The sequence below is a fragment of the Hymenobacter arcticus genome (assembly GCF_054779975.1).
Genome location: NZ_BAAGXF010000001.1, coordinates 623,671 through 681,341 on the forward strand (window position 1 = coordinate 623,671; position 57,671 = coordinate 681,341).

The 57,671-nt window shown below is 62.4% G+C and carries 44 protein-coding genes (2 of these 44 only partly in view); 33 read left to right on the forward strand and 11 right to left on the reverse strand.

What is annotated here, in order from left to right; translation table 11 throughout:
- From kduI to ACYVGC_RS02845, 14 genes are all read left to right on the forward strand, one after another.
- On the forward strand, nt 1–637 hold the 3' portion of the coding sequence (gene kduI, locus ACYVGC_RS02780; RefSeq protein WP_460582249.1) for a 5-dehydro-4-deoxy-D-glucuronate isomerase. Its footprint begins 197 nt before the window's first position; only the last 637 of its 834 coding nucleotides appear in the window; its start codon lies off the left edge, out of view; the stop codon is at nt 635–637.
- A 136-nt stretch (nt 638–773) separates the two neighbouring features.
- Nucleotides 774–4,067 (forward strand): SusC/RagA family TonB-linked outer membrane protein, encoded by a 3,294-nt coding sequence (locus ACYVGC_RS02785; RefSeq protein ID WP_460582250.1) that lies wholly within the window; start codon nt 774–776, stop codon nt 4,065–4,067.
- A gap of 27 nt (nt 4,068–4,094) precedes the next feature.
- Nucleotides 4,095–5,933 (forward strand): RagB/SusD family nutrient uptake outer membrane protein, encoded by a 1,839-nt coding sequence (locus ACYVGC_RS02790; protein ID WP_460582251.1) that lies wholly within the window; start codon nt 4,095–4,097, stop codon nt 5,931–5,933.
- 104 nt (nt 5,934–6,037) lie between these two features.
- Entirely contained in the window at nt 6,038–7,570 is a 1,533-nt protein-coding gene (locus tag ACYVGC_RS02795; protein WP_460582252.1) for a tagaturonate reductase, read from the forward strand.
- Between the two features lie 150 nt (nt 7,571–7,720).
- Nucleotides 7,721–9,370 (forward strand): UxaA family hydrolase, encoded by a 1,650-nt coding sequence (locus tag ACYVGC_RS02800; RefSeq protein ID WP_460582253.1) that lies wholly within the window; start codon nt 7,721–7,723, stop codon nt 9,368–9,370.
- 177 nt (nt 9,371–9,547) lie between these two features.
- Nucleotides 9,548–10,990 carry a glucuronate isomerase gene (uxaC, locus tag ACYVGC_RS02805; protein WP_460582254.1) on the forward strand — a complete coding sequence of 481 codons (1,443 nt, stop codon included), beginning with the start codon at nt 9,548–9,550 and terminating at the stop codon, nt 10,988–10,990.
- A 239-nt stretch (nt 10,991–11,229) separates the two neighbouring features.
- A complete protein-coding gene (locus ACYVGC_RS02810) occupies nt 11,230–12,243 on the forward strand; it encodes a PfkB family carbohydrate kinase (protein ID WP_460582255.1) in 1,014 nt (337 codons plus the stop codon).
- Nucleotides 12,244–12,370: 127 nt separating this feature from the next.
- On the forward strand, nt 12,371–13,027 hold the full coding sequence (locus ACYVGC_RS02815) for a beta/alpha barrel domain-containing protein (protein WP_460582256.1): 657 nt from the start codon (nt 12,371–12,373) through the stop codon (nt 13,025–13,027).
- Nucleotides 13,028–13,169: 142 nt separating this feature from the next.
- Nucleotides 13,170–14,540, forward strand: a complete 1,371-nt coding sequence (locus ACYVGC_RS02820; RefSeq protein ID WP_460582257.1) for an MFS transporter — start codon at nt 13,170–13,172, stop codon at nt 14,538–14,540.
- A 10-nt stretch (nt 14,541–14,550) separates the two neighbouring features.
- Nucleotides 14,551–15,027 (forward strand): nuclear transport factor 2 family protein, encoded by a 477-nt coding sequence (locus ACYVGC_RS02825; RefSeq protein WP_460582258.1) that lies wholly within the window; start codon nt 14,551–14,553, stop codon nt 15,025–15,027.
- 152 nt (nt 15,028–15,179) lie between these two features.
- Complete coding sequence (fbp, locus tag ACYVGC_RS02830; protein ID WP_460582259.1) at nt 15,180–16,193, forward strand: class 1 fructose-bisphosphatase; 1,014 nt, start codon at nt 15,180–15,182, stop codon at nt 16,191–16,193.
- Nucleotides 16,194–16,406: 213 nt separating this feature from the next.
- On the forward strand, nt 16,407–17,951 hold the full coding sequence (locus ACYVGC_RS02835; protein ID WP_460582260.1) for an aldehyde dehydrogenase family protein: 1,545 nt from the start codon (nt 16,407–16,409) through the stop codon (nt 17,949–17,951).
- A 1,040-nt stretch (nt 17,952–18,991) separates the two neighbouring features.
- Entirely contained in the window at nt 18,992–21,052 is a 2,061-nt protein-coding gene (locus tag ACYVGC_RS02840) for an alpha/beta hydrolase family protein (protein WP_460582261.1), read from the forward strand.
- Nucleotides 21,053–21,421: 369 nt separating this feature from the next.
- On the forward strand, nt 21,422–21,775 hold the full coding sequence (locus tag ACYVGC_RS02845; RefSeq protein WP_460582262.1) for a hypothetical protein: 354 nt from the start codon (nt 21,422–21,424) through the stop codon (nt 21,773–21,775).
- Between the two features lie 3 nt (nt 21,776–21,778).
- Here ACYVGC_RS02845 and ACYVGC_RS02850 read toward each other — a convergent pair whose 3' ends face one another.
- Together ACYVGC_RS02850 and ACYVGC_RS02855 are read right to left on the reverse strand one after the other, a co-directional pair.
- Nucleotides 21,779–23,413 carry a Na+/H+ antiporter gene (locus ACYVGC_RS02850; RefSeq protein ID WP_460582263.1) on the reverse strand — a complete coding sequence of 545 codons (1,635 nt, stop codon included), beginning with the start codon at nt 23,411–23,413 and terminating at the stop codon, nt 21,779–21,781.
- 157 nt (nt 23,414–23,570) lie between these two features.
- Complete coding sequence (locus tag ACYVGC_RS02855; protein ID WP_460582264.1) at nt 23,571–24,128, reverse strand: hypothetical protein; 558 nt, start codon at nt 24,126–24,128, stop codon at nt 23,571–23,573.
- 192 nt (nt 24,129–24,320) lie between these two features.
- Between ACYVGC_RS02855 and ACYVGC_RS02860 the strand changes: the two genes are divergently transcribed.
- The 3 genes from ACYVGC_RS02860 (at nt 24,321) to ACYVGC_RS02870 (ending at nt 27,429) form a co-directional block, all read left to right on the forward strand.
- Nucleotides 24,321–24,611 (forward strand): ATP-dependent Clp protease adaptor ClpS, encoded by a 291-nt coding sequence (locus ACYVGC_RS02860; RefSeq protein ID WP_283566932.1) that lies wholly within the window; start codon nt 24,321–24,323, stop codon nt 24,609–24,611.
- A gap of 131 nt (nt 24,612–24,742) precedes the next feature.
- Nucleotides 24,743–25,354 carry a recombination mediator RecR gene (recR, locus tag ACYVGC_RS02865; RefSeq protein ID WP_460582265.1) on the forward strand — a complete coding sequence of 204 codons (612 nt, stop codon included), beginning with the start codon at nt 24,743–24,745 and terminating at the stop codon, nt 25,352–25,354.
- A gap of 107 nt (nt 25,355–25,461) precedes the next feature.
- Nucleotides 25,462–27,429, forward strand: a complete 1,968-nt coding sequence (locus ACYVGC_RS02870; protein WP_460582266.1) for a glycosyltransferase family 2 protein — start codon at nt 25,462–25,464, stop codon at nt 27,427–27,429.
- 27 nt (nt 27,430–27,456) lie between these two features.
- On the opposite strand, the gene ACYVGC_RS02875 is transcribed toward ACYVGC_RS02870, so the two are convergent.
- Both ACYVGC_RS02875 and ACYVGC_RS02880 read right to left on the reverse strand, forming a co-directional pair.
- The gene (locus ACYVGC_RS02875) at nt 27,457–27,693 is read right to left on the reverse strand and encodes a hypothetical protein (protein WP_460582267.1); all 237 of its coding nucleotides are present in this window, start codon (nt 27,691–27,693) and stop codon (nt 27,457–27,459) included.
- 177 nt (nt 27,694–27,870) lie between these two features.
- Nucleotides 27,871–28,338, reverse strand: coding sequence for a hypothetical protein (locus tag ACYVGC_RS02880; protein ID WP_460582268.1), 468 nt, complete (start codon nt 28,336–28,338; stop codon nt 27,871–27,873).
- Nucleotides 28,339–28,634: 296 nt separating this feature from the next.
- Here ACYVGC_RS02880 and ACYVGC_RS02885 point away from each other — a divergent pair, with 296 nt between their 5' ends.
- The gene (locus ACYVGC_RS02885) at nt 28,635–29,873 is read left to right on the forward strand and encodes a pyridoxal phosphate-dependent aminotransferase (RefSeq protein WP_460582269.1); all 1,239 of its coding nucleotides are present in this window, start codon (nt 28,635–28,637) and stop codon (nt 29,871–29,873) included.
- Nucleotides 29,874–29,955: 82 nt separating this feature from the next.
- On the opposite strand, the gene ACYVGC_RS02890 is transcribed toward ACYVGC_RS02885, so the two are convergent.
- On the reverse strand, nt 29,956–30,561 hold the full coding sequence (locus tag ACYVGC_RS02890) for a hypothetical protein (RefSeq protein ID WP_460582270.1): 606 nt from the start codon (nt 30,559–30,561) through the stop codon (nt 29,956–29,958).
- Nucleotides 30,562–30,605: 44 nt separating this feature from the next.
- Between ACYVGC_RS02890 and ACYVGC_RS02895 the strand changes: the two genes are divergently transcribed.
- The 3 genes from ACYVGC_RS02895 (at nt 30,606) to ACYVGC_RS02905 (ending at nt 34,164) form a co-directional block, all read left to right on the forward strand.
- Nucleotides 30,606–32,522: an ABC-F family ATP-binding cassette domain-containing protein gene (locus tag ACYVGC_RS02895; protein ID WP_460582271.1), complete on the forward strand. Its 1,917-nt coding sequence runs from the start codon at nt 30,606–30,608 to the stop codon at nt 32,520–32,522.
- 316 nt (nt 32,523–32,838) lie between these two features.
- Nucleotides 32,839–33,444 (forward strand): hypothetical protein, encoded by a 606-nt coding sequence (locus ACYVGC_RS02900; RefSeq protein ID WP_460582272.1) that lies wholly within the window; start codon nt 32,839–32,841, stop codon nt 33,442–33,444.
- Nucleotides 33,445–33,726: 282 nt separating this feature from the next.
- A complete protein-coding gene (locus tag ACYVGC_RS02905) occupies nt 33,727–34,164 on the forward strand; it encodes a hypothetical protein (RefSeq protein ID WP_460582273.1) in 438 nt (145 codons plus the stop codon).
- Between the two features lie 199 nt (nt 34,165–34,363).
- Here the strand turns inward: ACYVGC_RS02905 and ACYVGC_RS02910 are convergent, their stop codons facing one another.
- Complete coding sequence (locus tag ACYVGC_RS02910) at nt 34,364–34,783, reverse strand: hypothetical protein (protein WP_460582274.1); 420 nt, start codon at nt 34,781–34,783, stop codon at nt 34,364–34,366.
- A gap of 66 nt (nt 34,784–34,849) precedes the next feature.
- On the opposite strand from ACYVGC_RS02910, the gene ACYVGC_RS02915 reads away from it, so the two are divergent.
- Together ACYVGC_RS02915 and ACYVGC_RS02920 are read left to right on the forward strand one after the other, a co-directional pair.
- Complete coding sequence (locus tag ACYVGC_RS02915) at nt 34,850–35,800, forward strand: zinc-dependent peptidase (protein WP_460582275.1); 951 nt, start codon at nt 34,850–34,852, stop codon at nt 35,798–35,800.
- A gap of 88 nt (nt 35,801–35,888) precedes the next feature.
- Complete coding sequence (locus ACYVGC_RS02920) at nt 35,889–37,268, forward strand: hypothetical protein (protein ID WP_460582276.1); 1,380 nt, start codon at nt 35,889–35,891, stop codon at nt 37,266–37,268.
- Nucleotides 37,269–37,277: 9 nt separating this feature from the next.
- Here ACYVGC_RS02920 and ACYVGC_RS02925 read toward each other — a convergent pair whose 3' ends face one another.
- A complete protein-coding gene (locus ACYVGC_RS02925) occupies nt 37,278–37,685 on the reverse strand; it encodes an MGMT family protein (protein ID WP_460582277.1) in 408 nt (135 codons plus the stop codon).
- 159 nt (nt 37,686–37,844) lie between these two features.
- Between ACYVGC_RS02925 and ACYVGC_RS02930 the strand changes: the two genes are divergently transcribed.
- The 3 genes from ACYVGC_RS02930 (at nt 37,845) to ACYVGC_RS02940 (ending at nt 43,707) form a co-directional block, all read left to right on the forward strand.
- Nucleotides 37,845–38,924 (forward strand): efflux RND transporter periplasmic adaptor subunit, encoded by a 1,080-nt coding sequence (locus tag ACYVGC_RS02930; protein WP_460582278.1) that lies wholly within the window; start codon nt 37,845–37,847, stop codon nt 38,922–38,924.
- Between the two features lie 179 nt (nt 38,925–39,103).
- A complete protein-coding gene (locus ACYVGC_RS02935) occupies nt 39,104–42,217 on the forward strand; it encodes an efflux RND transporter permease subunit (protein ID WP_460582279.1) in 3,114 nt (1,037 codons plus the stop codon).
- A 143-nt stretch (nt 42,218–42,360) separates the two neighbouring features.
- Nucleotides 42,361–43,707: a TolC family protein gene (locus tag ACYVGC_RS02940; protein ID WP_460582280.1), complete on the forward strand. Its 1,347-nt coding sequence runs from the start codon at nt 42,361–42,363 to the stop codon at nt 43,705–43,707.
- Between the two features lie 132 nt (nt 43,708–43,839).
- On the opposite strand, the gene ACYVGC_RS02945 is transcribed toward ACYVGC_RS02940, so the two are convergent.
- Nucleotides 43,840–44,880 (reverse strand): SDR family NAD(P)-dependent oxidoreductase, encoded by a 1,041-nt coding sequence (locus ACYVGC_RS02945; protein ID WP_460582281.1) that lies wholly within the window; start codon nt 44,878–44,880, stop codon nt 43,840–43,842.
- A 240-nt stretch (nt 44,881–45,120) separates the two neighbouring features.
- Between ACYVGC_RS02945 and ACYVGC_RS02950 the strand changes: the two genes are divergently transcribed.
- Together ACYVGC_RS02950 and ACYVGC_RS02955 are read left to right on the forward strand one after the other, a co-directional pair.
- Nucleotides 45,121–45,636 carry a hypothetical protein gene (locus ACYVGC_RS02950; protein WP_460582282.1) on the forward strand — a complete coding sequence of 172 codons (516 nt, stop codon included), beginning with the start codon at nt 45,121–45,123 and terminating at the stop codon, nt 45,634–45,636.
- A 57-nt stretch (nt 45,637–45,693) separates the two neighbouring features.
- Nucleotides 45,694–46,311, forward strand: a complete 618-nt coding sequence (locus tag ACYVGC_RS02955) for a tetratricopeptide repeat protein (protein WP_460582283.1) — start codon at nt 45,694–45,696, stop codon at nt 46,309–46,311.
- 10 nt (nt 46,312–46,321) lie between these two features.
- Here ACYVGC_RS02955 and ACYVGC_RS02960 read toward each other — a convergent pair whose 3' ends face one another.
- Nucleotides 46,322–47,035 (reverse strand): dienelactone hydrolase family protein, encoded by a 714-nt coding sequence (locus ACYVGC_RS02960; RefSeq protein ID WP_460582284.1) that lies wholly within the window; start codon nt 47,033–47,035, stop codon nt 46,322–46,324.
- A 100-nt stretch (nt 47,036–47,135) separates the two neighbouring features.
- Here ACYVGC_RS02960 and ACYVGC_RS02965 point away from each other — a divergent pair, with 100 nt between their 5' ends.
- The 3 genes from ACYVGC_RS02965 to ACYVGC_RS02975 all read left to right on the forward strand — a co-directional run bounded on the left by ACYVGC_RS02965 (nt 47,136) and on the right by ACYVGC_RS02975 (nt 52,010).
- Nucleotides 47,136–48,191 (forward strand): LLM class flavin-dependent oxidoreductase, encoded by a 1,056-nt coding sequence (locus tag ACYVGC_RS02965; protein ID WP_460582285.1) that lies wholly within the window; start codon nt 47,136–47,138, stop codon nt 48,189–48,191.
- Between the two features lie 190 nt (nt 48,192–48,381).
- Complete coding sequence (locus tag ACYVGC_RS02970; RefSeq protein WP_460582286.1) at nt 48,382–49,116, forward strand: hypothetical protein; 735 nt, start codon at nt 48,382–48,384, stop codon at nt 49,114–49,116.
- A 335-nt stretch (nt 49,117–49,451) separates the two neighbouring features.
- A complete protein-coding gene (locus ACYVGC_RS02975) occupies nt 49,452–52,010 on the forward strand; it encodes a TonB-dependent receptor domain-containing protein (RefSeq protein WP_460582287.1) in 2,559 nt (852 codons plus the stop codon).
- Nucleotides 52,011–52,220: 210 nt separating this feature from the next.
- Here the strand turns inward: ACYVGC_RS02975 and ACYVGC_RS02980 are convergent, their stop codons facing one another.
- A complete protein-coding gene (locus tag ACYVGC_RS02980; RefSeq protein ID WP_460582288.1) occupies nt 52,221–53,006 on the reverse strand; it encodes a sulfite exporter TauE/SafE family protein in 786 nt (261 codons plus the stop codon).
- Between the two features lie 139 nt (nt 53,007–53,145).
- Between ACYVGC_RS02980 and ACYVGC_RS02985 the strand changes: the two genes are divergently transcribed.
- Complete coding sequence (locus ACYVGC_RS02985; protein ID WP_460582289.1) at nt 53,146–54,567, forward strand: PQQ-dependent sugar dehydrogenase; 1,422 nt, start codon at nt 53,146–53,148, stop codon at nt 54,565–54,567.
- 240 nt (nt 54,568–54,807) lie between these two features.
- Here the strand turns inward: ACYVGC_RS02985 and dnaB are convergent, their stop codons facing one another.
- The gene (gene dnaB / locus ACYVGC_RS02990) at nt 54,808–56,373 is read right to left on the reverse strand and encodes a replicative DNA helicase (RefSeq protein WP_460582414.1); all 1,566 of its coding nucleotides are present in this window, start codon (nt 56,371–56,373) and stop codon (nt 54,808–54,810) included.
- Nucleotides 56,374–56,767: 394 nt separating this feature from the next.
- On the opposite strand from dnaB, the gene ACYVGC_RS02995 reads away from it, so the two are divergent.
- Nucleotides 56,768–57,671, forward strand: partial view of a UDP-N-acetylmuramate--L-alanine ligase gene (locus ACYVGC_RS02995; RefSeq protein ID WP_460582290.1) — the 5' portion only. 461 nt of this gene lie beyond the right edge of the window; 904 of the gene's 1,365 nt are visible here — the first part of the coding sequence; the start codon lies at nt 56,768–56,770; the stop codon falls past the right edge of the window.

Sequence of the window (57,671 nt, forward strand, 5' to 3'; positions counted from 1 at the left end):
CAAGGCCAACTACTTTCTGGAGCGCCGCGAGCTAGGGGCCCTCAACGTGGGTGGCGCGGGCCGCGTGACGGTGGATAGCGTTGATTTTGAGCTCGGTAACCAGGATTGCCTGTATGTAGGCAAGGGCAGCCAGCAGGTGGTTTTTCATAGCCTCGATGACACCAACCCGGCCAAGTTTTACCTGCTTTCGGCCCCGGCCCACAAAGAGTATCCCACCGCCCGCCGCACCCAGGCCGAGGCCACGCCCGTGGAAATGGGCGCGATGGAAACCGCCAACCAGCGCACCATCTACAAGTACATTTTCAGCGAGGGCTTGCCCAGCTGCCAGCTCGTGATGGGCCTCACCCAGCTCAAGCCCGGCTCGGTGTGGAACACCATGCCCAGCCACGTACACGACCGCCGCATGGAGGCCTACCTCTACTTCAACCTGCCCGCCGGCCAGCGCGTGCTGCACCTGCTGGGCGAGCCCCAGGAAACCCGCCCGCTGTGGGTGAGCAACGAACAGGCCATTCTGTCGCCGCCATGGTCAATCCACACCGGCTGCGGTAGCTCGGCCTACGCCTTCATCTGGGGCATGGCCGGCGAAAACCTCGAATACACCGACATGGACGCCGTAGCGCTGGCCGATTTGCGCTAGCCACCCGCACTCCCGAGGGCACAGCAATAGCGCCGACGAAATTGATTTTCTTTTTCGCTGGCCGTGATTCTCACTGCCTTTGCCATTCACTTACTTTTCCAAATTTCCCACCCAACTGCTTCTGGCTGTTTTACTTATGAAAAAACATCTTCTCATGCTCTGGCTCGTGCTTTGCGGTAGCATCGGCCTGGCTTTCGCTCAAAACCGCACGGTAACCGGCGTAGTAAAGGGCTCGGATGGCGAAACCCTGCCCGGCGTAACCGTGGTGCTGAAAGGCACCACCACCGGCGCTTCGACCAGCGCCGACGGCAGTTACTCGCTGGCCGTGCCGGCCGAAAGCCGCTCGGCCACGCTGCGCTTCAGCTTCATTGGCTACGTGAGCCAAGAAGTGGCAGTGGGCACCAAATCGACGATTGACGTAGCACTAACCTCCGATACACAATCACTTGATGATGTGGTAGTTATAGGCTATCAGTCGGTGCAACGCAAGGACGTAACCGGGGCCGTGTCCTCGGTGAGCGCGCAGCAAATCAAGGACATTCCGGTGAACTCGGCGGCTGAGGCGCTGCAAGGCCGCTTGGCGGGCGTGCAGCTGAACGCCTCCGACGGGCAGCCCGGCAACCAGGGCTTCCAGGTGCGGGTGCGCGGCGGCAACTCCATTACCCAAGACAACACGCCGCTTTACGTGGTGGACGGCATTCAGGTGGAGAACGCGCTGGGCGTAATTGCTCCGCAGGACATTGCCTCGGTTGACGTGCTGAAGGACGCCTCGGCTACCGCCATCTACGGTGCCCGCGGTGCCAACGGCGTGGTTATCATCACGACCAAGGGCGGCAAGGAAGGCCGCACGGCCATTGCCTACAGCGGCTTCGGTGGCTTCCGCACCATCAGCAAGAAGCTGGATGTGCTGCAGCCGGCCGACTACGTGAACTACCAGTTTGAGCGCGCCAGCTCGATTGGCACAGCCTCGGGCGGCCTCAATATTTTTCAGAACTACTTCGGCACTACCAACTTCACTAGTGCCCGCCTCGACAGCGCCCGCAATGCGCCTTTCGTTGATTGGCAGGACCAGGTGTTTGGCCGCAAGGCCATGCAGCAGACGCACAACCTCTCGATTTCGGGTGGCAATAAGGGCACAACCTATGCCCTAAGCCTGACCAACAACAAGGAGGACGGCATTCAGCGCGGCACCGGCTACGAGCGCATGCTGGTCAACTTCCGCTTCGATAACAAGGTGAGCGACCGCTTCAAGTTTGGCCTGAATACGCGCTTCAACAACCAGGAGTCGCTGGGCGCGGGCACCGGCGCCGCCAACGGCACCGCCACCAACGGCGCTACCGTGCCCACGGGCTCCAACACCACGTCGCGCCTACGCAATACCATTCAGTACGTGCCGCTGGTGGTGCCCGCCACCAGCGGCAGCACCGCCCTCGACCCCAACGTGTTTGACGAAGATTTCCTGACCAACTCCACCCTCGTAAACCCGGTGGTGGCCATCGACAACGAGTACCGCTCGGACAAGCGCCGCACCATCAACATCGCCGCCAACGCGGCCCTCAACATCACCAAAGACCTGGTGCTGCGCTCCACGGCGGGCTTCGACATCACCGATTTCAACCTGAGCACCTTCAACGGGCGCTACTCGCCCACCATCCGGCAGCCCGGCGGCGGCTACCAGAACCTACCGTTTGCCACCATCACTACCCAGACGCAGACGACCATCAACAACTCGAACGTGCTGGACTACTCGTTCCGTAAAGAGAAGCACGTGTTGAACGCGCTGATTGGCGAGGAAACGTATCAGCAGAAGACCACCCAGCAGTTCCTGCAAACCAACTTCTTGCCCCTCAACATCACCGCCGAGCGGGCGCTGGCCAACATCAACCAGGGCGTGCTGCCCGTGGGCACGCCCGCCCAGCCGGTGCTGCCCTACACGGCCATTCCGGTCAACTACACCATCCTCTCGTACTTCGGCCGGGCCAGCTACTCGTATGACGATAAGTACCTGGCTACGCTCACGGCCCGCCGCGACGGCTCGTCTAAGTTCTTGGGCGACAACCAATACCGCGTATTCCCGGCCGCCTCGGTAGCCTGGCGCGTGTCGAAGGAATCCTTCATGCAGGACTTCAAAACGGTATCGGACCTAAAGCTGCGCCTGAGCTACGGCCAGGCCGGCAACAACCGCATTGCCGACTTCCTCACCAACCAGCTGTTTCAGAACGGCAGCGCCTCGTACTACATCAACGGCTCGCAGGTGCTGGGCTCGGCCGCAACCGGCCTGGCCAACCCCAATTTGAAGTGGGAAATCACTACCTCGCGCGACTTGGGCGTGGACCTGAGCTTGTTCAACAACCGGGTGCAGTTCACGGCCGATGCCTACTACAACACCACCAACGACCTGCTCGTGAACCGGCCCATCCCGGCCTTCCTGGGCTATACCTCACAGCTCCAGAACATCGGGCGCACGTCTAATAAGGGCCTCGAATTCCAGCTGAGCGGCACCATCATCCAGACCGAGAACTTCACGTGGTCGGCCACGGCCAACGCTTCACTCAACCGCAACCGCATCGAGGACCTGGGCCCCAGCCTGAACCAGTTTTACCTGAACTCGGGCTGGGCGGGCACGGCCGCCGGTATTCCTACCGACTACATCGCCCAGGCAGGCCAGCCGGTGGGCCTCATGTACGGCTTCGTGACCGACGGCTTCTACACTACCGCCGACTTCGAAAACTACAACGCCACTAGCGGCACCTGGACCCTGAAGGGCGGCGTGGCCAACGATGCCGGCATCCTGGGCACGGCCCTCACGCCGGGTATGCTCAAGCTGAAAGATTTGAACGGCGACGGCGCCGTGGACATCAACAACGACCGCCAGGTAATCGGCAACTCGAACCCCAAAGTGACGGGTGGCCTCAACCAGCAGTTCACCTACAAAGGCTTCGACGCCAGCGTGTTCCTGAATTTCGTGTACGGCAACCAGGTGTACAACGCCAACAAGATTGAGTTTACCTCGGCCGTAAACCCGCTCACCAACCTGCTCGCCGTGGATGCCGGCCGCTACCGCAACTACGACAACAACGGCGCGCTGGTAACCGACAAGGCCGCCTTGGATGCCCTCAACCAGAACGCCACCATCTGGACGCCCACCCGCCAGCTGTTCCTGCACTCGTGGGCCATTGAAGACGGCTCGTTCCTGCGCCTCAACAACATCACGCTGGGCTACTCGCTGCCCAAGGCGCTCATCAACCGCGCCAAGCTAACCCAGCTGCGCTTCTACGTGACGCTGAACAACTTGGCCACCTTCACCAAGTACTCGGGCTACGACCCCGAGGTGAACACGCGCCGCGCCACGGCCCTCACCCCCAACGTAGACTACGCCGCCTACCCCCGCAGCCGGGCCTTTTTGTTCGGCCTCAACCTCTCGCTTTAATTCCCACCCGCTCTAGTGTCTACTCTCATGAAATCTACTGTTATTGGCCGGGTGGCCGTTGCAGCGCTGGCCCTGGGCGGCTCGGCCGCCGCGCTCTCCTCGTGCAAGAATTTCCTCGAAATCGAGCCCACGGCCCTCAATACCACCGACGCCACGTTTAGCACGGCGGCCGGGGCTACGTCGGCCGTTATCGGCACCTATAACTACCTGGCCGGCGACAACTCGTACGGCACCCGCCTTTCCATGTATTTCCCGTATGATACCGACGAGCTGATTGGCTCGGCGGGCATCATCGACGGGGGCCGCCGCAGCATCGCCCGCTACAAGGCGCTCTCGACCAATTCGGAAATCACTAACCCCTGGAACCGCCTGTACCAAGGCATCGAGCGGGCCAATATCTGCATCGCCAACATCCCTACCTCGCCCATTTACAACGGGACCGTGGCGGCCGACACGGCCACCATGCACCGCCTCTACGGCGAGTCGCTGGCGCTGCGCGCTCAGTACTACCTGGAGCTGGTGCGCAACTGGGGCGACGTGCCCGCCCAGTTTGCCCCCACTGCCGTGGGCCAAGAAGTGAACCTGCCCAACTCGGACCGCAACGCCACGCTTAAGCGCCTGATTGACGACCTGGCCATTGCCGAAAAGCTGCTACCCTGGCGCTCGGCCGCCGGCCTGGGCAACCAGCGCTTTACCAAAGGCGCGGTGAAAGCCCTGCGGGCGCGCATTGCGCTGCAGCGCGGCGGCTACGCCTTGCAAGGCACCGCCATGACGCGGCAAGCCGACTACCTGGACTACTACCGCATTGCCCGCCAGGAGTGCCTCGACATTCTCAACAACCGCTCGCAGCACACCCTGAACGCCAGCTTCTCCGAAACGTTTCGCAGCATAAATGAGCTGCGCACCGAAACCGCCAACGAGATTATCCTGGCCGTGGGCATGGGCGGCGCGGGCGTGCAAACCGATAGCAAGCTGGGCTACTACAACGGGCCCCGCCTCACGTCGTCCACCACCTTCGGCACCACGCAGGGCGCGGTCACCATTGCCCCGCCCTACTTCTACGCCTTCGACTCGACCGACGTGCGGCGCGACGTGACCATCACGGTCTACGGCATTGCCGCCAACAATGCGCAAACCGGCGTGACGCTGGCCAACGCTACCGACGGCAAGTTTCGGCGCGACTGGCGCACGCCCGCGCTGCCCGGCACCAGCAACTACCTGGGCTACGCCTGGCCCCTCATCCGCTTTTCGGATGTGGAGCTGATGTTTGCCGAAGCCGAGAACGAGCTCAACGGCCCCACCGCCGACGCCCAGAAGGCCCTGCTCGAAGTGCGCACCCGCGCCTACGCCGGCAACACCGCCCGCGCCACCGCCGGCCTGGTGCTCACCAGCAAAGACGCCTTCTTCAACGCCCTCGTGAATGAGCGGTACCTGGAGTTTGGCTCCGAAGGCATCCGTAAGTACGACCTGCTGCGCTGGAACCTGCTGGCCACCAAGCTCGCCGATGTAAAAACCCGCATTCAAGCGCTGCAGTCGCGCACCGCGCCCTACGCCAACGTACCCCAGACGCTCTACTTCCGGGTGGTGAATAACGTGCTGCAATTTCAGCGCTCCTTCTACCGCCCCGCGCCGGCCACGGTACCCACCGGTAGCACCGCTATCGCCTGGGGCTCGGCCATCAACCCCACTTACGTAGTCAACACCCGGCCCGCCGGCGCTACCTACACCTCGGGCACCACCACCGCGGCCAGCACCGGCACCGGCCTGGCCGCCGAGTACGTAGCCGGCCAGGGCAAGGAGTTGCTGCCCATCCCGCAATCCACCATCGACACCGACCCCGCCCTCAAGCAAAACGCCGGCTACTAAAGTCAATGAGCAATGAACAGGGAGTAATGAGCAATTTATGCTTTTTGAATCACTCGCTACTTCCTGTTCATTACTCATTGCTCACTGCTCATTATCAATTGATTATGTCTATTCTATCCGAAGAATTAGTACGCACCCAGGCGGCGGGCACCACCGTGGAGCTGCCCGCGCCGGCCCTGTTCGTCTTACCCGAGAAAGTATTGCAGTTTGGTACCGGCGTGCTGCTGCGCGGCCTGCCCGATTTCCTGATTGACCAAGCCAACCGCCAAGGCATTTTCAATGGCCGGGTGGTGGTGGTGAAAAGCACCGACGGCGGCGATGCCGCCGCCTTTGCCCGCCAGGACAACCTCTACACGGTGTGCGTGCGCGGCGTGCAAGATGAGCAACTCGTCAGCCAAAACGTGGTGTGTGCGGGCATCAGCCGGGTGCTGTCGGCCAAGAGCGAATGGGCCGCGGTGCTGGATTTTGCCACCAGCCCCGATTTGCAAATCGTGCTCTCCAATACCACCGAAGTGGGCATTGTGCTCGACGAAACCGACGACGTGCGCGCCACGCCGCCGCGCTCGTTTCCGGGCAAGCTGCTGGCCGTGCTGCTGGCCCGCTACGAAGCATTCGCCGGCGCGGCTGATAAGGGCCTCGTCATTGTGCCCACCGAACTAGTGCCCGACAACGGCACCAAGCTGCGCGACATTTTGCGCGAGCTAGCCGAGCAGCAAGTGCCCGACAGCGGTTTCCTGGCCTGGCTCGAAAACGCCAATACCGTGTGTAACTCCCTGGTGGACCGCATTGTGCCCGGCCGGCCCGATGCGGCGGCCCAAGCCACGCTCAGCCAAGAGCTGGGCTACGACGACGAGCTGCTAACTATGTCGGAAGTGTACCTGCTGTGGGCCATCGAGGGCGACGAGCGGGTGCGCAACATCCTGAGCTTTCAGCAGGTGCACACGGGAGTGGTGGTGCAGCCCGACATCACCCAGCACCGCGAGCTGAAGCTGCGCCTGCTCAACGGCACGCATTCGCTGGCTTGCGGGCTGGCTGTGCTGGCGGGCATGCCCACCGTGCGCGAGGCTATGGAGGACGAGTACCTGCTCACCTACATTCACCAGTTGATGCTGGCCGATTTGCTACCCGGCATCCCCTACCCCATCGACGAGAAAACGGGCCAGCGCTTTGGCATGCAGGTGCTCGACCGCTTCCGCAACCCCGCCGTGGAGCACCGCTGGCTGGCCATTACCCTCAACTACTCGGCCAAGCTGCGCATGCGGGTAGTGCCCGATTTGCTGCACTACTACGGGCGCTTCGGGGCCGTGCCGCAGTACGTGGCGCTGGGCTTTGCGGCCTACCTGCTTTTCATGCGCGGCACCCGCCAGGCAGGCAGCGCATGGCACGGCGAAACCCAGGGCCAGGAGTACCTTATTCAGGACGAGCAGGCCGGCTACTTTGCTGACCTCTGGCAGCACCAGTCGGCCGCCAACCTGGTGCAGATTGTGCTCGGCAACGCGGCGCTCTGGGGCACCGACCTCACGGCCCTGCCCAGCTTTGCCGAGGCCGTAACGCGCTACCTCGCCCAGCTTCAGCAGGAAGGGGCCGCCGCTACGTTGGCCACGATTTTAAATAAAACGCAGCGCGCGGCGGTTTAACAGCAGTTAGTTTAAGTAGTAAGCCCTAGCGCCTGTCATTGCGAGCCGGCGAAGCAATCGCACCCAAACGATAGCCGAACGACTTGCGCCAGGGTCAGTCTGGTGCGATTGCTTCGCCGGCTCGCAATGACAAACGTTAATTATAAAATTATGAAGCACTTAGTTGCCAAAATTCACCCCGCCGACAACGTGCTCGTTGCCCTCACCGACCTGCCCATCGGTACGCCCGTCACCTGGGATGGGGTGACCGTGACGACCACCGAGAAGATACCCGCCAAGCACAAGCTAGCGCTGCACAACTTCGCCCCCGGCGACGAAATCACGATGTACGGGGTGCTGGTGGGCCGCATGGCCGCGCCCGTGGGCCAGGGCGGCCTGCTCACCACCGCCAACATCAAGCACGCCACCGACGCCTACCAGGAAGGCCAGCACCCCCACAGCTGGGCCCAGCCCGACGTAACGCAGTTTGCGGGCCGCACCTTTATGGGCTTCCACCGGGCCGACGGCCGCGTGGGCACCGCCAACTACTGGCTGGTTATCCCGCTGGTTTTCTGCGAGAACCGCAACATCCAGGTGCTCGAAGAAGCCTTGGTGAATGACCTTGGCTACGCCCGCCGCAAAAGCTACCAGCCCCAGACTCAGGCCCTGCTGGAGCTGATGCAAGCCGGCAAATCGGTAGAGGAAATACTGGCTACTGACCTGCACTCGGCCGAAATCAGCCACCAGAAAGTGAAGCCATTTCCGAACGTGGACGGCATTCGGTTTCTCAGCCACGAGGGCGGCTGCGGCGGCATCCGGCAGGATGCGCAGTCGCTGTGCGGCCTGCTGGCCGGCTACATCACCCACCCCAACGTAGCCGGCGCCACCGTGCTCAGCCTGGGCTGCCAAAACGCGCAGGCCAGCATGTTGCAGGACGAGATTGCCAAGCGCGACCCCAATTTCAGCAAGCCGCTGTTTATCCTTGACCAGCAGACTATTGGCACGGAGGAAGCGCTCGTGAGCACGGCCCTGCGCCAAACGTTTGCCGGCCTCATGCAGGCCAACCAGCAGCAGCGCCAGCCCGCGCCGCTCAGCAAGCTCACCATCGGCTTGGAGTGCGGTGGCTCCGATGGCTTCTCGGGCATTTCGGCCAACCCGGCCGTGGGCCACGTTTCGGACCTGTTGGTAGCGCTCGGCGGCTCGGTTATCCTGGCCGAATTTCCGGAGCTGTGCGGTGTGGAGCAGGAAATCGTGAATCGCTCGGTGGACCACGAAACGGCCCAGCGCTTCACCTCGCTTATGAAAGCCTACGGCGACAGCGCGGTGGCCGTGGGCTCGGGCTTCGACATGAACCCCTCGCCCGGCAACATCCGCGACGGCCTCATCACCGACGCCATGAAATCGGCGGGGGCAGCGCGCAAGGGCGGCTCGTCGCCGGTAGTAGCCGTGCTCGACTACCCCGAGCTGGTAACCAAGCCCGGCCTCAACCTCCTCTGCACGCCCGGCAACGACGTCGAAAGCACCACTGCCGAAGTGGGCTCTGGCGCCAACGTGGTGCTCTTCACCACCGGCCTGGGCACGCCCACTGGCAACCCCATTGCGCCGGTCGTTAAAATCAGCTCCAACACCAAGCTGGCCCTGCGCATGCCCGACATCATCGACGTGAACACCGGCACCGTTATCGATGGCGACGAAACCATTGAGCAGGCCGGCGCGCGCATTCTGGATTACGTTATTCAGGTAGCCAGCGGCTTGGAAGTGAGCGCCGTGCGCCACGGCCAAACCGACTTTATCCCGTGGAAGCGCGGCGTATCGCTCTAGTTATTTAGTTTCGTTTGTCTTTGCGAGCGCAACGCAGTGGAGCGCGGCAATCGCACCAGAATACTGTCGTTCGGGTATCGTGCTGGTGCGATTGCCGCGCTCCACTGCGTTGCGCTCGCAAGGACGAACGACCTGAAAATGCAATTGATAACTGCTCACTGATAATTGATAACTGAAATGACTCCCTTCCTCTCCGACGACTTCCTGCTCCAAAGCGAGACTGCGCGCACACTCTACCACCAGCACGCCGCGCCGCAGCCTATCATCGACTACCATTGCCACCTGCCGCCCGACCAGATTGCCCAAAACCGGCAGTTTGAGAACATCACCCAAATCTGGCTCTACGGCGACCACTACAAGTGGCGCGCCATGCGGACCAACGGCGTGAACGAGCGCTTCATCACCGGCGATGCTACGGACTGGGAGAAGTTTGAGAAATGGGCCGAAACGGTGCCCTACACTGTGCGCAACCCCCTCTACCACTGGACGCACCTGGAGCTGCGCCGCTACTTCGGCGTAACCGAGCTACTGAATAAGGACAGCGCCCGCCGCATCTACGACCAGTGTAACGCGCTGCTCCAAACGCCCGCGTACAGCGTGCAGGGCCTGCTGACCAAAATGAACGTGAAGGTCGTCTGCACCACCGACGACCCGGCCGACTCGCTGGAGCACCACCAGGATATTGCTGGCCAAGGCTTTGCAACACAAATCCTGCCCACCTTCCGCCCCGACAAGGCCATGACGCCCGAGGCCAGTGATTACCGCGCTTACCTGGACAAGCTGGGCGCGGCGGCTGGCGTTAACATTCAGTCGTACAAGGACTTGCAGGATTCCCTGCGCCAGCGCCACGACTTCTTCGCCGCGCAGGGTGGCCGCCTCTCCGACCACGGCCTGGAGCAGCTCTACGCCGCCGATTACACGGAGGAGCAGGTAGCCGCTATTTTCGACAAAGCTCGCAATGGCCAGGCACTGAGCACGTTAGAAATTGAGCAATTTAAATCGGCCATGCTGATTTTCCTGGCCGAGCTCGACTGGCAGAAGGGCTGGACGCAGCAGTTTCACCTGGGCGCGCTGCGCAACAACAACGCCCGCGCCCTGCGCCAGCTCGGCCCCGACACGGGTTGGGACTCGATTGGCGACTTCACCCAGGCTCAGGCCCTCTCGCGCTTCCTGGACCGCCTCGACAGCCAGGACAAGCTGGCCAAAACCATCCTCTACAACCTCAACCCCGCCGACAACGACGTGTTTGCCACCATGATTGGTGACTTTCAGGACGGCTCGGTGGCCGGCAAGATGCAGTTTGGCTCAGGCTGGTGGTTCCTCGACCAGAAGGATGGCATGGAAAAGCAGCTCAACGCCCTCAGCAACATGGGCTTGCTGAGCCGATTCGTGGGTATGCTCACCGATTCACGCAGCTTCCTCTCGTTTCCGCGGCACGAGTATTTCCGCCGCATTTTGTGCAATCTGCTGGCCCGCGATGTGGAGAACGGCGAACTGCCCGCCGAAGAGCTACCCTGGTTGGGCGAGCTGGTTGAGCGCATCAGCTACGGCAACGCCCGCGACTACTTCGGCTTCACGCCAGCAGCGGCACCGGTGAGCACCGGCGAACTGGTAGCCTAGGTGTAGCGTGGACTCTGTGAGTCCGCGCGTGGGAACGTTCGGACGATACCACGCGCGGACTCACAGAGTCCACGCTACAACCAGATTTAGCCCACTCTCCAAGCAGGCTATCGGGAACGTTTGCGTTAAAAAATGCCGAAAAAGCACCCCGAAGCACCCGTTTAGCGGCCTACCTTTCAAGTCAAATACTTTCCCGCCAACCCCAGCTTACCCCGTAGCAGGGCGCTGATTCCCACCCCATGAAGCAAGTCGTAACCTTCGGCGAAGTGATGATGCGGCTCTCGCCGCCGCTGAACTACCGGCTGCCCCAGACCGCTACCCTCGAAGTAACCTATGGCGGCGGCGACGCCAACGTAGCCGCCGCCCTCGCCCAAATGGGCGTGCCCGCCGCCCACGTATCGACCTTCCCAGCCAACGAGCTGGGCCACGCCGCCGCCAACCACCTACGCCGCTACGGCGTGGACGTCAGCCACTGCCGCTTCACCGAAGGCCACCGCCTGGGCCTCTATTTCCTGGAAGTGGGCGCCTCGCTGCGGCCCAGCCGCATCGTGTACGACCGCGCCGACTCGGCTTTTGCGCACCTCGACCCAGCCGCTTTTAATTGGGACGAAATCTTGCAAGACGCCGGCTGGCTGCACTGGACGGGTATCACACCCGCCATTTCGGCCGCCGCCGCCCAGGCCACCGCCGACGCCATTGCGACGGCGCGCCGCCTGGGTATCACCGTGTCGGCCGATGTGAACTACCGCCGCAACCTGTGGCAGTACGGCCAACGGGCGCAGGACGTGATGCCCGACCTGGTAGCCGGCTGCGATATCGTGGTCTGCACCGAAGGCGACGCCGAGGACCTGTTTGGCATCCAAGCTGAAGCTGGTACCGACAACGGCTTCGTGTCGATGAGCGAGCAATTGACTCAGCGCTTCCCGCGCATCAAGCGCGTAATTGCCACCCGCCGCCAAACTCAGAGCGCCTCACACGAGCGCATCTGCGGCTTGCTCTGGGACCAAGGCGAGTTTTTCGAAACGCCCTTCTACGACATCTCGCCGGTGGTGGACCGCATTGGGGGCGGCGACTCGTTTATCTCTGGATTTATCTACGGCTCAAACACTTACGACAGCCGCGAGCAAGTCCTGTCCTTTGCTACCATCGCCTCAGCGCTGAAGCACACCATCCACGGCGACATCAACCTGGTGACGCCCACCGAAGTCGAGCACCTCATGCAGGGCAACCTCACGGGGCGCTTGCTGCGCTGATTTTCTTATCTGTCATTGTGAGCCTGCGAAGCAATCGCACCCGCACGATACCCGCATGACTCGTTCTGATGCGATTGCTTCGCAGGCTCGCAATGACAGACGAGCTAACAGCCAAAAACCACCTTAGATGCTTAGCTCCCAAGAAGTTATTGCCCGCACGCTGCAAGCGCCGCTGGTGCCCGTTTTTTACCACGCCGATGCGGCCTATGCCCAGGCCATGGTGCAGGCCTGCTACGCGGGTGGCGTCCGGGTGTTTGAGTTTACCAACCGCGGGGCCAACGCCTTTGAGGTGTTTCAGGAGCTGGCCAAGCTGGTAGCCGACGGCTGCCCCGACCTCGTGCTGGGCATCGGCACCATTTACACGGCCGCCGATGCCGAGCGCTTTATTGCGGCAGGCGCGGCCTTCATCGTGCAGCCCGTGACCACCGCCGAGGTGGCCGCCACCTGCCAGCGCCACGACGTAGCCTGGCTGCCGGGGGCCCTCACGCCCAATGAGATACACGCCGCCACCCAGCTCGGTGCGCAAATTGTGAAGATATTCCCTGGCAACCTCGTCGGGCCCGATTACATCAAGTCGCTGCGCGGGCCCATGCCCAGCGTCAAGCTCATGGTAACGGGGGGTGTGGAGCCCACCGAGGCCAGCCTCACCGAGTGGTTTGGGGCCGGCGTGAATGTGGTAGGCATCGGTTCGCAGCTCTTTAAGGGGGCCAATGACCCGGCTACTATTACTAGCCGTGTAGCTCCGCTAATAGCGTTTTTACAAAAGCAAGCAGCTGGTAACTAGCATTATCCAATCGTTGGTCATGGCGAGTGCTGCAAAGCAGATGTCCTGACCAACAATACCCGGACGACTCGTTCTAGGGCGATTGCCGCGCTGCGCTCGCAATGACAACTGCTCATTGCTTACTACTCATTGCTCATTACCTATGAATCCCACCCTTCGCCCTTCGCCGCCCAGCCTCGATACCTCGCCCATGGGCCGGTACCGCTGGACCATCTGCTCGCTGGTGTTCTTTGCCACCACGATTAACTACCTCGACCGGGCGGTTATTTCGCTGCTGAAACCCTACCTCGAAAAGACGTTTCACTGGAATGCGGGCGACTACGCCAACATCGAGATTGCGTTCAAGCTAGCCTACGCGGTGGGCATGATTGGGGTGGGCCGCATCATCGACAAGCTGGGCACCAAGCTGGGCTACGCGCTTTCGACGGCGCTGTGGAGCCTGGCGGCCATGGGCCACGCGCTGGTGAGCAGCACGATGGGCTTCGGCATTGCGCGCGGGTTTTTGGGCATTACGGAGGCCGGCAACTTCCCGGCGGCCATTAAGACGACGGCCGAGTGGTTTCCGCAGCGCGAGCGGGCACTGGCCACGGGCATTTTCAACTCGGGCTCCAACGTGGGGGCCATCGTGGCCCCGCTCACGGTACCGCTCATTGCCGAAACCATTGGTTGGCAGTGGGCCTTCATTATCACGGGGGCGCTGGGCTTTGTGTGGCTGGTGCTGTGGATGCTGATTTACGAAACCCCGGCCGACAGCAAGCGCCTCACCAAAGCCGAGTTTGACTACATCAACGCCGATATTCCGGCGGGCCTGCCCGCCGAGGGTGTGGTGGAGGAAAAGCCCAAGACCTCGTGGGGCAAGCTGCTCACCTTTCGCCAGACCTGGGCCTTCGTGGCGGGCAAGTTCCTCACCGACCCCATCTGGTGGTTTTACCTGTTTTGGCTCCCCGATTTCCTGGGCAAGCAGTACCACCTCACGGGCACGGCCATTGCCCTGCCGGTAGCGGCCGTGTACGTGCTTTCGAGCATCGGGAGCGTGGGCGGCGGCTACCTGCCGCTGGGCTTTATGCGGCGCGGGATGCCGGCCTTCCAGGCCCGCAAAACGGCCATGCTGCTGATTGCCTTCGGCGTGTTTCCGATTGTGTTTGCGCAGTACCTGGGGCAGTTGAATATGTGGCTGGCGGTGCTGGTAATCGGCATTGCGGCGGCGGCCCACCAGGCCTGGAGCGCCAACATTTTCACCACCGTGTCCGACATGTTCCCGAAGCGCGCGGTGGCCTCGGTTACCGGCATTGGCGGCATGGCCGGCGGGCTGGGTGGCATCGCGCTCACGGCCCTGGTGCAGAAGAAAATGTTTGTGCACTATGAGGCCATCGGGCAGCTCGACAAGGCTTACTTCATCATGTTTTTGATTTGCGGCGGGGCCTACTTGCTGGCCTGGGTTATCATGTTTGCGCTGGTGCCGCGCATGGAGCCCATTCAACTCGACGAGAGTGATATTATTACCACTGCGTAACCAACTTACTATGAAACAGTTAGCTTCTACCCTGGCCCTGTTGGCGCTGCCGCTGCTGGTCCTGGCCCAGGCTCCAGCCAAAAACAGCAAGGACCAGGCCGCCGCCCAGGAGGTCGATAAGCTGGAACGCCAGCGCTTCGCCGCCCAGGTTAGCAAAGACTTCACGTTCCTCGACAAAGCCTTTGCCGACGACCTCGTGTATACCCACAGCAACGGCAAGCAGAACAACAAAACGGAGTACCTGCAAAGCATCCGCGACGGCAAAAGCGTGTACGACAAAATCGACATCGAAAGCCTCAACGTGCGCGCCTACAACAACGGCCAGGCCGCCGCCGTGAACGGCCAAATTGTTATCTACCAGCCCAATAAGCCCGACGGCACGCCCAACGTGGCCCACCTCAAGTACGTGACGGTGCAGGTAAAAGACCCTAAAAAAGGCTGGCAAGTGGTGCTCTGGCAGTCGCAGAAGCAGCCGGAAGCCAAGTAACAACCTACAAAAGCTAGCTGTCATTGCGAGCAACGCGAAGCAATCGCACCCGAACGATACCAGCGCCTTTCGTTCTGCTAGGTCGTTCGGGTGTGATTGCTTCGCGTTGCTCGCAATGACAGCTGGCTTTTACGAATTCATACCCGATAGTTATGTCCCCTACGCTACCCTCGCACGACGAACTAGCTACCCCCGTCGGCACCACTTTGGAGCGCTATATCATGCGCAAGCAGGCCGAGTTTCCGTTTGCCACCGGTGAGCTTTCGCAGCTGCTGCGCGACCTGGCCCTGGCCAGCAAAATAATGGTGCGCGAAGTGAGCCGCGCCGGCCTCAGCGGCATTGGCGAAGTGGTGGAGCCTGAGGGCCAGCCCGCCGCCCCGCGCCACCGCCTGGGCGAGGAAGCCCACATCCGCTTCGTTCGGGCGCTCACCAACGGCCGCGAGTGCTGCGCCATCCTCAGTGAAGCCCAGGAAGAAATCATCGACACCGGCAACCACGACGGCAAGTACGTGGTGGCGCTCAACCCAATGAACGGCTCGGTGAGCCTCGATTTCAACGTGAGCACCGGCACCATTTTCAGCATCTACCGGCGCGTGAGCCGCTACGGCGGGCCCGCCCGGTCCGAAGACTTCACCCAGGGCGGGCGGGCGCAGGTAGCGGCGGGCTACATTCTCTACGGCTCCAGCGTGATGCTGGTGTACACCACCGGCCACGGCGTGGCGGGCTTTACCTACGAGCCCAGCCTGGGCGAGTTTTTCCTCTCGCACCCCAAGCTCACCATTCCGGCGCGCGGCGAGGTTTTCTCGTGCAACGAGGGCAACTGGTTTGATTTCCCAGAGTTTGCGCGCACGTTTCTCACCACTTGCAAGCAGCGCCGCTACACGGCCCGCTACGTGGGCTCGCTGGCCGCCGACTACCACCGTAACCTCTTCACGGGCGGCATTTACCTCTACCCGCCCACCGGGCAGTGGCCCAGCGGCAAGCTGCGCCTGCTCTACGAGTGCTACCCCATCGCCTTTGTAACCGAACAGGCTGGTGGCGTGGCAGTTACCGGGGCCGCTGATGTGCTCGACGTGCCCCCCACCGCTGACCTGCACCAGCGCCTGCCGCTGTTTGTGGGCTCGGCCGAGCTGGTGCGCGAGCTGCAAGCCGTGGCGGCTGCGTAAGCAACGTTCATAATCGTTTGTCATTGCGAGCCCGCGAAGCAATCGCATCCGAACGAGTCGTATGGCTATCGTTCGGGTGCGATTACTTCGCAGGCTCACAATGACAAACGGCTTTGGTTAGGGTAAGAGATTCTCAACCTCCGCTCCTATTTGCTGTTCCTGCTCTGTTCTTTCACCGATGCGCTCGCATTACACCCGGCGCCCCTCTTTCTCATGCCCAAAATCATTGCGCCCGAAGTCGAATTCAGCAAGCTGCTGAGTGATGTAAAGCAGGCCGTGCCCGAAATATTTGCCCCCAACGGCGGCTACCTCAACCTGCTCGAAGGCAAGTGGCAAGAGCCTGGCACGCCCCGCGCCTTCCACTCGCCCATCGACGGTTCCGACATTGGCGCGCTGCCCATGCTCAAGCACGACGAGGCGCTGCGCGCCGTGCGCGCCGCTAAGGCCGAAGCCGCCGCCTGGGCCGCTACCGACTTGCAGGAGCGCCGCCGCCGCGTGCAGGACTGCCTCGACCAACTGCGCCCGCACATCGGCCTGGTTAGCAAGCTGTTGATATGGGAAATCGGCAAAACCTACAAGCTGGGCTTCAACGACATCGACCGCGCCATTGAGGGCGTGCAGTGGTACGTGGAGAACATCGAAACCCTGCTCGGCGAGCGCCGCCCGCTGGGCCTCGTCAGCAACATCGCCTCTTGGAACTACCCCATGTCGGTGCTCCTGCACGCGGTGCTGGTGCAGGCGCTGGCCGGCAACGCCGTGATTGCCAAAACGCCCACTGACGGCGGCTTCATCTCGCTGAGCCTCACCTTTGCCATTGCCCGCCGCGCCGGCCTGCCGGTGAGTTTGGTGAGCGGCCCCGGCGGCGAGCTCAGCGACGTGCTGGTGAAAGACCCCGCCGTGGACTGCCTCTCCTTTGTGGGCGGGCGCTACAACGGCCGCAACATCGCCGACGCCCTCAGCCAGGAGCACAAGCGCTACATGCTGGAGATGGAGGGCGTGAACACCTACGGCATCTGGGACTACTCGCAGTGGGACTCGCTGGCCGAGCAGTTGGTGAAGGGCTATGACTACGGTAAGCAGCGTTGCACGGCCTACGTGCGCTGGGTGGTGCAGCGCGACCTGTTTCCGCAGTTTCTGGAAACCTACACCAAGGCCATCGGCAGCCTCAAGGTGGGCAACCCCACCCTGGTGGACGCGCCCGGCGACAAGCTGCCCGACCTGGCCTTTGGCCCCGTTATCAACGCGGCGCAGGCCAAGAGCCTCGACGACCTGTTTACCGATGCCAGCAAGCACGGCGCCATCCCGTTCTACCAGGGCAAGCTCGACGACAACCTCTTCCTGCCCGGCCAGGACCGCTCGGCCTACCGCGCGCCAAGGGCCCTGGTAGGCCTGCCCCGCCAGGCCGAGCTATACTTCAAAGAGCCCTTCGGCCCCATCGACACCGTGGTGCTCGTAGACCGCGTGGAGGAGCTAGTGGGCGAGATGAACATCTCGAACGGCGCGCTGGTAACCGCGCTAGGTTCCGACGATGAGAAGTGGGCCACCCGCACCAGCAAGGAGCTGCGCGCCTTCAAGGTGGGCATCAACAAGCTGCGCAGCCGCGGCGACCGCGACGAAGTGTTCGGCGGCCTCGGCGAGAGCTGGAAAGGCGCCTTCGTGGGTGGCAAGCTGCTGGTGGAAGCCGTAACGCAGGGCGCGCCCTCGCAGCCCGTGCTCGGCAACTACCCCGAAGCCACGCTGCTGCCGGAGAAAGTTTAGGCTACACTAACCAAGTCAGTAGCATTTGACCTGAAAGGCCGCTTTCTACCAAGAGAGCGGCCTTTCAGGTCAAATGCTACTTTCACCTAGTACATTGTATGCTAAACCGTTACATTCACTGGAATCCTATCAGGGTTGGGTTATCTATGTTACTACTCGGAGGGTGGCTGCTGGCGTCTATCAGCCTCACTAGTATATGGCTCACCCTCAAAGAAATATGGCCAACGGAAGTATGGCCAACCCAGTATGAGCAGGATGAACTTGCAGAATCTTCCTTGCACACAGTCACGGTGCAAGGGGTAGCAAAGCAGCCGGCCACTCCATTCAATAAAAGTGCACATCCAGCGCCAGCCAACGGGATGCTATTATTATGCAAGTGCTTTGCTGCTCCCCTTCTGCTTTTGGGTGGAGGCGTTAGTCTTGCGCGTGCACACCAAGCTCGCTACGCTCCTGATTTTAAACAGTGGGTTGCCAATGACCGACCCGTGGCCCAAGTATTTGAGCTAGAAGCCAACCAGCTACGGCTAGTGCGACCTTACCCTTTTGGAGCTTCCCTACTAGCTGGCCGATTGATGGTAGCCGCCAGTGAACTGACGGAAATTAGTGTAACTGGTAAATATGCGGTGCTGGCTAACCGGGAAAAAATTTTCTTTCGGGGCGAGCAAGCGGCGGCCGTGCTAGCTTTTGCAGAGCGCAACGGCCTCACGCGCCTAAAACGCGCTGACATTTGGCAACTGGTAGCAGCTCCCTTTGACCAAGAACAAAACCATGACTCTACTGCCGCCAACGAAACTACCCTGCTAAAATCTAATGCGCGTCCTAACGAAGTACGGCGGGCTCGGCAGGCACTTTGGTGCTGGTGGTGGCTGAGCTTACGCGGGCTGGAAGGGGATGAGTGGTATAGATACGACCACGAAGACGTTTTGTATATGACCGGATGCTCACTGCTACCACGCCGCCGTTGGTACTGGCGCACAATGGAATTAGCCTTGCGAGCACCGGCTACTACGGCGGCTTAAAATATCTTTTTTTGCCTCCGTATGCTTCGCTCTCTTCTATTGCTGCTTACGCTAGTATCTCTTACTACCCAGGCACAGGTGCTCATCCCAAATATTACCGACTGGCGGGCGCCCACTACGCTGCCCACCTACCTCTTGCAGCAGGTGCACCAGCAGTACGAGCCGCAGCGCGCCGAGCTGGCGCAGGCCATAGGGTCGGCGGCAGGCACGCGGGCGTATCGCGACTCGGCGCGGGCGCGGTTTCGGCGGGTGCTAGGGCCGCTGCCGGCGCACACGCCGCTGCGGGCGCGGGTGATGGGCACGGTGCCACAGGCGGGCTTTCGGATTGAGAAAGTCATTTATGAAAGCACGCCGCACCACCACGTCACGGCCAATCTATACGTGCCCGACGGGCCGGGCAAGCGGCCGGCGGCGCTGCTCTTTTGCGGGCACGAGCAGACGAGCAAGGCCACGCCTTCGTACCAGCTCACGGCCCGACTGCTGGCCCGCAACGGCTTCGTGGTGCTCGTAATCGACCCCGTTTCTCAGGGGGAAAGAATGCAGCTCACTGATGCCAGCGGCAGATTTCTCACCCGCGGCGGCACCACCGAGCACACCCTGCTCAATGCCGAGGCCACGCTGCTGGGCACCAACCTGCCTGCCGAGCAGCTGTGGGATAACGTGCGCAGCCTCGACTACCTGCTGACGCGCCCCGAAGTCGATGCCGCCCGCGTGGGCTGCCTCGGCAACTCGGGCGGGGCCACCCAAACAGCCTACTTCATGGCCTACGACGACCGCGTGCGGGTGGCCGCGCTGTGCAGCTACGTAGTGGCCGGCGAGCGCAACCTCACCCTCACCGGCCCCGCCGATGGCTGCGTGATGCTGCCCGGCGCCGGGGCCGCTAGCCTCGACCTGGCCGACTGGCCTATCATGTTCGCGCCCAAGCCCCTACTGCTACTCACCGGCCGCTACGACTTCGTGGACCAGACCGACATGGACGCGGTTTTTGCCGATACCCGCCGGGCCTACGCTGCGCTGGGCCCGGCCGAGAAAACCGATATCTTCACCTACGACGATGGCCACGGTATCTCGGCCCCCAAGCGGGTGGCGGCGGTGGCCTGGTTTCGGCGCTGGCTGGGGGCCGGCGGGCCGCTGGCAGCCGAAGGCACTGACCAGCCGCTGCCCGAAGCCGCCCTGCGCTGCACGGCTACCGGGCAAGTCGCTACCTCGTTTAAGGACGAGCAAAGCCTGGCGGCTATTCACTTAGCCGAAGCGCGCCGGCTGGCTAGCCACCGCCCTACCTACTCGCCCGAGACGCTGGCGGCAGTGGTGAGCCAGCAGTTGAAGCTAAGGCAACGCGCAACAGATGCGGTCAAAACGAGCATTGTGCCGGGCGACACCCTGCGCCTGCCAGGCGGCCAGGCCTGGCAGGGCCTGCTGCTGCGCCGCGACGGCGAGCCGCCCCTGCCCGCCCGGCTGCTGCTGCCAGCGCCGGGCGCACCCGCTCCTACTCGCCTAGTGCTGTGGCTACCCGGCCAGGGCATGGCCACGGTGCTGCGCGACAGCGCCGCCCGCCTGGCCGCCTACCAGCGCCAGGGTACCGCCGTGCTGCTGGCCGACCTGCGCGGCCTCGGTGAAACCACTGACCCCGTCGCCTTCAACGACCCCAAGTACTACAACCAGGAGTACCGCGACGCCCTGCTGGCCCTGCACCTGGGCCGGCCACTGCTGGCCCAGCGCGTGCTGGATGTGAGCACGTTGCTCGGGCTCATCCGCAACGATAGCCGCCTGTGGCAGCTGCCGGTGCTGCTGCGGGCCGACGGCCGGGCGGCGCTGGTGGCCCTGCACGCCGCCCTGGTGTGCCCCCAAGTGGCCAAAAAGCCCTATACCGTAACTAATGGTGGCACGCAGCCGCCTGGCGCGGGGCCCACCTGGGTGCCCCAGATTGACCAGGTGCAGGTGAGCGGCGGACCGCCCTCCTTCCAGTATTTTCTCGAAAACCCGGCCGCCAAAGATGCCTACTCGGAGGTGCTGCCCGGCGTGCTTAGCCATTACGACGTGCCCGACCTGCGCCGGGCCCTGGGCAGCCGCTTACTACCCTGATAGCTTCTTTTTATTACAGCGCAAATTATTAATAATCAACCCATTACCATTGCCAGCGATTAAGTGCAGAAGTTTTCATGAATATTTATGGGAAGGCATGCAATTCCTAAAAGTAGGAGCCGTTGGGTAAGTTGGCTACCAAAAGCAGCTGCCCACGGCAAGCTCCTCACTATCCCAACCAAACAGCTGGTCTGGCAAACAAGCAATTAGCTAGGCCAGGGGGGCCATTGGGAGAGCAGCACCCGCCAACGGGCCGCTAAGGTTGCGGGCCCGTCACCAAACGTTCACCTTTGGCCCAGTCAAGTGAGTAGGCGGCCTTCCCGGGCCCCTACCCCTGGCTACTGCTACCCTACTCTGTCCTTTCTGCGCATGAACTCAACACTTACCCCCAGCTTTCTCATCGTGCTGGCCCTGGGCCTGCAACCCAGCCTCACCAGGGCACAAGGCCCCGAGCACGCCATCCCTAGCGTTGGCGTGCTCGCTGGCGGCGGCATTGCCGCCCGGCCGCTGGTGCGCTACCTGGCCGCCACGCTGCACCTGCCGCCCGCCCAAACGGCCGCCGTGCAGCTGGCCGTGGGCAAATACCAGTGGCGTGCCCGCACCCCCGAGCACCTGGCCCAGTGCCTGGCGCAGGTATTGACGCCCACTGAGTTTGACCAGTTTTTACAGCTTCAGGACAATGCCGATGCACGCAATAACTTGCGCTGCCTGGCCCTGCGCTAACTGCTAGATAGTGGGCTCGTTACCGGTGCGGTTTTCGGGCTGCTGCACGGTGGCCAGCTGGGTATCGAGGGCTATTTCGAGCCGGTCGAGCTCCATTTCTACTTGCCGAATGGCTTCCTCGCTGAAGGTATCGGTGCGGTAGAGCTTCACCAGCAGCTTGCGCTGGTGGGCGGCCACGTCGAGGCGGCCGCGCAGCAGGTCCTCAAACGCGGTGGCCGCCTCAGCCTCGGCCCCCGTGGGGACCGCGGGCTCGGTGGTTTCATTGGCGGCAAACGTGCCCTGGAGGCGGCGCGCCTGGCGGCGCATGGTTTCGCGCAGCGTGCGCAAGGCGGGATTTTCGGCACCCGCCAAGCGGCCATCTAGGTAGGCTAAGGCATTGGTGGTGAGAGCCAAGCGCAACTCTTGCTCCTCGGCCGCACGCTCACCCGGCGACTCCTGCACCCCCAGCCGGCGCACCAGCCAGGGCAGGCTCAGGCCCTGCACCAGCAGCGTCACCAAAATGACGGTGAACGTGAGGAACAGCAGCGCGTTGCGCTGCGGAAACGGCTGGCCGTTGCCCGCCACCAGTGGCAGCGCCAGCGCCGTAGCCAGCGACACCACGCCCCGCATACCCGCCCACGACGTGATGAAGAGGTTGCGCTTGGGCGGCGTTTCGACGGTGCGGCCCAGCCAGCGCCCCAGCAGTTGCGTGAGGTACGCCACCGGAAATACCCACCCCAGCCGGATGATAATGGCCGCCGCGCTCACCAGCAGCCCATAGCCCAGCATGGGCCAGAACCGGTCCATGCCCATGCCCTCCAAAATGGTGCGCAGCTGCAAGCCAATCAGAATAAAGACCAGGCCGTTCAGTATGAACACCAGCACGTTCCAGAAGCTGCGCTTGAGCAGCCGCGTCTGGTTGTCGTAGATGTCGTGCGAGCGCCGGCTCAGCATCAACCCCATAAATACCACCGCCAGCACCCCTGACACGCCCACGTGCTCGGCCGCCAGGTAGATGCCGAAGGGCATGAGCACCGTGAGCACCGTGATGAGGGTAGGGTCGGTGAGCCGGTTTTGCACCCACGCCACGGCGTGGCCAGCTGCCCAGCCAATGGCCGCGCCGCCCAGCGCCACCACCACAAAGTGCCAGCTCGCGTCCCAGAGGCCAAACGTGCCGCTCACCACCGCCGCCACGGCGTAGCGGTAGGCAATGAGGGCCGAGGCATCGTTTACCAAGCTTTCGCCGGCCAAAATACCCGTGATGCGGCGCGGCAAGCCCAGGTCCCTGGTTACGCTGCTCGCCGCCACGGCATCGGGCGGCGAGATAATAGCCCCCAGCACAAACCCCATGGCCCAGCTAAAGCCCGGAATGAGGTAGTGCGCCAGCGCTGCCACCACCGTAGTGGAAAGCAGCACCAGCCCCACCGCCAGCAAGAAAATCGGCCGCCGGTTGGCCACAAACTCGTGCCACGACATCTGATAGCTTTCCGAATACAGCAGCGGCGGCAGGAAGATAAAGAACACCAAATCGGGGCTCAGCACCACGGCGGGCAGGCCCGGCACCAGGGCCAGCAGCCCGCCCGCCAGCACCAGCAGCAGCGGGTAGGGCAGCCGCAGCCGCGGGGCCAGCGCCGACAGGCCCACCAGCAGGGCCATCAAAAATATTATTAACGTAAGATGCTCCAAATCAATTTTATACGTAATGCGCAAGTAGAACCGACGCAAAATCGGTTGTTATTGCCGCGCTCCACTGCGTTGCGCTCGCAATAACAACCGATTTTGCGTCGGTTCTTGTAAACTTCTTTAGCACACTACATTACCCAACCAGCGCCAGCTCGCGCGGCAGCTCAAACTTCAGCTCGCGGCTCTTTTTGCGGCCGTGCAGCTGGGTCAGGAAGTCGTCGAGTTCGGGCTTGTATTCCAGCCACAGGTCTTCGTGCAAGTGCTTCGGAATGAGGTTGGTGAGGCGCACTGCCAGCCGCGCCGTGCCTACAAAAAAGCCCTGATACACGCTGTCAAACTGCCCGGTGTAGTTCTCAAAAATCAGCCGCAGCGCGTACATACTCAGGTCAATTTCGAGCTGCTTGCTCTTAGTTACGCGGCGGGCGCGGGCGGCCTCCTGCACGGCCCCGCGCAGAGCCTTCACCAAGCTCCGGTTGAGCAGCCGGCCCGTTACGGCCACGTTGAACAGCTCGTGAATGCGGTCGGCGGCAGCCTCGTACTCGCCCTCCAGCGTCACGTCGGGCAGCAGCTCGAAGCGAAACGTGTCGTAGAGCTCGGCGTCGCGGCGGGTGGCGCGCAGTATCAGCGCCTCCTTTTCCTTGTCGGAAAGGCGGGCCACGGCTTTTTTAAAGTCGGCGGTAGGAACGGGCATAACTAAAATGGGGAATCTGGAAGGAGGAAGGAAGAAGTAAGCAGCTGGCAATTCTTCCTTTCTCCTTGCTGCATTCACGCCTAAAAGTAGCGGCTGGCGGCGCTTGTCTCTTTTTTCAGGCCGAACGAAACCGCGGTCCCGGTGGTTATCAGCCAGCCCCGCGCTTTGCCGGGGCCGCCGTATTTTTGTGCCATGGCCTTCCCCGCTACCCGCCCGCAGATTGACTACGATTCCGATGTGCTGCTGCTCGAAGAAGAGCAGGAGCTGCGCACGCTCGTGGTGTATAACGACGACGTGAACACCTTCGACCACGTTATCCAGACGCTCATCGACGTGTGCGGCCACGAGCCCGAGCAGGCCGAGCAGTGCACGCTGCTCATTCACCACAAGGGCAAGTGCGCGGTCAAAAACGGTACCTTCGACGAGCTGGAGCCGCGCTGCTCGGCCATCCACGACCGGGGCATTTCGGCGGATATTGTGTAATTGTCGTTGTCATGCTGACGAAGGAAGCATCTTATCACGGCTGCTTTCGCCAGAGTTCGTAAACCCCGCGAGGTGAAGGTGATAAGGTCCTTCGCAAGCGGACGCCAGATAAGGATGACAGTATTTAGTTAATGGATTTCCCCTCCAAACTCATTGAGAACGCGGTAGTTGAGCTGGCGCGCCTGCCCGGCATCGGCAAAAAAACGGCGCTGCGCCTGGCCCTGCACCTGCTTAAGGCCGAAAGCGACACCACCGCCAACCTGGCCGAAGCGCTGGCCAAAATGCGCTTCGACATCACCTACTGCCACACCTGCCACAGCATTGCCGACAGTGAGGAGTGTAGCATTTGTGCCAACAAGCTGCGCAACCACGCCCAGGTGTGCGTGGTGGCCGACGTGCGCGACGTAATTGCCATCGAAAACACGGGCCAGTACCAGGGCGTGTACCACGTGCTGGGCGGCGTCATCTCGCCCATCGAGGGCGTGGGGCCGGCCGACTTGCAGGTTGATTCGCTGGTGGCCCGCGCCGGGGCCGAGGGCTCCGAAATCCGCGAAGTCATCCTGGCCATTTCGCCCACTATGGAGGGCGACACCACGGCCTTTTACCTCTCGCGCCGCCTGCGCGATTTCGAGCAGCTCCACATCAGCACCATCGCCCGCGGCATTCCCATGGGCGGCGAGCTCGAATATGCCGACGAAATCACGCTGGGCCGCAGCATTGTGGAGCGCCAGCGTCAGAAATAAGCGGTTATCCTTTAGCTGTTAGCTGATAGCTTTGTCGGCCTGAGTTGCTGTAGTTTAAGATAGCCGAAAAAGCTATCAGCTGACAGCTAAAGGCTAACCGCTAAAAAGTGAAGCTCTCCGTCGTTATTGTTAATTACAACGTTTGCTACTTCCTGGAGCAAACGCTGCTGTCGGTGCGGCAGGCAGTGGCGGCGCTAGGCGAGCCGGTGGAGGTTTTTGTAGTTGACAACCATTCGGCCGACGGCTCGGTGGCCATGGTGCGGGCCCGCTTCCCGGAGGTAATCGTGCTGGCCAACCAGGACAACCCCGGCTTTTCGCGGGCCAACAACCAGGCCCTGCGCCAAGCCACCGGCCAGTACCAGCTGCTGCTGAACCCCGACACGCTGGTGGAGGAAATGACCTTCCGCCGCTGCTGCGACTTTATGGATGCCCACCCCCGCTGCGGCGGCCTGGGTGTGCAAATGCTGGATGGCCAGGGCCAGTTTTTGCCCGAAAGCAAGCGCGGGCTGCCCACGCCAAAAGTGGCGTTTTATAAGATTTCTGGGTTGGCTTGGCTGTTTCCCAAGTCGCGCTCGTTTGGGCGCTACCACCTGGGTTTTCTCGACCCCGGCGAGGCCCACGAAGTAGCGGTGCTCAGCGGGGCCTTTATGCTGCTGCGGCAGGCCGCGCTGGCCGAGGTAGGCCTGCTGGACGAGGATTATTTTATGTACGGCGAGGACATTGACCTCTCGTACCGGCTCACGCGCGGCGGCTGGCAAAACTGGTACTTTCCCGGCACCCGCATTTTGCACTACAAGGGCGAAAGCACCAAGCGCACGAGCGTTAACTACGTATTTGTGTTTTACCGGGCGATGGTCATTTTTGCCCAAAAGCACTTCGCGCCCAACCGTGCCAGCCTGTTTTCAAAGCTCATTAACACCGCCATTTGGCTGCGGGCGGGCGCGGCGCTGGCGCAGCGCCTGGCCACCCTGGCCGCCCCCGTGGTGCTCGATGCGGCCTCGCTCTACGCCGGCCTCTACGCCCTCAAGGTGTACTGGGAAAACAACCAGAAGTACGTGCACACCCCCTACCCGCCGCAGTATATGCTGGTGGCCATGCCGCTCTACATTGCGGGCTGGTTGCTAACTACTTGGCTGAGTGGTGGTTATGACCAGCCTGTACGGGCCGGCCGCATGGTGCGCGGCGTAGCCGTAGGCACGGTGCTGATATCGGCCGTTTCCAATTTTTTTGATGGCTGGCGCTTTTCCAAGGCCCTCATTGTGCTGGGCGGCGTGTGGGCGGTGGCCGCCTTAGTGGGTCGCCGGCTGCTGGGCCACTGGCTGCGCTACGGCAACCTGCGCCTCAGCGAAACCCGGCCCAAAACCCTGGCCATTGTGGGCTCGCTGGCCGAAAGCCAGCGCGTGCGTCAGCTACTCACTGAAGCCCGGATACCCGCCAAAGTCATCGGGTTCGTCACGCCCGAGACCGGGACCACCACCGACCTGCCGCACCCCGACCACCTCGGCACGGTGGCCGAGCTGCCGGCGCTGCTGGAGCTGTACGACATTACGGAGCTAATTTTTTGCGGCCGCGACCTGCCCGCCAGCCAGATTATCGACCTCATGGCGCGCCTGCCCGCGCAGCCCGAAGTGGCCTACAAGATTTTGCCCACCGGCAGCCAGTACATCATCGGCAGCAGCCGCAAAGACGCGCCCGGCGACTACTATACCCTCAACCGCTCGTGGCGGCTGGCCCAGCCCGCGCAGCGCCGTAGCAAGCGCCTGCTCGACCTGGTGGTGAGCGCTATTATCTTCATAATAAGCCCGTTGATTCTTTGGGGGCAGCGGCGGCCGGGCGGCTTGCTGCGCCATGTGGGGCAAGTGTTGCGCGGCCGCCGCAGCTGGGTGGGCCTGCGCTACATGCCCGAGGCCGGCCCCCAGCCCGCCGTGCTTTCGCCCGCCGACGTGGCCGCCACCACCGCCGCGCCGCTCACAGAAGCTGCCCGCTGCCGCCTGGAGCTACTCTACGCCCAGGACTACGAGCCCGGCTTCGACCTGGAGGTGCTGTGGCGCGGCTGGCGCGGACTGGGCGGCTAAGCACTTGTTTATGAATTTATTAAACTATTAAGCGGCGTCGGGGCGCAGGGCAAGCATCACGAGCAGGATTACCTGCCGGGGGTCTTTTGGCGAGAGCTTGTTTTCGAAGCTTTCCAGCTCGTAACCCTTTGCCAGACATTCTTTTACCTCCGGGAAGGCGAGTATTTCGGCTTTGCTGAACGGTACGGGGGCCTGCTTGGGACCGACTTGCTTGGTGTCGGAGAGGAAGGTGAGAATTTGGGTGGCGGGCAGGGCAGCGGGCATGAGTCGAAACTGAAATAAGGAGCACAAATTTAAGAACGGCCGGCCAGCCTGGTGCCAAAACCTGCGGGGTGCGAGACTTACCGGCCTCGCTTTGAGTGCCGCGATGAACGCACCGCGACGCGTGCCTACCGCAGCCAGGAAAGCTCACAGACTACGGGCCGACACGCACCGCACCGCCTAGCGCAGTAGCCCCGCTACGCCCTTCACTTGCAGCCGTGCCAGGCTGCGCACCCGCTCGAAGCGGGCTTGCGTGGCTTCCTGCTCCTCGTCTTTGGGCTGACGCACTGGCACTTGCGTCGCCAACCGCCCAAACACGAGCGCGGCAATATCCAGGTAGCCCAGCAGTAGCAGGTACAGCTGCTTCTTCTCGTCGTCGGCGTAGGTTTTCGTGCGGATGGCCTTGGCCAGGGTATCCAGCTGAGTGGTTTCGTCGATGAACAGGTCGCGCAGCGCCCGGTGCTGCCGGTGGTATTCGGCCAGTAGCTCGGGCTCCACTTCGGCGGCCAGGAAAGGAAAGGAATCGGTAAAAGCCACCGCTTTAACAAACGCCGCCTCCGCCTGATAAATGAGGGTCAAATGCTTTTGCAGGCTGGCCCAGAGGCCGGTGCGGGCCCGGTCGAAGGCCGTAATACTGGTTTCTGTCATAAGAGCTGCTGGGGTGGGGCCGCCTCGCTGGCAGGCCCCAGAAATAGCCCCAAAAGTAGACCGGGCCGGCAGAAATGCCCCGGGCTACTGCCTGGGAAGCGGCCGCCCAAGCGGCTGGCTCTTGGCCACCGGCTACCGGGCGGGCGGGCCCCACCGGCCAGCGCGCCCCAGCGCCTCCCCCGGCTGCCGAACTGAAAAAAGCCGGAAAATCAGGCAAATAAATGCGGCGGGGCCACCGGGAAAGGGAGGCGAGCCAATACTTTTGCTACTCGCACCTCTCTCTATCACATAAGCTTATGTCTCCCAGTACCACTAGCCCGGCCGCACCGGCCGACCCGGCTGCCTACCTGTCCGACCGCATCCTCCAGATTCAGGAATCGGCGACCATCGCGATGGCCAAAAAGAGCCGCGAGCTGGCCGCCCAGGGCGTGAACGTGATTAACCTGAGCTTCGGGGAGCCCGATTTTCAGACCCCGCAGTACATCAAGGACGCGGCCAAAAAGGCGATTGACGACGGCTACACGTTTTACACGCCGGTACCGGGCTACCTCGACCTGCGCCAAGCCATTTGCGATAAACTACTGCGCGAAAACCAGTTGACTTACCAGCCCAACCAGATTGTGGTGAGTACCGGGGCCAAGCAGGCGCTCAGCAACATCCTCATGGCGCTGGTAAATCCCGGCGATGAAGTCATCATTTTTTCGCCCTACTGGGTAAGCTACGCCGCGCAGGTAGAGCTGGCTGAGGGCGTGGCCATGCCCATCATGGGTACCCTCGAAAACGACTACAAGGTTACCGCCGACCAGTTGGCCGCCGCCATCACGCCGCGCACCAAGGCCGTGATGTATTCGTCGCCCTGCAACCCCACCGGGGCCGTATTCAGCCGCGCCGAGCTGAGTGCCATCGCCGACGTGCTGGCGCAGCACCCCGGCATTTTCGCCATCGCCGACGAGATTTACGAGTACATCAACTTCACCGACGAGCACGTGAGCTTGGCGCAGTTTGCCCATGTTAAAGACCAGGTAATCACCGTAAATGGCTTTTCGAAGGGCTACGCCATGACGGGCTGGCGCCTGGGCTACCTGGCCGCGCACCCCGCCCTGGCCGCCGCCTGCGACAAGCTGCAAAGCCAGATTACCTCCGGCACCTGCTCCATTGCGCAGCGCGCTGGCCTGGCCGCTTTGCAAGGCGGCCGCGCCTCGGCCGATGAGATGGTGACCGCCTACCGCCGCCGCCGCGACCTCGTGCTGGAGTTGGTAAAGGACATCCCCGGCCTCGTGACGCCCACGCCCGACGGCGCCTTCTACATCTTCCCCGACGTGTCGGCCTTTTTCGGCCGCACCGCGCCCGACGGCACGGTCATAAGCGACTCGTCGGACCTGGCGCTGTACCTGCTGCGCGACACGTTCGTGTCGGCCGTGAGCGGCGACTCATTTGGTGCGCCCAACTGCATCCGCTTCAGCACGGCGGCGGCCGATGACAAGCTGGCCGATGCGTTCGGGCGCATTAAGCGCAGCTTGGGCGAGCTGAAGTAGGCCGGCCATTTCATAAAAGCGCGTCCCGCTCATCCGGCATTTGCCAGATGAGCAGGACGCGCTTCGTTTTAGGCTACCTAACTTATACCTGCTGCCGGGCCTGGTCCACAATGTGCTGCAACACGCCCAGCAGCCGGGCCAGGTCGCTGATGAGATAGCGCGATTCATCAAGCGTAAATAGCTGATTTTCAAGCTTTAAAAATCGCCACTCAATGCCCGTTGTGGCGCAGCCGTAGAGAACCGGGATATGCTTTTTATCACGCTCGTTGAGGCGGGATGCCCCGATGAGTTGGGCAGCGCACTGGGCGGTTCCCCATTCTACGTCCTGCTTTTTAGCTTCGGTGATGCAAAAAATCGGGGCCTTAATCAAATCCTGCAAGCGGGTGAATGACAAGACGAAATTGCATTCGCCATTGAGGCCGCGTGCTGGCTCCACATTCAGGTTTTCGCCCGAAATAACGGCGAACTCATAGCGGTTGCGGTGGGCCAGTTCCAGCAATACGGGGCTTACAATGCGCTCGGAGCGTGATTTTTCGCTGCCAAACCCGACTTGCGTGGCCAAGCCGATAGTTTCAGTCAGCCAAGCGCTGGGCTCGGCGGCCAGGGTGGGCGCGAACAGATGGGCACCCTGAAAATCTACCCCAAACTCAGTAATCAAGCGGTCAAGCGTAAAATCACTGTAAGCCATAGCTCAAAGATACGCCCCGCCCCCGCCGTACCTTTACGGTACTTATGAACTTGCTCTCCGCCGAGAATATCTCGAAGAATTACGCCGACCGCTGGCTATTTCAAAACCTCAACTTTGGGCTGCAATTGGGGCAGCGCATTGCGTTTGTGGGCATCAATGGCACCGGCAAAACCACGCTTATGCGGGTGCTGGCCGGCCTCGAAAACCCCGATACCGGCCTCGTAACCCGCCGCCAGGGCATGCGCGTGACCTACCTGGGCCAGCAGCCCGTGTTCGACGAAAGCCTGACGGTGGAGGAAACCATCTTCGCCAGCCAGAACGACACGCTGCGCGCCGTGAAGGACTACGAGCACGTGGTGAACGACCCCAACCACGACCCCGACGACCTGCAGCGCGTGATGGAGCGCATGGACACGCTCAACGCCTGGGACTACGAGAGCCAGGTGCAGCAGATATTGGGCAAGCTGGGCATCCTGGGCGAGCTGCTGACGCGCAACGTGAGCAAGCTCTCGGGCGGACAGCGCAAGCGCGTGGCCCTGGCCCGCGTGCTCATCGAAGAGCCTGACGTACTGCTGCTTGATGAGCCTACCAACCACCTGGACCTGGCCACCATCGAGTGGCTCGAAAACCGGCTGAACTCGCCCAGCCTCACGCTGCTGATGGTGACCCACGACCGGTATTTCCTGGACAAAGTGGCCAACGAAATCGTGGAGCTCGACAAGGGCACCATGTACCGTTACCAGGGCAACTACTCCTATTTTGTGGAGAAAAAGGCCGACCGCGAAATGCGCGAAACCGTGGAGGTGGAAAAGGCCCGCAACCTCTTCCGCAAGGAGCTGGAGTGGATGCGCCGCATGCCCCAGGCGCGCGGCACCAAGCAAAAGGCCCGCATCGACGCCTTTTACGTGACCAAGGAAAAGGCCAGCACCAACCTCAGCAAGCAGCAGCTGGAGCTGAGCGTGAAAACCACCCGCCAGGGCGGCAAAATTATTGAGGCCGACGGCCTGAACAAGAAGTTTGGCGACAAGGTGGTGCTGGATGACTTCAGCTACGTGTTCAAGAAAAAGGACCGCATCGGCCTGGTAGGCCCCAACGGCGCGGGCAAGAGTACGCTGCTCAATATGCTGACTGGTAAGCTGAAGCCCGACAGCGGCACTGTGGACGTGGGCCAGACCACCGTATTTGGCTACTACACCCAGACGGAGCTGGAATTTGACCCCACCCAGCGCGTGATTGACATTGTGAAGGAAGTGGCCGAAGTGGTGGAGCTGGCCAACGGCGACGTGCTCACGGCCAGCCAGTTCCTCACGCTGTTTCTGTTTCCGCCGGCCCAGCAGTACACGCTGGTGAGCAAGCTGAGCGGTGGCGAAAAGCGCCGCCTGCAGCTGCTGCGCGTGCTGGTGAAAAACCCCAACTTCCTCATTCTTGACGAGCCCACCAACGACCTGGACCTGGGCACGCTCAACATTCTGGAAGACTTCCTGCTCAATTTTTCGGGTTGCCTGCTCATCGTGAGCCACGACCGCTACTTCCTCGACAACCTGGCCGAGCACCTGTTTGTGCTGGAGCCGGGCGGGGCCGTGCTCAACTTCCCCGGCAACTACACCGACTACCGCGACTACCTGGCCGAGCGCGAAACCGAAGCCACCCTCGAAGCCGATGAGAAAGCCGCCAAGGTGGCCCGCGCCGCCGCCAAAGTAGCCGCCGCCACGCCCGCCGCCCCCGCCCCGGTAGCGGCCCCGCCCAAGCGCCGCGCCAGCTTTGCCGAGAAGAAGGAGTTTGAGCAGTTGGAGAAGGCCATTGCCACCCTCGAAACCGAAAAGGAGCAGCTCGTGGCTAGCCTGGCCGCCGGCCAGGGCTCGCGGGAGGAACTCACGAAATGGCCCGCCCGCCTGCAAGCCGTTGATAAAGAGCTGGATGCCAAAGGCGAGCGCTGGCTGGAGCTGAGCGACTTTATGTAGCCGGCCGGCCAGTGGCCACTGCCGGGCGCAGTGCACCGGCCAGCCCACGCAAGCCTAAACAAGCGAAGGGCTATCGGCTAACATGTACATTTTGTGCATGTTAGCCGATAGCCCTTCGCTTTTAAGTACAGCACCTACGGTATCATTACAGAGCTAGGGAGACGAATCCTTACGTCTGTCGTCTGATAGATTAACCAACGACGAGACGCAAAGAGGCGGCTCTACACTAAGTATGAAACCGCGCTGATTCCATCCGTTTCGGGGCCGCTACCGGATAACCCTGCTGGTAACTCGGCAGTATAGCTGCTCGTATCCCTTGTTGCTCAGCTACGCTGCTAACCCGCGCTACCAGATGGAAAAGAATATCGTTGTAAATGGAACTACCTACCTCCTTAAGTCGATAACTGGCAAGGTGTTGAACACCACCAAGTCACTGGAAACCAGCGTGCAGGGTAGCGTGAGCGGCGGTGGCGGCCGCCTACGCGAAGGCTCGGGCAAGCTAAAGCCGGTGGACCTCAACCTGGCCTCCACGACCATTGTGCACGACCAGTTTTTTCTGGAAGATGCAAACGGGCAAGAGCATTCATTTCAGTTACAGGGGTTTAACCTGGCTTGCCGCGAAGGCAACTCGCTGACTGTCGTGTGGGCCATCAAGGCTGGGCAGCAGCGCGGCCCGTACGTGGCCGTGGTCAACAACACCACGCAAACCCGTTTTTACAACGAAAAGGCGCTAGACAACTTGAGTAGCCCCAGCTTTTTATTGTATCTGCTGGGTTTCCTGGCCGCTATCGCGGTCGAATTCAGCATTTTTTCGGGGTTTTGGCTGCTGCTGGTTCTGTTCAGCATCACGGCGTTTGTATTCCCCGCCATTTATGGCACGAAGACCGGCAAGGGTGTCAATGTTTTCAAAAGCAATATTTGAGGAAATGACTTAGCGCCCTCCGTGGCTCACCCTTACCCTATCTTACTGCTATTCTGACTTTTATCAAGCCAATATCTATCCAAATCGCCAACACCCGCGCGGCCGAGGCGCTCGTGGCCGCCCGCTACGGCCTCACCCCGGCCGAGGTGGCGCAAGTGGGCGCGGCCAGCGGGGGCTAGCTGGTGGGCAGCCGCGAAAACCCCCGCTCGCCCTTTTCAGTAAGGTAGCCCGAGGGCAGTTGGGCTGCCCCTACCCCATTCCCGCCCCCTTCCGTTGTTGCGCATGGCCGACCAAGTTATCTTTTCCCAGCCCTACGGCCGCGTGTTGGTCGATGCCACCGTGCCGTGCGTTATCACGCAGTGGCTGGCCTTTGCCAACGCCACCGAGTTTGTGGCTATGCAGGGCTTTGCCCTGGAATACTTTGAGGCGCACTCGACGCCCGCGCGGCCCTGGGGCTGGGTCGGCGACGTGCGCCAGATGAGCGCCATCCCTGACAAGGCCCAGCAGTGGCTGCTCACCGATTTCAACCCCCGCGCCCTGGCTGCGGGCCTGCGCGAGGTGAGCGTGGTGCTAGCCACCAGCATCTTTGGCCAGCTCGCCACCCAGCGCTACGCCCAGGAAACCCGCCAGGCCCCGGCCGAGCGCACGCTAACCACCAGCTTCGCCGATTCGCTGGCGGGAGCCAAGGAAAACGCCCGGCGCGGGCTGGCCCAGCTGTAGCGGGGGCTAGAAGGCAACTGGGCATGGTCTGAGAAGAACAGGGCTACCAACTAAAAGAACGTCATGCTGAACTTGTCGAAGCATCTCTACCACACCGTTAGGATTACTAACCTAAGCGGCATGGTAGAGATGCTTCGACAAGCTCAGCATGACGTTCTTTTTTACCCTAAAATCTGTTATATAACAGATTTACTGCACCTTACGCCTTCCAGAGCTCGTGCTCCTGGCCTTTGCTGGTGGTGAGGATGAAGCGGGGTGGGTTGGCGCGCAGCACGAGGCGCACGCGGCCGGGGTACTTCTCCGAGTCAATCCAAACGCCGTCTTCCTTCTGGGGCTTGTCGGTGGCGGGCAGGTAGGCGGTGGGCAGCAGCACGTCGGTATCGGACTTTAGCTCGAGGTGCACCTTTTCGAGGGCCGCTTCGAGGTCGGGGCCGTAGTCGTCGTTGAAGTCGTCTTCGAGGTCGTGGAGCGACTCCTCCACGTCGTCGTAGCGGGCATCGTCGTAGGTGAGCGTGTGCAGCTCGGCTTTCTTTTCAATCAGGGCCAGTAGGGCGGCGTTCAGGTCGGCGGCGTTCATCGGGGCAGGCAGGGGAAAAGCGAAAGGAAGTAGATGCGGCACAAATTTGCGCACGAAAAGGCAAATGGGCGGCCCAACCACCGGGGCCGGGCGGCCGTTAAGTCGGCCATGCCCCTTTCCTACGCGCTAGTTTTGCTTACGCTGCTGGCCCTGCTGGCGGTTTTTTACCGCTACCTCACCGCCGATAGTCGCCGCCGCCAAGCGGCGCTGGCCACTCCTTTTCCGGGGGACTGGCGCACGCTACTGCTTGAGAACGTGGCCTTTTACCGGGGCCTCAGCGCCGAAGACCAGGCGCGCTTCGAGCAGGCCATGCAGCTTTTTCTGGCCCGCACCCGCCTCACTGGCATCCAAACGGAGGTCGATGACCTCACGCGGGTGCTCACGGCGGCGGCGGCCGTTATTCCGGTGTTTGGCTTCCCCGGCTGGGAATACCTCACGCTGCACGAGGTGCTGATAGTGCCCGACGCCTGGCAGCTCGAAACCCGGCCCGACCAGGAGGTGGCGGCGCTGCAAGGCACGCTGCTGGGCTCGGTGCAGCGCTTCCAGACCTCGCAGTACATGCGTCTGAGCCGCGCCGCTCTGGTGCAGGGCTTCACCGACCCCGAGGACCGGCGCAACGTGGGCGTGCACGAGTTTGCCCACCTCGTCGACGAGGCCGATGGCGAGATTGACGGCGTGCCCGGCGCGGGCCTGCCACCCGCCCTGCGCCCCGCCTGGGTGGCCGTGATGCAGCGCGAGCTGGCCGCCATCCGGGCCGGCCGCTCTGACATCGACCCCTACGCCGGCACCAACGAGGCCGAGTTTTTCGCGGTGGTGAACGAGGCTTTTTTCGAGCGCCCCGAGAAGCTCAAGGAGCAGCACCACGAGTTATACGACCTGCTCAGCAAGGCCCTGCACCAGCACCCTGCGCAAACCCTCACGGCCCACGGCAGCCACCTCGACCCGCGCCAGTGGCTGCGCCAGCTGCGCGCCAAAAAGCAGCTGCTGGGCCGCAACTCGCCCTGCCCCTGCGGCAGCGGCCGGAAGTACAAGGAGTGTCATTTGGCGCTGGCGGCGTAGGCTGGGTGTAGCAACATGAAACAGGACTAATATTGCGAGTAGATTAGACAGCTATTGTCTGATTGCCCAATTTTTACTCCTACTAAATTTGCGTACTTCTACTCCTTGGTTATTGCTGGTAATGGGGCTACTGGCTGGCATTCAACACGCTGCCGCACAGGGCGTTTACTACGTGCCAGCGCCCAAAGCCCAGGCCAACCTGCTAGCCGGCCCCGCCTACGTGGCCCGCCTGGTTGATGCCCGGCGGCAGCGCACCATTATCGGCTGGGTGATGGCCAGCGGCTCGCCCCTGCACCAACCGGTGATGTTTCGGGAGGGCTTGCTCGCCGCGCTCCGCCCCTTTCTGACGCGCTACGTACCTGGCCAGCCCGGCGCGGTGCCCCTGGTGATGCGGCTGACCGGCCTGGAAATAGCCGAGCGAACGGACCGGTTTAGCAAGACGGCGCTGGCTGGCCTCACCGCCGATTTCTACGCCCCGCAGCCCGACAGCAGCTACCGGCTGGTGGCCCACTTTGCGCAGGCCGGCGATGCCACCGGCTCGCACGCGGCCAATGTGGGTGAGCTACTGCTGGCCGCCGCCGTGCAGGCCCGCAACCAGAGCCACTGGCCCGGCGCCGGCCCCAGTTACCCGGCCGCCTACGTGCTGGCCGCCGAAGCCCACCCTGCCGAGGCCCTGCCCGTGCTGCTGCCGGCCGCACAGCCCCAGCCGGGCTACTACCACAGCCTGACTGAGTTTTGGAACAACCAGCCCGCCGAGCCGGGCCCGCCCATCGTGGAGGCCCGGCCCTACCAGGGCAGCGAATGGGCCGGCGAGAACGAGGTGAAGCCCTATCGCCGCAACGCAGCCGGCAAGCTGGCCCTGGCCACCGATGTGTGGGGGTTTTGCGATGGCCAGCACTTCTACATCAGGCAGGGGCAGTCTTTTTGCCAGCTGCAGCAGCAGGGGCAGGATTTTGTTTTTTACGGCCGCATCGGCCAGGACCCGCAGTTTCGGGCGGCTACCTCCAACCGGTCAACCGCCGCTTCGTGGGCCGGCATCGCGGGCATGGCACTCGCCAACGTTGCGGCCACTGCGGCCGATAAGCGGGTGCTCTTCACGCTGAGCCTGCTCACTGGCAATGTCAGCCTAGACCAGCCTAGTCTGAATACCAGCGAGGTGACGGCCCGGCCCACCCACCTCTTCATCTACCGCCCGCGCAGTGCCAAGGGCCCGCCGGTGCGCATTCGCCTGGCCGCCGGCCAGCCCGCGCAGGAGCTGGCGGCCGGCGACTACCTGACTTTTGAGCCGGCCAGCGACCAGCCGGTGCAGGTGTACCTGGTGCCCGCTACCGGCCCCGAGGTCAGCCTGGTCGTAACGCCCACTGCCGACGCCCCCACCTACCTCGAGTGTCGCCCCGCCGAAGCCACCCCGCTCCGCCAGGTAAAGGACGACGCGGGCGCGGAGGCCGTTACGCGGCTGGTGCGGTAGCCGCCCCAATTAGGCTAACTCCGTGGCCGGGTCCCAAAACAGCTTTTTGAAGTCCACTACTACGTCGGCTTCCACCCGCACACCCTCGGCCTCCAGGCGCTCCTGCATGGCGGTGGGCGTGGGGAAATGGTGCCGCCCCGTGAGCTGCCCCAGCCGGTTGACGACGCGGTGGGCGGGCACGGGCGCGTCTTTTTTCAGCGTCACGGCGTCGAGGTTGGCGGCCATGAGGGCGTAGCCCACGGCCCGCGAGCCGTGCTTGGCGCCCAGGTAGTGGGCAATGGCCCCGTAGTTGGTGACGCGGCCCGGCGGTACCAGGCGCACCACCTCGTGCACGTCGGCAAAGTAGTTGCGCTCGGGCGCAGGAGCAGCTTGGGTAGCGGAGGCGGAGGAAAGGGCGGGCGAAGCGGGCTTTTTCATGGCGGTGAAAATACGGGCCGGGCGGCGCAACCCCCGGCCGGCGGGGCACGTCATTGCGCCCGCGCACTGAACCCGAACGGTGCGGCTCCTGTTGACCGCCTCCCGGCCGGCAGCCCACGTTTTGCTACGCGGACTGCTGATTACCACTTACTTCCCCGTATGCGCTTTTTTTCCGCGGCCCTATCCCACACCACGCCGCTCGTACTAGCCGGGGCCCTGGCCCTGCTCGCCGGCTGCCACGCCAAACCCGACGAAGCCAAGGGTGGCAAAGGCGGCAAGAAGGACACCGGCCCCGCCCTGGTCGATGTACTAGTGGCCCGCCCCTCCACCGTAACCGACTCGGTAGAAGCCAACGGCACGATAGTCGCCAACGACTTTGTGGAGCTGCATCCCGAAGTGAACGGCCGCCTCACGTTTTTGCAAGTAAATGAAGGCCAACGTGTTACGAAAGGTAGCGTCATTGCCCGCATCAACGATGCCGACTTGCAGGCCCAGCTCCAGAAAACGCGGGCGCTGCTGCAAGTATCGCGCCTCTCGCAAACCCGCCTGCAAACGCTGCTGAAAGTGCAGGGCGTGAACCAGGCCGACTACGACTTGGCCGTGAGCCAGGTGCGCAGCAACGAGGCCGACGCCGCCTACTCGCAGGCCATGATTGCCAAAACTGTCATTCGGGCGCCCTTCACCGGCGTGCTGGGCTTGCGCCAGGTGAGCCCCGGGGCCTACGTGACGCCCGCCACCATCATCGCCACGCTGCAAGCCGACACCAAGCTCAAGGTCGATTTCACTTTGCCCGAAGCCAGCGGCAGCGTGGTGCACCCCGGCACCGTGGTGTCGGTGCACCTAGCCGGCAACCCGCCGCGCCGTTACCCCGCCACCGTGCTGGCCCAGGAAAGCCAGGTCAACCAAACCACCCGCAACCTCACCGTGCGCGCCCTGCTGCCACCCGGCGCGCAGGTGAGCCCCGGCAGCTTTGCCCGCGTGAGCGTGCCCACCGGCGCGGCCCGCCGCAGCGTGCTGCTGCCCACCAACGCCCTGCTACCCGGCGACAAGTCGGACCAGGTAGTGCTCGTCAAAAACGGCAAGGCCGTGCTGCGCGACGTGCGCACCGGCGACCGCCAGAACGACCAAATCGCTATCATCAGCGGCCTGGCCGCCGGCGACTCGGTAGTAACTAATGGAGTACTGTTTGCGCAGGCCGGCAAGCCGGTGAAGGTGCGCAAGGCGAAAGCGAAGAACTGACGGAGCGCCTGTCATTGCGAGCGCAACGCAGTGGAGCGCGGCAATCTTTCCTTGGTCGTCCTCGGCAGCTGATTACTAACCCTATCGTGAAGGAAAGATTGCCGCGCTCCACTGCGTTGCGCTCGCAATGACAGCCGATTGTTGATTAACACGTATTGATTAGCAGCTAGTTATAAAGCATGAACATATCCGAACTATCCCTGAAGCGACCCGTGCTCGCCACGGTTTTCAACCTGCTGCTGCTGCTGTTTGGCGGGGTGGGCTTCTCGTTTCTGGCCCTGCGCGACTATCCGGCCATCGACCCGCCCATTATTAGCGTAAGTACTTCGTACACAGGGGCTAACGCCGACGTAATTGAGAACCAGATAACGGAGCCGCTGGAAAAGCAGATTAACGGTATTCCGGGCATTAAGTCCATTACCAGTAGCTCGTCGCTGGGGTCGAGCAACATCACGGTTGAGTTCAACCTGGGGGTTGATTTGGAGGCCGCTGCCTCCGACGTGCGCGACAAGGTGGGCCAGGGCGTGCGCTCGCTGCCGCAGGATATTGATGCGCCGCCGGTGGTGGCCAAGTCGGATGCCAACTCCGACAACATCCTCATTTTGGCCGTGCAGAGCCGCACCAAGAGCTTGATGGACCTGAGCGACTTTGCTGAGAACAACTTGCAGCAGCGCTTCCAGACCATTAACGGGGTGTCGGCCATCAACATTTTTGGGCAGCAGCGCTACGCCATGCGCCTGTGGCTCGACCCGGCCAAGATGGACGCCTACCAGGTGTCGTTCACCAACGTGCAGCAGGCCCTCAACGCCGAAAACGTGGAGGTGCCGGCCGGCAAAATCTACGGCGGCAACACCGAGCTGACCATCCGCACGATGGCCCGCTTCTCCACGGAAGAGCAGTTTCGCACCCTCATTTTGCGCGAAGACAAAAGCGGCATTGTGCGCCTCGGCGACGTGGCCCGCATTGTGCTGGGCCCCGAAAGCTACGAGCAGGCCTGGAAGGTAAACGGGGCTTACGCTGTGGGCTTGGCCATTGTGCCCCAGCCGGGCTCCAACTACGTGGAGATTGCCGAAGAATTCAACAAGCGCCTGGCCGAGGTGCAGAAGGAAAATAAGTCCGACATCCAGATGCGGATACTGACCGACAACACCAAGATTGTGCGCAACTCGATTGAGGAAGTGGAGGAAACGCTCCTCATCTCGTTTGGGCTGGTGGTGCTGGTTATCTTCTTCTTTTTCCGCAACTGGCTCACGGCCCTGCGCCCGCTCATCGATATTCCAATTTCGCTGATTGCCACGTTTTTCGTGATGTACCTGGCGGGCTTCACCATCAATATTCTCACGCTGCTGGGCATTGTGCTGGCCACCGGCCTGGTGGTGGACGATGGTATTGTGGTGACGGAGAACATCTTCCGCAAGCTCGAAGAGGGCATGAACATCAAGGACGCGGCGCGCGAGGGCAGCAAGGAGATTTTTTTCGCCGTTATCGCCACGTCGCTCACGCTGGCGGTGGTGTTTCTGCCGGTGATATTTCTGGAAGGCTTTACCGGGCGCTTGTTCCGCGAGTTTGGGGTGGTGGTGGCCGGCGCGGTGCTGATTTCGGCCTTCGTGTCGCTCACCATCACGCCGGTGCTCAACGTGGTGCTGCACCGCGAAAACAAAGGAGGCGGTAGCGGCCACGGCAAGCTCTACGACCGCACGGAGCCCTTTTTCAAGGGCATGGAAAGCGGGTACGGGCGCATCGTGGGCAAGTTTCTGCGAGTGCGCTCGCTGGCCTGGGTGGTGGTGGCGGCCTGCGCAGGCATTATCTTCTTCATTGGCAAGAGCTTACCTACCGAGCTGGCCCCGCTCGAAGACCGCAGCAGCGTGCGCCTGACCCTGACCGGGCCGGAGGGCACGAGCTTCTCGGCAATGGAGAAAATCAGCGACCAGGTGGCGGCGTTCGTCAACGATTCGGTGCCCGAAAACGACTTCGTGTTTGCCCGCACGCCCGCCGGTGGCAGCGTGAACACCGCGCAGGTACGCGCTGGCCTCGTGCCGCCCGACCAGCGCAAGCGCACCCAGGAGCAAATAGCCAAGTACCTGACCAAGAACACCAAGCGCTTCAACGACGCCCGCATTTTCGTGGTGCAGGAGCAAACCATTGCCGTGGGCTCGGGAGCCAAAAGCAGCGTACCGGTGCAGTTTGTGCTGCAAACCACCGACCTCGAACAAATCCGCGCAGCGCTGCCTAAGTTCTTGGCCGCCGCCCAGCAAGACCCCACGTTTCAGAACGTGGACGCCAACCTCAAGTTCAACAAGCCCGAGGTGCAGCTGACCTTTGACCGCCTGAAAATCAGGGATCTGGGCCTGACCACGCAGGATGTGGCCGCCGCCGTGCAGGGTGCCTTCGGGGGCCGGCGCATGGCCTACTTCCTGCGCGATGGCCGGCAGTACCAGGTTATCGGGCAGGTGGACCGCGGGGCCCGCAGCGCCCCCAACGACATCAGCCGCCTCTACGTCACCAACAGCCGGGGCGAGAGCATCCCGCTGTCGGCGGTGGTGCACCAAACGGAGAACTCCAACCCCAGCACGCTCTTCCACTTCAACCGCTTTAAAGCGGCCACCATTTCGGCGCAGCTGGCCGAGGGCAAAACGGTGGGCGACGGCGTGCGCGCCATGCAGGCCATCGCCGACAAAACCCTGGACCCCGACGTGTTTCAAACGGCCCTTACGGGCTCGTCGCGCGACTTTGCCGAGAGCGCGGGCAACACTACGTTTGCCTTCATCCTGGCGCTGGTGCTGATTTATTTGCTGCTGGCCGCGCAGTTTGAGAGCTTCCGCGACCCGCTCATTATTCTGCTCACGGTGCCGCTGGCGCTGGCGGGCGCGCTGCTCAGCCTGTGGGTTTTTGGGCAGACTATCAACATCTTCTCGCAAATCGGGATGATTATGCTCATTGGCCTCGTGACCAAAAACGGCATTCTCATCGTGGAGTTTGCCAACCACCAGCGCGACGCCGGCCTGCCCCTGCGCGAGGCCGTGCAGCTAGCGGCCCAGCAGCGCCTGCGCCCCATTTTGATGACCTCACTGGCCACCGCGCTCGGCGCGCTACCCATTGCCATGAGCCTGGGCGCGGCCAGCACCAGCCGCAAGCCGCTGGGCACCGTTATTGTGGGTGGCATCCTGTTCTCGCTGGTACTCACGCTGTTAGTTATTCCGGCCATCTACACATTCATTGCCAAGGAGCACAAGCCGGTAGCGGCGGAGGGCGAAGCCGTGGCGGCGCACGAGCCGGCGGAGGTGGCGGCGTAGCGGGCACCCACGTAACTTCTTATTAAAGAACGTCATGCTGAACGCAGGGAAGCATCTCTACCACGCCGCGTGGGTTGGTAATCCAATGAAGCGGTAGAGATGCTTCACTGCGTTCAGCATGACAACGATTGTTTTCGATTACTATGAAGTCCTTGTTTAGCAGCCTCTTGCTGTCCACGCTATCCCTCACCACCCTGGCCCAAACGGCGCCGGCCACCACGCCGCGCGCGCCTGAAGGCCCGGCCCCCGGCCCCACGCTGACGCTGCACGATGCCCTGACCACGGCACTCAAAAACAGCCTTGACATCCAAATCAGCCAGACCAACGTGGAGGTGCAGGAGCTGCAAAACAACGCGGGCTTTGCGGGCGCGCTGCCCAATGTGGCCTTCAACGCCAGCAACAACGTGGTGGTTAACAACACGCAGCAGCAGTTCAACACCGGCGACCCGCGCTCGGCCACGGGGGCTCGCTCCACGCAGTACAACGTGGGGCTGGCTGGCACCTACCTGCTCTACAACGGCGGCCGGGTGGTAGCCACCCGCAAGCGGCTCAATGAGCTGGCTCAAATCAGCCAGCTCCAGCTCAACTCGACGGTGCAGAACGTGCTGGCCGACGTGAGCCTGAAATACTACGCCGTGGTGCAGCAGCAGCGCTACATCCGCACCCTGGAGGCCTCGGTGGAGGTATCGCGCCAGAAGCTGCGCCTCATTGAGGCGCGGCAGGCCGTGGGCCTGGCCAACAACGCCGATAAGTTTCAGGCCCAGCTCGACCTGAACGCCCAGCTGCTCACCCAGCAGCAGCAGGTGCTGGCCGCCCAGCAAGCCACCGCCGACCTGCTGCGCGCCCTCACCCTGGACCTCGATCAAGCCGTGGCCGTGGAAGACACCATTCCGGTGGACCGCTCGCTGAGTTGGGCCCAGTTGCAAGGCGCCCTCGACAAAAACCCCGACCTGCTGGCTGCCGAGCGTCAAGTACGGGTCAATGAATTGATTGAGCGCGAAACCCGCGCCAATCGCTACCCTTCGCTGGGCCTGAACGCGGGCACAAACTTCGCCCGCGCCCAGAACGCGGTGGGCAACACGCTCTTCAACCAGAGCTACGGGCCATATGCCGGGCTGGGCGTGTCGGTCCCCATTTACAGCGGCGGCGTCAATAAAAAGCTGGTTGATATCGCCCGCCTCAACACCCGCACCACCGAGCTGCAACGCAACGCCTTGCAGCGCACCTACCGCCTCAACGCGCTCAAAGCCTGGGAGTCGTATGAGAAACAGCTCAGCCTCGTTACCACCGCCGAGCAGAGCTACACCACCGCCCGCCAGCTGCTCAAGCTGGTGCAAATGCGCCTCGACGCGGGCCTTTCCACGCTGGTTGATGTGCGCATTGCCCAGCAAAGCTTCGAGGATGCCGGCTACCGGCTCGTTAATTATCGCTACGCCGCCAAGTCGGCCGAGATTACGCTGCGGCAGTTGGCGGCGCTACTCACGCCGTAATAGCGTAACGCCATAACGCAGTAGCGCGAAGCTCTGCTTCGTGCGCGAGCAACGCGAGCAGGCGGAACCGGACGATTCCGGACACCATGCTCGCGTTGCTCGCGCACGAAGCAGAGCTTCGCGCTACCTCTTCTAATTCTCGTTGTTACGCACCGCCTCGTCGCGGTTGAGCTTGGTGAGAAACGACTTGGTAATGGCCGTTTCGCTTTCGTAGCCTTTGCGGCGCTCGTTGGCAGCGGCGCTTTCGCCGGCGGCGGGCAGGGCGCGGTTCACCCAGGCTAGCACGTCGGTGGTTACGCCGGGCATAATGCCGTGGAAACCCGCCAGTAGCTTGGCTGGCAACGACAATATCAACTCGCCGTCGCCGCGGCGCACGGCGTTCCAGATGCGGCGGGCGGCCTGCTCGGCGCTCATGGTGAAGCCCGGCAGCGCGTCGGCTACGCTAAACCAGGCGTACTCTTTTTCGTGATTGCCCTTCACGTCGGCGTTTTGGGCGCTGCCGGTGCGCAGCAGGCCGGGGCACACGGTGGTCACGTAAATACCGTGCTGATTGAGCTCGGCCCGGAAGCCCTCCGATAAGCCCACCAGTGCAAACTTGCTCGCGCTGTACGCCGTGAGGTGCGGAATGGCCACCTTGCCGCCCAGCGACGAAATGTTGATGATGCGCCCCTCGCCGCGCCGCCGCATGCTCGGCAGCACCGCCTGCATGGCGTGAAACGGAGCCCAGAAGTGCGTATTCATGGCATCCTCAAAGTCGCGGGTGTCCATGTTTTCCAGCGGCCCACCGATGATGATGCCCGCGTTGTTGATGAGCACATCCACGGCCCCCAGGCGGCTTTCGACCTCGGTTACCAGGCTGCGGACTTCGGCGGCATCGGTGAGGTCGCGGGCCAGGGCCAGCACGGTGCTTTCGGGGCCGCCGTAGCGCAGCAGGTCCTGGCGGGCGCGGGCCAGCTCCTGCTCATCGCGGGCGCAAATGGCCACGCGGGCCCCTTCGAGCACCGCCTGCCGAGCCAGCACGAGGCCTAGGCCGCGCGAGCCGCCGGTAATTAGTACGGTGCGCCCCGTGAGTTCATACGAGCCCCGGCGGTTGCGCCAAACGGTGGTTGCCAGGGCGGCCACGCCCAGGCCAGCGGCCCAAAGCCAAGAAGAAGAACGGGAGGTGGGTTTCATGCTACGCTTTATGGATTTGGGGCCGAAAGGTTGCGTTGTGGGGGCCCAGTTGCACCTTTACGAATAAAGCTCACCGTTTTTCTTCCTCAATGTGGCCAATCGGACTTTTTTGCCGGTGGTTGAAAAAAACAGCCAGGTGCATCTTTACGCACGGGCAATCAGCGCCCACCCTCTTGCTTGAATACACCGCTACTCATTATACTCATTTTGCTGGGCTGTCTGTCAGGGGCAACAGTACTAGTGTTTTTAATAGGTACGCTGCACGAGGGGGGCCACGCGCTGGCGGCGCTGCTGCCACAGTCGGGCCCCGTAACGGTGCATCTGGGCACCTACGCGTGGCCCATCGGCAATTGGCAGCTCCGGCTAGGCCGCCTGCACGTATACTTGGCTCGCAGCATTTTGTGGCGTGGGGGCTGTTGCCAGGCCCCAGCTATGGCGCAGGTACGGTGGCGGGAAGCATTATTTATCCTGGCCGGCCCCCTGCTGCCGCTGCTGCTGACGGGCTTGGTGGCTTGGCTGCCAGGCAGACAAAAACCCTCCTTTGGGGCGGATGGGTACGTACTTTGGCTTGTGGGCCACACGGCGGCCCGGGCCGCCCTAGCTATTGCCGGCCTGGGGGCAGCCTACAACCTACTGCCCCTGCGCAAAGGGATTTTACTAGCCGATGGCCGCTCCATCCCCAACGATGGCCGGCAGCTGCTGAACGTGTGGCGGCGCCCCCGGCTCAATGCCGCCCTCAACGCCCAGTTGGCCTAAGCCGAGGCCCATCGCCAGGCCGGCGAGTATGCCGCCAGTGCCGCCCTCTACGCGCAGGTGCTGGCGCGGGCCATACCCACGCCCGCGCTGCTGCGGCCGAGCATTTTTGTGCTGCTGCAAGCTAGTCGCTATGCCGAAGCCCTGGCTCTAAGCACCAAATACCACCAGCTATTTGCCGCCGGGCAGACCGATGGGGACCGATTTACCCACGCGCTACTGCTCTCGCGTACCGGGCAGCACGAGCTGGCGCTAGCCGCCTGCACGGCCCTCATCGAGCAGCCCCAGCCCTACCCCATCGCCTACGTAAACCGGGGCTATACCTATAATCTGCTGGGCCAGCATACGCTGGCTTTGGCTGATTTCGACCAGTCCCTGACCCTGGCGGTGGAGCCTTCCTACGTCCACGCCAACCGAGGCCTAGCCCTGCTCAAGCTCGGCCAAACAGCGGCTGGCCTAGCGGCCATCGCCCACAGCCTAGCCCTCGACCCAGCCAATGCCTACGCCCACCGCAATCTGGGCATCTACCACCTCGACCGGGGCGAATACGCCGCGGCGCTGGCGCTTTTTGAGCAGGCCGGCCAGCTTGACCCCACCACGCACGGACTAGCCGAATACACCCAAAAAGCCCGCCAGCACTCAGAAGAAACCTCCGGCGCTGGCGGGCTTACGTACTAGTGATCAGCGCTTACGCGCCCAGCTTCTCCTGGAAGTAAGCCATCGTGAGGGCCCAGGCCTCGGCGGCGGCGTCCTTGTTGTAGCTCGGGCGCTCGTCGCAGTTGAAGCCGTGGTCGGCGTAGGAGATAACCGTGTTGATGTAGGGCTTGCCGGCAGCTTCCACAGCATCAATCACTTGCGTAATTTGCTCTTTGGAAATGTGCTCGTCGAGCCCGCCCCAGAAGAAGAGGTGCGGTGCGTGCAGGTCTTTGGCCATGGCCGTGCGCGTGTGGGTGCCGCCGCCGTAGTACGACACGGCCGCCACCAGCGGCAGGGTAGCATTGGCAATGAAGGCCACCTGGCCACCTAGGCAAAAGCCGATAGCGCCAATTTTGTCTTTCTGCACGTTGTCCTGGCTTTGCAGCCAGTCGTAGGCAGCCCGCAGGTCCTGGGTCAAGCCCTCGGGCGTGATGGCCTGGTAGTGCGGCATGGCCAGCGTAGCAAACTCAGCGTACGGAATTTCGAGACCCGGCTCGGCGGTGCGGTGAAACAGCTCGGGGGCTACCACCACGTAGCCGGCGGCGGCCAGGCGGTCGGCCACGTTACGGATGTGGCCGTTCACACCGAAGGCTTCCTGGCACAGGATGATGCCGGGCGCGGCGGTTTTGGACTGGGACTGGGCTACGTAGGCGTGGGCCTGGGTGCCGTCGGCAACGGTTAGCACCAGCGAATTGGGAGTGGACATGGAAAGGGGGAAATGGGGGTTTGGAGCGGTGAACAAGGCGACGGAGGCCGATGTTTTATGCTACTCTATCCCAGTTTTTCTATCCGAATCGTATCTCCCTGTGGCTTCCTCCCCCACCCTGCGCCTCAGCGTGCTCGACCAATCGCCGGTGCGGCCTGGTGCCACCGCCCGCCAGGCCCTGCTCGAAACCACCCAGCTAGCCCAACTCGCTGACCAACTGGGCTATACTCGCTATTGGGTGAGCGAGCACCACAACACTACTACCCTGGCCGGCCCCGCGCCCGAGGTGCTGCTGGCCCACCTGGGCGCGCACACCCAGCGCATCCGGCTGGGCTCGGGCGGCGTGATGCTGCCCCACTACTCGGCCCTGAAGGTGGCCGAAAACTTCAAGATGCTCGAAGCCCTGCACCCCGGCCGCATCGACCTGGGCCTGGGCCGCGCGCCGGGGGCCGACCGCCTCACCGCCTACGCCCTCAACCCCAGCAATAAGTTTAAGGAAGAAGACTTTCTGGAGCAACTAGTTGATTTGCAGGCCTATCTGCGTGACGATGCCACGCCCGAAACCATTCACGAGCGCGTGCAGGCCATTCCGCACATCGACACCCAGCCGGCCTTGTGGCTGCTCAGCTCCAGCGGGCAGAGCGGGTTGTTTGCGGCGCGGCTGGGCATGGCCTTCACGTTTGCGCAGTTTATCAACCCCAGCGGCGGGCCGGCGGCGGTGCGCACCTACCGCGCAGAGTTTCGGCCCTCGCCCGAGCTGGCCGCGCCCCAGGCCAGCGTAGCGATTTTCGCGCTGTGCGCCGACACTGAGGAGAAAGCCAACGCCCTAGCCAAGGCCATGTACTTGCAGCTGCTGCGCTTCGACCAGGGCCTGCGCGGCCCCTTCCCCAGCGCCGCCGAAACAGCCGCCTACGTGTTCAGCCCCGAGGAGCTGGCCCGCCTGGCCTATCATAAGGGCCGCGTGGTGAGCGGCACGCCCGCGCAACTGCGCCCACACCTGCTGCGTATTGCCGCCGCCTGCGGGGTCGAGGAGCTGCTGCTCACTAGCATCACCGCCGACTTTGACGACCGCCTGCGCTCGTATGAGCTGCTGGCCGAGGTGTTTGAGCTGACGCCAACCGGCACGGTGGTAGCCGAGGAAGTGCTGCTGGATTAGACCAGCCCTGTGCGGTTTTTACTGATTAGGATACGAGCGCCTTGGCAGCAAGGGTTCGCATCAGCCCTGCTTGCGCTGCGCTCGCTAGACTTGGTCAAAGCGCTTGTCGGAAGCTGCTGCTTATTTCTTACGGAGCAGCTAGCTGAGCCCCTGAGGAAACCCTTTCCGGGCCTACTCAGTAGGTAGCAGCATGAAAATAGCTCGTATGCTACTTGTCGCGGGCCTGGGATTACTGGCTGGCTGCACCATCTCTGATAATGAGCAAGCGGGACTCGATGAAATCGAGAGACTGTATGGGGGCCACGTCAGCTTCAAAATCGGTACCGTGGCCTCCACCAAGCCGAACGATGTGCAGGGTAAGGTGCTCGAAATAGATGTAAAAGACGCCGACATCACCCGGTACGGCGACAACCTTGGCCTGCCCGCTTCTAAAAGCGCGCTGCTCATGTACCGGCACATGAGCGCGGCGGAAAAAGCCGACTACGACGGCCTGCAAGTGCTGCTGCAAAACGGCCCCAACGGCCGCAAATTCAATTTCAGGATGCCCGTGCTGGCCCGGGCCGAGCAGGCCGACACACGCCTAAAAATCCTTCTCGATGCCTGGCGCCAGCACCAGTACCAGACGGTAGCCAACGCCTGGAACCAAGCGGCGCTAACTGGCCCATACCGCGCCGGACTAGTGGAAGCGGTGGCCCACCAAGGCGAGAAAATCGGGCCTATTGCCGGCTTCACCCCCGAGGGCTACATTGGGCGTGCAACCCCCGTCAACGGCCACGCGGAGGAGCTGGTGAACGTGTATGTTACCATCGCCGCGCCCACGGGAAGCACGCGCCAGATGCTGTTCTGCGTCAACCCCCAGCTGGCGGTTGGCGAGCAGTTCTTGTACGGACTAGAATTTCTCAGGCCACCGTTTGCTTCCAGGTAAGGGCTTCTGCGTCGGCAGAAGGCATCTGCTTCCGGCGTTGGCGTCGCCCCTGCGTCCGGCTTAGCCAGGGCTATGTGGGCAAACAACCAGGGTTGCGATGCCGCAGGTTTTTCCGCAGGCTCTTGGCTAACCCTGGTTTATTTACTTTTATTCTAAATAAAAAAAAGGCTCTTAACCAGCGTTTTTTCCTTAATATCATTTTAATTTTCAACATCTTACTTCTTTTTTCTGCGTTTTTAAATCAGTAACTATCTAGGGTTCTCTCGTTTATTATTTGGAATGTTTCTAAACTCAGTACGACATTTGTACTCCGTTGAACGATTCTAAATAAGCGTATGCGTAACCTTTCCACTCTGCTCCTGCTCACTAGCGTTGCCTTGCCGGCCCTCGGCCAGGCGCAGGCCCCGGCCGAACCCACTGCTGCCAGCCGCCACCAGCGCGGGGGCACCATTCGGGGCGTTATTCGCACCAGCGATGGCAACCCGGCCGCTTTTGTGAGCGTGGGCATTCCGAAGTCGGGCAAGGGCGCTAACACGGCCGAAGATGGCTCGTTCGCTATTACGGGCGTGGAGCCGGGCACCCACGAGCTGCAAGTGTCGTTTGTGGGCTTGCAGCCGCAGCGCCAGACCGTGACGGTGGCGGCGGGCCAGACTACCAAAGCCGACTTTGCCCTTAGCGAAAGCACGGCCCAGCTCAACGAAGTAGTGGTGACGGGCGGCACGGCCGTTGTCAACCGGCCGGCCTCAGCCAGCAAGGCCGACCTCGCGCCCCTCGACCAGCCCCAAAGCATTGGCGTAGTGACGAGCACGGTCATTGCCGACCAGCAGATAAACCGCCTCGGCGATGCCCTGCGCAACGTGAGCGGCGTGTCCTTGACGCAGCAGCGCGGCGGCGTGGCCGAAACGTTTTCGGCCCGCGGCTCCAGCATCGGCGTGGCCGGCTCGGGCGGCAGCATCTTCAAAAACGGCTTGCTTTCTAATACCCAGGGCTTTCCCGATGCCAGTACTCTGGAGTCGGTGGAGGTGCTGAAAGGCGCGGCGGCGCTACTCTACGGCAACGTGTCGGGCGGCCTCATTATCAACACCGTAACCAAGAAGCCGCGCTACAACTGGGGCGGCTCGGTGGAGATGCGGGCAGGCAGCAACAGCTTCTACAAGCCGATTGTGGACGTGTACGGGCCGCTGACCAAAAACCTGGCCTTTCGGGTGGTAGGCACCTACGAAAACGCCAAGAGCTACCGCGACGTGGTGCAGTCGAAGCGCTTTTTCGTGAACCCTTCGCTGCAATACAAATTTGGCGAGAACACCGACCTGCTGGTGCAGGGCGACTACCTGCGCTCCGACATCACGCCCGATGCGGGGGTGGGCATCATCAACCAAAACGTGGATGCCCGCCTGCCAGACGGCATTTCGCGCGGCAACTTCATCAACGCGAAGTGGGCGTATAACGTGACCGACCAGGCCAGCGCCTCGGCCGTGCTCAACCACCGCTTCTCCGACCAGTGGCGCTTCAACGCCATTGCCGGCCTCATGGATACCCGCGTGCACGGCCTGGGCGTGGCCGTGCCCAACGGCAACATTGCCGCCAACGGCGACTGGGGCCGCAGCCTGAGCGGCGTGCAAACGGCTGAGCGTGACTACAATGGCCAGCTTAACCTGAACGGCAAGTTTGAAACCGGCCCCCTCACCCACCAGCTGCTGGTGGGCGCCGACGCCCTGCGCATCGTCACCAACAACGCTTCGGGCTACGCCTACTATGGGCAGGACGGCCGGCCCGTAACATCGCGGACCACCAACGGCATCAGCTACAACTACGACCTCATCAACATCAGCGACCGCACCAAGTACGCGGAGCGCACCGATGGTATGCTCTACAACGTGACGGGCTACACCGTGGCGCCCTCGTACCGCTTCGGTGGCTACGTGCAGGACCTGATTACCGTGCTACCCATGCTGAAGGTGCTGGGCGGCGTGCGCTACTCGTACCAGAACGTGCTGCAAACCAGCCTCACCAACACCCTCACCGGCGTGCAAACCGCCGGACCCGCGGCCGACAAGTCGGACCGGGCGTGGTCGCCAAAGGGGGCGCTAATTTTCCAGCCGCTGCCCACGCTTTCGTTCTACACCAGCTACGCCAATAACTTCATTACCAACGCCGGCCTGGTCGATAACAACCTGCAGCCGCTGCGGCCTTCCTACGTGAACCAGTACGAAGCCGGCGTGAAAACGGAGCTGTTTGGCAGCCGCCTGTTTGCCAATGCCGCCGTGTACCGCTACCGCAACAGCAACCTGGCCCAAACTACCTTCACGCTGGCTGACGGCACCGCCACCACCCTCACCACCGTGCGTGAGCTGAGCGGCGAAACCACCAGCGACGGCGTGGACCTCGACGTCAGCGGCAGTATCTCGAAGGACTTTTACTTCAACGTGGGTTACGCCTACAACTTCGCCCGCTTCACCCGCACCACGGGCGTAGTAGGCACCCAAATTGAGGGCGAGCGCCTCACCAACAACCCGGCCAACACGGCCAACGGCTCCGTTTTCTACACCTTCAGCCAGCCCGGCCTGCGGGGTATAAAAGTGGGGGCGTCGGCCTTCTACACGGGCCAGCGCCTGGGCGGCAACAACAACGCCGTGCTCGACCCTATCACCCTGCAGCCCACCCTGGCCAACGGCTCGGCCAACCCCCGCTACGTGCCCTACTACAGCCGCACGATTTCGCTCGCCGGCTACACCACGGTTGACCTGTCGGTGGGCTACACCTACAGCCACTACTCCATCCTGGCCAAGGTTTCGAACATCGGCAACACGCTCAGCTACCTGGTGCACGACCGGTACAGCATCAACCCCATTGCCCCGCGCCAGTTCATGACCACGGTCGCCTACCGGTTTTAATATAGGTTGATTAGTTGAAAAGCCCCCCGCTGCCAGTGCGTAGCGGGAGGCTTTTAATTTTTATTTATATAGATTGAAATAGAACGTCATGCTGAGCTTGCCGAAGCATCTCTACCACGCCAGTAGGTTAGTAATCCTCCCGGCGTGGTAGAGATGCTTCGACAAGCTCAGCATGACGTTCTGTTTATTTCGCATTAATTTACAAATCAATTACTTACCTACCCCCAGCACCTCCCACCCAAGCTTCAAAATAAACGCGCTCACCACCCCCAGAAACAGCACCCGCACGAAGCCCGTACCGCGCCGCAGCGCCAGCCGGGCCCCCAGCGACGAGCCCAGCACGTTGCACACCGCCATGGGCAGGGCCACGCGGTAGAGCACCTGCCCGGTCGAGACGAAGTAGGCCAGCCCGGCGATGTTAGTAGCAATATTGACCACTTTGGCCGAGGCCGAGGCCGCCAGAAAGTCGTACCCAAAGAGCCCCACGAACGCAAACAGCAGCAAGCTGCCCGTGCCCGGCCCGAAAAAGCCGTCGTAAAACCCGATGGCCGCCCCCAGCGCCACGCCCGTCCATAGCTCGCGGCTGCCCGCCAGGCGCGGCGCGTGCAGGCTGCCAAAGTCCTTGCGCCAGAAGGTGTAGGCGGCCATCAGCACCAGCAGGGCCAGTACCAGCGGCTTCACCAGCTCCTTGTTGAGGCCGCTCACGGCACGCGCGCCCAGCAGCGCAAAGCAGCCCGCCACCACCGCCGCCACGGCCACCGTGCGCCACCGGATGGGCACGCCGTTGAGGCCCTTTAAGTAGCGCTGGGCACTGGCCAGCGTGCCGGCCAGGCTAGCTACTTTGCCGGTGCCCAGCACCGTGGGCACCGGCACCTCGGGCAGCAGCAGCAGCAACGCGGGCAGCTGAATGAGGCCGCCGCCGCCCACCATGCCATCGATAAACCCCGCCAAGAAAGCGAAAAAACACAGCAGCGGCAATACGGCAATAGTCGGCATAATGCCCGCAAAAGTACGCGGCACTCCATTGGGCCGCATCCTTCACCAATAAGTCATTGCAAAGTTAATTTTCCAGGTAGTACCTTGATAATCAGACTTTCGGAATTAGCACCCTGCCTTTACTGAACTTACCTTTTACATGAAAAACTTCGCTACTTTCGCAGTGGCCGGGCTGGCTTGCCTGGCGGCGGGCGCGGCCCAGGCCCAAACGGCCCCGGTGCTGGGCACCTACCAGGTGGGCGCTACCACCGTCACGGCCTCGGCCCTCGCCACGGGCCTGCACGTGCCGTGGGAGCTGGTGTGGGGCCCCGACAACTTCATTTGGATGACCGAGCGCAACGGCCGCCTCAGCCGCGTGAACCCCACCACCGGGCAGGTGCTGCCGCTACTCACCATCGGCGAGGTAACCGAAACCGGCGAAAGCGGCCTGCTGGGCCTAGCCCTGCACCCCGACCTGCTCACCACCGCGCCCTACGTGTACGTGGTGTACAACTACACCGCGAGCGGCGCGCTCAAGGAAAAGCTGGTGCGCCTCACGTATTCGGCCAGCGCGGGCACGCTGAGCAGCCCGCTCGTGCTGCTCGATAACATCACGTCGGTGCCCACGCACAACGGCTCGCGGCTGCTCATCCTGCCCGACCGCACGCTGCTAATGACCACCGGCGACGCCCAAAACCAGCCCGAAGCCCAAAGTACTACTTCGCTCAACGGCAAAATCCTGCGCCTGAACCTGGATGGTACCGCCGCCGCCGACAACCCCACGCCCGGCAGCCGCCTCTACACCTTTGGCCACCGCAACCCGCAGGGCCTGGTGCGCGCCCCCTCGGGCAAAATCTACAGCTCAGAGCACGGCGCCAACAACGACGACGAAATCAACCTCATCGAGCCCGGCCGCAATTACGGCTGGCCCACCGTGGAGGGCTTCTGCAACCTAGCCGCCGAGCAAACCTTTTGCACCGCCAACAACGTGCGCGAGCCGCTAACTGCTTACACGCCCACCATTGCCCCGGCTGGTATCACCTACTACAACCACCCCGCCGTGCCCGGCTGGAACAACTCGCTGCTACTTGCCAGCCTCAAGGCCGGCACCTTCCGGCAGCTCCAGCTCAGCGCCGACGGCACTCAGCTAACCACCCAAACCGACCTGTGGGCCGGCACCTACGGCCGCCTGCGCAGCGTGTGCGTGTCGCCCCAGGGCCGCGTGTACGTCGGCACCAGCAACCAGGATGGCCGCGGCGCCCCCGCCGCCACCGACGACCGTATCATCGTGCTCGAAAACCGCGCCTACGTGCTGGCGGCCGCCACTCCTAGCGCCGCCCCGGCCTTCACCATTGCGCCCAACCCAGCCGCCGCCCGCGCCACATTGCGCCGCCCCACTACTAGCACTACCGCCGCCGTGCGCGTGCTCGACGCCCTGGGTCGCCCGGTGCGCCAGTCCGCTTTTGCCGCCGGCCAGGCCGATTTGGAACTGTCGCTCAGCGGCTTAGCTAGCGGTGTGTACGTGGTGGAGCTGGCCGCGCCGGCGGCGCCGCCCAGCCGCTCGCGGCTGGTGGTGCAGTAGGGTTAGTGGCCCATGAGGTCACGCGTAGTATCGCCCTCCCCAGCCGACCCCACCCCCAGCCCCTCCCCTTCGGGAGAGGGGAGCCTAACGATTTTTGGCCGCGCCACCGTGGCTCCCCTCTCCCGAAGGGGAGGGGCTGGGGGTGGGGTCGGCTGGGGAGGGCGACTACCTGCACTGGAATAAAAGAGCATGTCATAAAAGGTATGACGTGCTTTTTTATTCCAGTCTTTTATCTACTACCTAAAATGGCGGCTCCTCCCCAAAGCTATTGCTTTTGGGGAATGGCACCGCCGCGGGCGCATCGTTCATGCGGCTACCCAAGCGAATGGTATTCGGCGCGAAGCCGCCGCCCGGCGCGGGCCCGCCGGGGGGCTCCGCGTCGAAGTTGCTGGTCGGAAACGAGTTGGGCGAGTACGAAGCCGCCGCGTCGCCAAAGCCGCCGTCGCCGGCTCCGTCGAACCCATCAAGGTCGGCAAACTTGGTGAAGCGGCCGATGAACTTGAGCTGCACCGTTTCGAGCGAGCCGTTGCGGTGCTTGGCAATGATAACCTCACCCATGCCCTGAGTCGGGTTACCCATCTCGTCCTCGGTAATCTTGTAGTATTCAGGGCGATACAGGAAGATAACCATGTCGGCATCCTGCTCAATAGAGCCTGATTCACGAAGGTCACTGAGCTGCGGCTTCTTGTCGCCACCCCGCGTTTCCACCGAGCGTGACAACTGCGACAGGGCAATAACCGGGATGTTCAACTCCTTGGCAATGCCCTTGAGCGCCCGCGAAATACTAGCAATTTCCTGCTCGCGGTTGCCGCCCGGCCGGCCGGCCTCGCCCCCGCTCATCAACTGCAAGTAATCGACGATAACCAGCTGAATATCGTGCTGCGCCTTGAGGCGGCGGCACTTGGCCCGCAGCTCCCGGATACTGAGCGCGGGCGTGTCGTCAATAAAAATGGGGGCCGACGAGAGCGCCGAAATCTTGTGGTTGAGCTGCGCCCACTCGTAGTCGGCCAGATTGCCCTTCTTGATTTTCTCCGAGTCCAGCTCCGCCTCGGCCGAAATCAGACGATTTACGAGTTGTAGCGACGACATTTCCAGCGAGAAAATGGCGACTGCTTTCTTGAAATCCACGGCCGCGTTGCGCATTGCCGACACTACAAAGGCAGTTTTTCCCATGCCCGGCCGAGCCGCAATAATCACTAAGTCAGAGGGTTGCCAGCCGCTCGTCACGCGGTCGAGGGCCGAGAAGCCGGTGGGCACGCCGGTGAGGCCGTCCTTCTGGTGCTTCTTTTCTTCGAGTTCCTTGATGGCCTTCACCATCAGGTCCTGCATCGAATCGACGCCCTTGCGCATGTTGTCTTCCGACACCTGGAACACGTTTTTCTCCGTCGAGTCGAGCAGCTCAAACGCGTCGGTGGTGTCTTCGTAGGCGTCGCGCAGAATGTCGTGGGCCGTGCTGATGAGCTCGCGCTTCACGGCCGCTTCCAGAATTTTGCGGGCGTGCGACTCGATGTGGGCAGCCGAGTTGATGTGCATGGTGAGGCCAGCCACGTAGCCCACGCCGCCGGCCAGCTCCAGCTCGCCCAGCTCGCGCAGCTGCTGCACCACGGTGAGCTGGTCAATGGGCTCCTGCTTGTCAAACAACGTGCTGATGGCCTTATAGATACGCTGGTGCTTATCGGCGTAGAAGCTGTGCACTTTCAGGATATCGACCACCGTAGTAAGGGCGTCCTTTTCCAGCATAAGCGCGCCTAGCACGGCGGCTTCCATTTCGAGGCGTTGGGGGGGCAGCTTGCCAGTGGGCGACATGGGCAACTGCCGCGCGCCGCGCCCACCCTGGAAGGTGGCCGCAGCGCGAGCGGCTGATTGCTTGACGCGGTCGTCCGAGCGGTCGTTCATGAGGGAGGGGGTGAGCGGGGGCAAAAGGCAGGTAGGAGAGCGAAGGCCACCCAGCCGCAAAGTGGCCGGGCCGGGAAGGGCCTGGACTAACAAAGCTAACTTAAAAGTGCCCGAAAAGAATGCCACTGGCCGCCGCTACCCGCGGGGTTATGGCTGGGGCCGACCGGGACCGCAGCCGTACTTTCGCGCCCTGCAAACGGCTGGCAACACGGGGTTTAGCCCCCGGTTTTCGGCCGGGGCGCGGCGGGTAGCCTAGGGCGTGAGCTAGCAGATTACACACAGCAACTACTTAATAATCAGAAATTTGGAAACTATTCACCTCATCGCCGTGGGCGGCAGTATCATGCACAACCTGGCGCTGGCCCTGCACCAGCGCGGCACCCAGGTCACGGGCTCCGACGACGAGATTTTTGAGCCGGCCCGCACCCGGCTGGCCGCCGCCGGCATTTTACCTACCGAAGAGGGCTGGTTTGCCGAGAAGGTGCACGCCGGGCTCTCGGCCGTGATTGTGGGCATGCACGCCCGGGCCGACAACCCCGAGCTGCTGCGTGCCCAGGAACTGGGCCTGAAAGTGTATTCCTTCCCCGAGTACATCTACGAGGCCAGCAAGGACAAGCAACGGGTCGTGATTGGCGGCTCGCACGGCAAAACGAGCATCACGGCGCTGATTCTGCACGTGCTGCGGTTTCACGGGCGCAAGTTTGATTACGCGGTGGGCGCGCAGCTGGCGGGCTTCGACCTGATGGTACAACTCACGGACGATGCGCCGATTATCATTATCGAGGGCGACGAGTATCTGTCCTCCCCCATCGACCGACGGCCCAAGTTTCACCTCTACCAGCACCACATCGGCGTGATTTCGGGCATCAGCTGGGACCACATCAACGTGTTTCCGACCGAGGAAATCTACCGCGCGCAGTTCGAGATTTTTGCCCGCCAAACGCCCAAGGCCGGCGTGCTTATCTACGACCGCGACGACGAGCAAACCCAGCTCGTGGCCGTGCCCAGCAGCCCCGACGTGACCTACGTGGGCTACGGCCCGCACGAAAACGTAATCCGCGACGGCCGCACGTTTTTAATTACCAAGAAGGACGAGGAAGTACCCATTCAGGTGTTTGGCGAGCACAACCTGCGCAATATTTCGGCGGCCAAGGAGGTCTGCAAGCAGCTGGGCATCAAGGGTAAGGACTTTTACAAGGCCGTGGCCA

Bases quoted from the DNA above. Each gene is read 5' to 3' on its own strand.
- ACYVGC_RS02785 (WP_460582250.1), top strand. From the start codon at position 774: ATGAAAAAACATCTTCTCATGCTCTGGCTCGTGCTTTGCGGTAGCATC.
- ACYVGC_RS02790 (WP_460582251.1), top strand. From the start codon at position 4,095: ATGAAATCTACTGTTATTGGCCGGGTGGCCGTTGCAGCGCTGGCCCTG.
- ACYVGC_RS02795 (WP_460582252.1), top strand. From the start codon at position 6,038: ATGTCTATTCTATCCGAAGAATTAGTACGCACCCAGGCGGCGGGCACC.
- ACYVGC_RS02800 (WP_460582253.1), top strand. From the start codon at position 7,721: ATGAAGCACTTAGTTGCCAAAATTCACCCCGCCGACAACGTGCTCGTT.
- uxaC (WP_460582254.1), top strand. From the start codon at position 9,548: ATGACTCCCTTCCTCTCCGACGACTTCCTGCTCCAAAGCGAGACTGCG.
- ACYVGC_RS02810 (WP_460582255.1), top strand. From the start codon at position 11,230: ATGAAGCAAGTCGTAACCTTCGGCGAAGTGATGATGCGGCTCTCGCCG.
- ACYVGC_RS02815 (WP_460582256.1), top strand. From the start codon at position 12,371: ATGCTTAGCTCCCAAGAAGTTATTGCCCGCACGCTGCAAGCGCCGCTG.
- ACYVGC_RS02820 (WP_460582257.1), top strand. From the start codon at position 13,170: ATGAATCCCACCCTTCGCCCTTCGCCGCCCAGCCTCGATACCTCGCCC.
- ACYVGC_RS02825 (WP_460582258.1), top strand. From the start codon at position 14,551: ATGAAACAGTTAGCTTCTACCCTGGCCCTGTTGGCGCTGCCGCTGCTG.
- fbp (WP_460582259.1), top strand. From the start codon at position 15,180: ATGTCCCCTACGCTACCCTCGCACGACGAACTAGCTACCCCCGTCGGC.
- ACYVGC_RS02835 (WP_460582260.1), top strand. From the start codon at position 16,407: ATGCCCAAAATCATTGCGCCCGAAGTCGAATTCAGCAAGCTGCTGAGT.
- ACYVGC_RS02840 (WP_460582261.1), top strand. From the start codon at position 18,992: ATGCTTCGCTCTCTTCTATTGCTGCTTACGCTAGTATCTCTTACTACC.
- ACYVGC_RS02845 (WP_460582262.1), top strand. From the start codon at position 21,422: ATGAACTCAACACTTACCCCCAGCTTTCTCATCGTGCTGGCCCTGGGC.
- ACYVGC_RS02855 (WP_460582264.1), bottom strand. From the start codon at position 24,128: ATGCCCGTTCCTACCGCCGACTTTAAAAAAGCCGTGGCCCGCCTTTCC.
- ACYVGC_RS02860 (WP_283566932.1), top strand. From the start codon at position 24,321: ATGGCCTTCCCCGCTACCCGCCCGCAGATTGACTACGATTCCGATGTG.
- recR (WP_460582265.1), top strand. From the start codon at position 24,743: ATGGATTTCCCCTCCAAACTCATTGAGAACGCGGTAGTTGAGCTGGCG.
- ACYVGC_RS02875 (WP_460582267.1), bottom strand. From the start codon at position 27,693: ATGCCCGCTGCCCTGCCCGCCACCCAAATTCTCACCTTCCTCTCCGAC.
- ACYVGC_RS02880 (WP_460582268.1), bottom strand. From the start codon at position 28,338: ATGACAGAAACCAGTATTACGGCCTTCGACCGGGCCCGCACCGGCCTC.
- ACYVGC_RS02885 (WP_460582269.1), top strand. From the start codon at position 28,635: ATGTCTCCCAGTACCACTAGCCCGGCCGCACCGGCCGACCCGGCTGCC.
- ACYVGC_RS02890 (WP_460582270.1), bottom strand. From the start codon at position 30,561: ATGGCTTACAGTGATTTTACGCTTGACCGCTTGATTACTGAGTTTGGG.
- ACYVGC_RS02895 (WP_460582271.1), top strand. From the start codon at position 30,606: ATGAACTTGCTCTCCGCCGAGAATATCTCGAAGAATTACGCCGACCGC.
- ACYVGC_RS02905 (WP_460582273.1), top strand. From the start codon at position 33,727: ATGGCCGACCAAGTTATCTTTTCCCAGCCCTACGGCCGCGTGTTGGTC.
- ACYVGC_RS02915 (WP_460582275.1), top strand. From the start codon at position 34,850: ATGCCCCTTTCCTACGCGCTAGTTTTGCTTACGCTGCTGGCCCTGCTG.
- ACYVGC_RS02925 (WP_460582277.1), bottom strand. From the start codon at position 37,685: ATGAAAAAGCCCGCTTCGCCCGCCCTTTCCTCCGCCTCCGCTACCCAA.
- ACYVGC_RS02930 (WP_460582278.1), top strand. From the start codon at position 37,845: ATGCGCTTTTTTTCCGCGGCCCTATCCCACACCACGCCGCTCGTACTA.
- ACYVGC_RS02935 (WP_460582279.1), top strand. From the start codon at position 39,104: ATGAACATATCCGAACTATCCCTGAAGCGACCCGTGCTCGCCACGGTT.
- ACYVGC_RS02940 (WP_460582280.1), top strand. From the start codon at position 42,361: ATGAAGTCCTTGTTTAGCAGCCTCTTGCTGTCCACGCTATCCCTCACC.
- ACYVGC_RS02945 (WP_460582281.1), bottom strand. From the start codon at position 44,880: ATGAAACCCACCTCCCGTTCTTCTTCTTGGCTTTGGGCCGCTGGCCTG.
- ACYVGC_RS02960 (WP_460582284.1), bottom strand. From the start codon at position 47,035: ATGTCCACTCCCAATTCGCTGGTGCTAACCGTTGCCGACGGCACCCAG.
- ACYVGC_RS02970 (WP_460582286.1), top strand. From the start codon at position 48,382: ATGAAAATAGCTCGTATGCTACTTGTCGCGGGCCTGGGATTACTGGCT.
- ACYVGC_RS02975 (WP_460582287.1), top strand. From the start codon at position 49,452: ATGCGTAACCTTTCCACTCTGCTCCTGCTCACTAGCGTTGCCTTGCCG.
- ACYVGC_RS02980 (WP_460582288.1), bottom strand. From the start codon at position 53,006: ATGCCGACTATTGCCGTATTGCCGCTGCTGTGTTTTTTCGCTTTCTTG.
- ACYVGC_RS02985 (WP_460582289.1), top strand. From the start codon at position 53,146: ATGAAAAACTTCGCTACTTTCGCAGTGGCCGGGCTGGCTTGCCTGGCG.
- dnaB (WP_460582414.1), bottom strand. From the start codon at position 56,373: ATGTCGCCCACTGGCAAGCTGCCCCCCCAACGCCTCGAAATGGAAGCC.